A 57,671-nucleotide genomic window follows, 5' to 3' on the forward strand; every position below is an offset into this window, starting at 1 on the left:
CGGCAGGCGGGAGGGCTGCCTCCTTTCCGAGTGGGCCGCGCTGAAGGTGTCGGCCGTCGCCGGAGGGCATGGCCCTCCGGCACGAACCCCGCCGCCACGCGTCCTGGAAAACGGAAGGTGGGGGCCGGGGAGGCACCGTCTCCCCGGCGGAGGGGGAGCCGGGGGGAGGCAAGGCCTTCCTCCGGGAGTTGCCGCGAAAGCGCATGCCTAGCCCCGCCGGTCGATCACGCGGCGGATCTTGCCGATGGAGCGTTCCAGCGTGCCGGGCTGTTCCACCACGACACGGGTGGTGATGCCGATCGTGTTCTTGATCAGGTGAACGACTTCCTCGGCCTCTCGCGCCATGCCGTCGCCGTCCCAGAAGCCGCCCTGGCATTCCACATGCACCACCATCTGGTCGAGGCGCCCCTCGCGCGTCAGGTGGATCTGGAAATGCCCGCTGCACCAGTTCCGGGTGAGCAGGATCTCCTCGATCTGCGAGGGGAAGACGTTGACGCCGCGCAGGATGATCATGTCGTCGCTGCGGCCGGTGATCTTCTCCATCCGCCGCATGCCGGGCCGCGCCGTGCCGGGAAGGAGGCGCGTCAGGTCCCGGGTGCGGTAGCGGATGACGGGCATGCCCTCCTTGGTCAGGGTGGTGAAGACCAGTTCGCCCTTCTCGCCGTCCGGCAGCACCTCGCCGGTGCGCGGGTCGATCACCTCGGGGAGGAAATGGTCCTCCCAGATATGCAGCCCGTCCTTGGTCTCGGCGCATTCCTGCGCCACGCCGGGGCCCATGACCTCGGACAGGCCGTAGATGTCCACCGCCTGCATGTCGAAGGCCTGCTCGATCTGCTGGCGCATCGCATTGGTCCAGGGCTCGGCGCCGAAGATGCCGATCTTCAGCGAGCTCTGCCGCGGGTCGAGGCCCCGGCGCTGGAACTCGTCCAGCAGCGCCAGCATGTAGCTGGGCGTCACCATGATGATCTCGGGCCGGAAGTCGTTGATGAGCTGCACCTGCCGTTCGGTCATGCCGCCGGAAATGGGCACGACAGTGCAGCCGAGCCGTTCGCCCCCGGCATGGGCACCGAGCCCGCCGGTGAAGAGCCCATAGCCATAGGCGTTGTGCAGCATCATCCCCGGCCGCCCGCCGGCGGCGTGGATGGAACGCGCCATGAGGTCCGCCCAGCGGTCCAGGTCGCCCTGGGTGTAGCCGACCACGATGGGCTTGCCCGTGGTGCCGGAGGAGCCGTGCAGGCGCGCGATCCGGTCCCGTGGCACGGCCAGCATGCCGAAGGGATAGGTGTCGCGCAGGTCGGTCTTCACCGTGAAGGGGAATTTCGCGAGGTCCGGCAGGTCGCGGAAGTCGCGCGGATGCACCCCGGCGGCGTCGAACTTCGCGCGGTAGAAGGGGACGTTCTCATAGACATGGTGCAGTGTCCGCGCGAGGCGTTCGCGCTGAAGGGCCTGGATCTCGGCGCGGCTGGCGCCCTCCACCTCGTGCAGGAAGGGGCCGGTGGCGGTGCCGGATGGTGCGGCGAGGGTGGCGCTCATGGTTTCCGTTCCTCCAGGGGGCCTCTGGGCCTGCGATCCACGATCCCGGCGCTTCCGCCTTCCGTGGCCGCGGGCCGGATGGGCCCATTCTCGCGAAAGCCTTAGTCGGCGCGGCCGGTGAAGCGCGGCGGGCGCTTCTCCAGGAAGGCACGCACGCCCTCGGCATAATCCGGCGTGCGCCCGGCCTGGCGTTGCAGATCCCGCTCCAGGTCGAGCTGGTCGTCGAGCGTGTTGGTGGCGGAGGCATTCAGTGCCCGCTTCACCAGGGCCAGGCCCTGGGTCGGCTGGGTGGCCAGCCGGGCCGCCAGGGCCTCAGCCTCCGGCATCAGCGCCTCGTCCGGAAGGGCACGCCAGATCATGCCCCAGGCCTCGGCCTGCCGCGCCTCCACGGGTTCGGCCAGCAGCATCAGCGCGCGGGCGCGTGCCTCCCCCACCAGGCGCGGCAGGGTATGGGTGCCGCCGGAATCCGGGATCAGCCCGATGCGGGCGAAGGCCTGGATGAATTTCGCCGAATGCGCCGCCAGCACGATGTCGCAGGCCAGAGCGAGATTGGCCCCGGCGCCCGCCGCCACGCCGTTGACGGCGCAGACCACCGGCTTCGGCATGTCACGCAGCCGGCGCACCAGCGGGTTGTAGAGGCGTTCCAGCGTGTCGCCGAGATCGGGCGGCCCGTCCCCGCCCCGCCGGTCCCCGAGATCCTGCCCGGCGCAGAAACCGCGCCCGGCGCCGGTGAGCAGCACGGCGCGGCAGTCCGGATCGGCGGCGGCCTCCTCCAGCGACGCGGCCAGGGCGGCGTGCAGTTCCTCGTTGAAGGCGTTGAGCTTGTCCGGGCGGTGGAGGATGATCTTCCGCCAGCCGTCCGGCCGCTCGACCCGCACTGTGTCGCTCATCTCCGCCTCCCTCTCCTGGCCCGGGCTTATGCCGCCCGTGGCCGATGCGCGACGGCATGATTGACCGTCTGGACGGTCGATTAACGTCCCAGCGATCCGCCCCTGTCAATGACAGATCGCTGCCTTATGGCGCAGGCGATGTGCGGCGCAGCACGGGGGGGCCGAACCTGCCGGCAGGAAGAGCTTGCATTGACCGTCCAGACGGTCAAATAATTCCGCCGCCTCCATGCAAGGAGGGAAGGGCTCCCCGCTCCGGAGCAACGGGGCGCGCCCAGGGGAAGGAAACACCGCCGATGCCGTCCATCCTCCGCAGCTATGCCCAGGACCGCTGGATCGCCCCTTCCGGCCCGGGCAGCGAGATCCGAAGCGCCGTCGATGGCCGGGTGATCGCCACCGCCTCCAGCGCGGGGCTGGATTTCGCCGCCATGGCCCGCCATGCGCGGGAGGCCGGCGGCCCCGCCCTGCGCCGCTTCAACTTCCATGAACGGGCGGAGATGCTGAAGCGCCTCGCCACCTTCCTGGGTGACCGCAAGGAGGCGCTTTACGATCTCTCCTTCGACACGGGCGCGACACGGCGCGACAGCCTGATCGACATCGATGGCGGCATCGGCACGCTCTTCGCCTATGCCTCGCGCGGCCGCCGCGAACTGCCGGCGGGCCGTTTCGTGGTGGAAGGAGAGGTCGAAAGGCTCTCGCGCAACGGCAGCTTCGCCGGGCTGCACATCCTCTCGCCGCTGCAGGGCGTGGCGGTGCATGTGAACGCCTTCAACTTTCCCTGCTGGGGCATGCTGGAAAAGCTGGCGCCCGCGATCCTGGCCGGCATGCCGGTGATCACCAAGCCGGCCACCGCCACGGCCTATGTCGCCCATGCGGTGGCGGAGGCGATCGTGGAATCCGGTATCCTGCCGCCCGGCGCCTTCCAGTTCATCGCCGGCGGCACGGGCGACCTGCTGGACCATCTGACAGGGCAGGACCTGCTGTCCTTCACCGGCTCCGCCGCCACCTCGGTGAAGCTGCGCGACAATCCGGCCGTGTCGCGCAACGCGGTGCGCTTCGTGGCGGAGCGGGATTCGCTGAACGCCGCCATCCTCGGCCCGGATGCGGTGCCGGAGACGCCGGAGTTCGACCTCTTCGTGAAGGAGGTGGTGCGCGAGATGACGGCCAAGGCCGGGCAGAAATGCACCGCCATCCGCCGCATCCTGGTGCCGCGCGCACAGGTCGCGGCGGTGGCGGAGGCGCTGTCCGCGCGGCTCGGCAAGGTCACGGTCGGCGATCCGCGGCGCGACGACGTGCGCATGGGGCCGCTCGCCAGCCTGGACCAGCGCCGCGACGTGCGCGCGGCGGTGGCGCGCCTCCGCCGCGAGGCCACGATCCTCTTCGGCGATCCGGAGCATTGCGACGTGCTGGGCGGTGACGCGGAGAAGGGCGCCTTCATGGCCCCGGTGCTGCTCCATTGCGAGAACCCGGTGCGGGCCGAACTGGTCCATGCGCTGGAAGCCTTCGGCCCGGTGGCGACGCTGATGCCCTATGACGGGGTGGAGGAGGCGGTTGCCCTGGCGCGGCGCGGCGAGGGCAGCCTGGTGGCCTCGGCCTTCTCCTACGACCCTGTGGCGACGGCGGAGCTGGTGGCGGGCCTCGCCCCCTATCACGGCCGCCTCTTCCTGCTCGACCGTGACAGTGCGGCGGAATCCACCGGCCATGGCTCGCCCCTGCCGGCCCTGGTGCATGGCGGGCCGGGCCGGGCCGGCGGTGGCGAGGAGATGGGTGGGTTGCGCGGTGTCTTCCACCACATGCAGCGCACCGCGCTCCAGGCCTCGCCCGCCAAGCTCGCCGCGCTGGGCGAGAGCTGGATCAAGGGGGCGCCCACGCGCCGCCCGGACAATCATCCCTTCCGCCTGGATTACGACGCCCTCTCGGTCGGTGACACGGTGGAAACCGGCGCGCGCATCATCACGCTGGAGGATATCGAGCACTTCGCCCGCTTCACCGGCGACCACTTCTACGCGCATATGGACGAGGCGGCGGCGAAGGCGAATCCTTTCTTCCCCGGCCGCGTCGCGCATGGCTACCTGATCCTGAGCTTCGCCGCCGGGCTCTTCGTCGATCCCGCGCCTGGGCCGCTCCTCGCCAATTACGGGCTGGACCGGCTGCGCTTCCTCAAGCCCGTCTCACCAGGGGATTCGATCCGCGTGCGCCTGACCGTGCAGCGGAAAAATCCCGCACGGAAGCCGGAATATGGCGAGGTGCGCTGGGATGTGGAGGTCTTCAACCAGGATGACGAGACGGTGGCGCGCTACGAACTGCTGACCATGAGTGCACGCAAGCCGTGATGCGAACGGTGGCTTGCTGCTGCCGTGGCTTGATCCGGAAACGTCCGGTGTCGCTCTCCGTGGCCCGGAGGGAAGGCTCCGCCTTCGCCCCCGTACCCCCCATCCGCCAGGACCCTGCGGGCCCTGGTCCCGGTTCGTTGGAGCGGGCTGATACCGGATCGCGCCGGAGAACATAGATATCCGGCGACTGCGGGCGCCACCAGCGCGGAGGAGGTGTTTTCTTTGTTCGGAAGCTCCACCGATCCACCTGCGCCCGGGGATCGGCTCGCAGGCTGACGGTCACCACCGGCACCAACGAAAGCCCGGGGTCCGGGGACCGGCTTCGGTCCCCGGCGGAGCGGGTGTGGGAGAGGCAGCGCCTCTCCCACCGGGCCAACCACCAGCGCGGCGCTACTGCCGCGTCCAGCGGATATCCGACGACAGGCGGCCGCCGTCGATGTGGCGGGAAAGGGTATGCAACCGGATATAGGGGGAGCTGCGGAACTCCGGATCGTTGAACCCGATCCGGCGCAGGCCCTCGATCAGTCCGGAGATCGCCTCATCCAGCGTCACCTGCGGCTGGTGCTGCGGCGCCAGCTCCCGGAACAGGCTGAAATCCACGCGGTAGGAACGGCGGTCGGGTGGGGCGTCGGTGTTGATGCTTACCTGGGTGCCGGGAAGCTGAGCCGCCACTTCCTGCGCCAGGTCGCGCACCTGGTAGTTCCACTGCTCGCTGCCGGCATTCACCACCAGGAACTGGCCGCCATCTTCCGGCTTGCGGGTGGCGGCCCATTCGATGGCACGCGCCATGTCCTGCACATGGATCAGCGGGCGCCAGGGCGAGCCGTCGCTCAGCACGGTGATCCGGCCGGAGGTCAGGGCACAGGCCACGAAGTCGTTCAGCACGAGGTCGAGGCGCAGCCGGTCCGACATGCCGCAGGCGGTGGCGAAGCGCAGGCAGGTGATGGTCATGTCGCCCGCGTCGAACTGGCGCAGCCCATCCTCCGTGCCCACCTTGGAACGCGCATAGGCGGTCAGCGGGTCGGTGTTGTCGCCCTCCCGCTTCGCCCCGTCGGAGGCCGCGCCATAGACGCTGCAGGAGGAAGCGAAGACGAAGTGCTTCACCCCGGCATCGCGGGCGAGCTCCGCCATCTTCAGGCTGGCGCGGTAGTTGATGGCCTCGGTGGGCGCCTCGAAATTCTTGCCCATCGGGTCGTTGGACAGGGCGGAAAGATGCACCACCGCATCCACGCCCTTCAGCAGGATGGCGGGGAAGGCCCGCACATCGCCGAAATGCTGCGTGTCCAGCAGCACCTCCGGCACGGCGTCGGGCGTGGTCAGGCAATGCGCGAAGAGGCCGCTGTCGAAGCCGATGAGCTCGGCCTGCGGGAAGCGCTGTCGCAAATGCCGGACCAAGACGGGGCCGACATAGCCCATGTTGCCGGTGATCAGAACGCGCATCCTGGTCCTTGTCCCTGTTGGAAGCTGCCATGCCCCGCGCGGCGGGGCGTCATGGAAACCGGGCCGGGCAGCACGGGCCGGGTCTCCTCCGTTGAAAGCCTTGTCCGTCTCATGCCCGCCGCGCGGCACCGAAACGGCGCAGGTGCCGCACGCCCGGCAGGGCGGTCAGCACGAGGTGATAGAGGGTCTTCGGCAGGTCCTGCCGCCAGGCATAGTGCCCGGACAGGAGAACACGCACCGCGTCGCGCCGGCGGTGGCCCAGGGCGTGCTCCAGCACCGCCTGGGGCGCGACGTCCCGCCAGAGCCGGTCACGGGCCTGGGCTTCGGCGGGCGACAGGTCGCGCAGGCCGGAGAGATAGTCGTAGAGCCGGGCCACGACATCGCCGCTCATACCATCCTCCCGCCGCGCCGGGAGGCGGTGGAGGCTGGTCGGCCGGCCGATGAAGGCGAAGGCATGGCCGCGATAGGCCACGGCCAGCCGGATGCCGAAATCCGTGTCGCCCGCCAGCCCGACCTCGGACACGTCGCGGTAGGCGATCTGGCGTGCGACATCACTGCGGATCAGGACGCCGTCGCGGGGGATCTGCCGCCACAGGGCGCAGACCAGCAGGTCATAGCGGATCCCGGTCTCGGCGGCGATCCGCCGGTGGCGCCCGTTGTGGCGCGCCGTATCCTCGGCAGAGAATTCCCCGGAGGCCAGGATGCAGTGCTGGATGCCATAGGCGGCGATCACATCGGGGTTGGAGCGGTAGGCGGCGTCCAGCGCCGTGATGGCGCCGGGGAGGAGCGCGTGGTCGTCCTGCAGGATGACCAGCCTTTCGCCCCGTGCGCGGTCGATCAGCCGGTTCAGGCTGCCGCTGGCGTCGGAGGCGGGTGGGTTGTGCCAGTGGCGGAGGGTGATACCCGCCGGCAGCGGTAGGGCGCGCAGCAGCCTGCCCACCTCGTCACCCGGCGAACTGTCGCAGACATCGATCTCCAGGGGCCGGTGATCCTGCTCCAGGCAGGAATTCAGCGCCTGCAGCAGCGAAGTCCGGCCGCAGGCCGGGATGCCGATGGTGATGAGACCGCTCATGTCCTGCGTCCGCGCCTCACGTCCCGCCCTTCCGATCCGTCCCGCGCGCGATCCCGGCCTGTTCCCGGACATGCCATGGGCGGGTTCGCCACCCGCCCATGGCATCCGGCCTCAGAGAACCTTCAGCTCCGGGATCGGCACCACGAACTTCCCGCCCCATTCGCGGATCGCCGCCATCTGCTCGACGATCTCGTCCTTGAAGTTCCAGGGCAGGATCAGGACGTAGTCGGGCCTGGCGTCGAGGATCGCCTGCGGCGCCTTGATGGGGATCCGCACGCCCGGCAGGAGATGGCCCTGCTTGTGGTGGCTGCGGTCCACGGTGAAGGGGATCAGTTCCGGACCCACGCCGCAGTAGTTCAGCAGCGTGTTGCCCTTGGCCGGGGCGCCGTAGCCGGCGACAACCTTGCCCTCGGCCCGGGCCTGGATCAGGAAGCGCAGCAGGTCGCACTTGATCTTGACCGTGCTGGCCGCGAAGGCGCGGTAGGCGTCGAGGCCATAGAGCCCGTAATCCTTCTCGGCATCGCGGATCTTCTGCACCGAGGGCAGTTCCGGCAGCGCCGCGTTCCCGGCATGCCGGGCATAGACGCGCAGCGAGCCGCCATGGGTCGGCACTTCCTCGATGTCGAAGACGGCCAGGCCATGATCCGCCAGCGCCCGCTCCACCGCCAGCAGCGAGAGGTAGGAGAAGTGCTCGTGATAGATCGTGTCGAACTGGTTCTCCTGCATCAGCTTCAGCAGATGCGGGAATTCGAAGGTGACCACGCCGTCCGGCGCCAGGAGGATGCGGAAGCCCTCCAGGAAGTCGTGCATGTCGGGGACATGCGCCAGCACGTTGTTGGCGGACATCTGCTTCGGCGAATGGCCGGCGGCGCGCAGGCGGGTGGCCGTCTCGGTGCCGAAGAAGGCGACCTCGGTCGGGATGCCCTTGGCGATCGCCTCCTGCGCCACGTTGGCGGCCGGATCGACGCCGAGAACCTTGATTCCCATCGCCTTGAAGAACTGCAGCAGGTAGCCGTCGTTGCTCGCGATCTCGACCACCAGCGAATCCGGCGTCAGGCCGAAGCGCTCGGTCACGCGCTTGGCATAGGTCTCCGCATGGCGCAGCCAGGCGTCGGAAAAGGAGGAGAAATAGAGGTAGTCCCCGAAGATGGCCTGCGGCGTCTCGAACTCCGAGAGCTGCACCAGCTTGCAGTCGTCGCAGACGAAGGCATGCAGCGGGTAGAAGGGCTCCATCGCATAGGCGCGGTCGGCCGGCACGAAGGAGTTCGCCAGCGGCGACATGTTGAGGTCGGAGAAGGTGGTGCGCAGCGGGGCGTTGCAGAGGCGGCAGCAGCCGGCCTTGGCGGTCGCGGCGACAAGCTGTTCGGTCATCACATTGTCCATCGTTGCGCTTCTCACCAGACCTTCCAGGGGGCTTGGCCGCTGGCCCAGAGTTCCTCCAGGTGCTTCTTGTCCTTCAGCGTGTCCATCGAATACCAGAAGCCCATGTGCTTGTAGGCCATGAGCTCGCCATCGCGGGCCAGGCCCTCCATGGGCGCTCGCTCGAAGATGGAGGCATCGCCGTCCAGATAGCGGAACACCTCCGGACCGAGCACGAAGAAGCCGCCATTGATGAGGTTGTTGTCGCCCAGGGGCTTCTCGCGGAACTGCGTCACGCGGTCGCCGTCGATCTCCAGCGAGCCGAAGCGGGCGGGCGGCGGCACGGCGGTGACCGTGGCATAGCGGCCATGGGCTTCGTGGAAGGCGATCGCCTGCCGGATATCGAGATCGGTGACGCCGTCGCCATAGGTCATGCAGAAGCTCTCACCCTCCAGGTGCTCACGCACCCGGCGGAGGCGGCCGCCGGTCATGGTGTCGATGCCGGTATCGACCAGGGTGATCTTCCAGGGTTCCGCCGTGTGCCGCAGCATGGTGGTCGTGCCCGAGGTCAGGTCCACCGTCAGGTCCGAGGCGTGCAGGTAGTAGTCGGCGAAATACTGCTTGATCATGTGGCCCTTGTAGCCGAGCGGGATCACGAACTCGGTGATTCCCGCCGCGGCATAGATCTTCATGATGTGCCACAGGATCGGGCGGCCCCCGACCTCCACCATCGGCTTGGGGCGCGTATCGGTTTCTTCCATCAGGCGCGTGCCGTAGCCGCCTGACAGGATGACCGCCTTTCTAACCATGAGCCGACTTCTCCTCGGTATTCACAACGCACGCGCCTGAGGCATCCACGCGGCGAGGCGTATCATCCCCGTTGCGTAGACGATTTAAAGAGACGATACCGGCCGAACCTGCGGATTTCTAGCCTGAATTGCGCCGCGGAAATCTTTATGCGCAGGAATCTCATAAATAAAACGTTTTTCACTATCGCGTGATCTGGGCTACCGCCGGCCTGAGCCCCCTGGAACACCGGGGAAAGGCGCCGGAACAGGGGGCTTGGTGCCGATTCGTTCCTTCCCCTCTGATGTCGGAGGCTGAAGTCCTGAAAACCGGACCGTGTGGACCGGGCGGTTTTCCTCCCGCACAGGGGGCGGGAAGCCGCCAGTCTCTCCCTCTCAGGGCAAGAACAGAGCCCCCGGTGGCATTTCCGGCTGGACTCCGGTGCGGCCCCTGACGACCCTACCAGGGTTGCCGGGGAACCCGCCATGAAAGTCGCCGTGTTCAGTGCCAAGCGCTATGACCGGATGCTGCTGACCGAGGCCAACCAGCGCCACGGCCACGCGCTGACCTTCCAGGAAACGATGCTGGAGCCGGAGACGGTCATCCTGGCCGCCGGCTATCCGGCCGTCAGCGTCTTCGTGAACGACAGGGTGGATGCCGGGGTGCTCGCCGCCCTGGCCGGGGGCGGCACCCGGCTGGTCGCTACCCGTTCGACCGGCTTCAACCAGATCGACCTGGAGGCCGCCCGGGAGCATGGCATCCGGGTGGTCCGGGTGACAGACTATTCACCCTATTCCGTGGCCGAGTTCGCGGTCGGCCTGCTGCTGACCCTGAACCGCCGAATCCACCGGGCCTATGAGCGCACCCGCAGCGGCAATTTCGAGCTGGACGGGCTGATGGGCTTCGATCTGCATGGCCGTACCGTCGGGGTGATCGGCACAGGCAAGATCGGCAAGGTCTTCGCCGGCATCATGCGCGGCTTCGGCTGCACCGTCCTGGGCCATGATGTCCATCCGGACCCGGCGTTCGAGGCGATGGGCGGCCGCTATGTCCCGGTGGAGCGGCTGATGCGGGAGAGCGACATCGTATCCCTGCACTGCCCGCTGACGCCGGAAACCCGCCACATCGTCAACGCGGGCAGCCTGTCCCTGGTGAAGCCCGGGCTGATCCTGGTGAACACCAGCCGCGGCGGGCTGGTGGACACCAGCGCAGCCATCGATGCGCTGAAAAGCGGCCTGCTGGGCGGCCTGGCCATCGATGTGTACGAGCAGGAGGCCGACCTGTTCTTCCGCGACCTGTCGAGCGACATCATCGCCGATGACGTGATCCAGCGCCTCGTCTCCTTCCCCAATGTGCTGCTGACCGGCCACCAGGCCTTCTTCACCCGGGAGGCGATCGGCACGATCTGCGAGACCACGCTGGAAAGCATCAGTGCCTTCGAGCGTGGCGAACCCCTGGTCAACGAGATCCACGCCCCGGACTGAGGACGGCTTTTTCCGGCCCCCGGCGGTGCCGGGGGCGCCTGGGTCCGTTTCTTGCTGTGAGACAGAAGTCTGCTACAGCCTCTTTTCGAGGCCGCACCGAGAGACCGCCCATGACGCTGCACGTCGCGCTGAACCACCGCACGTCCTACCGCTATGACAGGCCAGTCAACCTCGGCCCCCAGACCATCCGCCTGCGGCCGGCGCCGCATGCGCGGACCCCGGTCGTCTCCTACAACCTGACGGTCGAGCCCAAGCCGCATTTCATCAACTGGATGCAGGACCCCTCGGGCAATTTCCAGGCCCGGGTGGTCTTTCCGGAGCGGGTCACACATTTCGACGTGACCGTGGACCTCGTCGCCGACATGGCGACCATCAACCCCTTCGACTTCTTTCTGGAGCCCCAGGCGGAGACCTGGCCCTTCTCCTACGATCCGGTGCTGGCGGAGGAGCTGGCGCCCTATCGCCGGATGGATGCGCCCGGGCCGCTGCTCCAGGCGCTGATCGACGGGGTGCCGAAGACCGAGCAGCGCACCGTGGACATGCTCGTGGGGCTGAACCAGAAGGTCCAGGGGCAGATCGCCTATATCGTGCGCATGGAGCCCGGTGTCTGGACACCGGAGGAGACGCTGGGCAACGCCCGGGGCTCTTGCCGCGACAGCGCCTGGGTGCTGGTGCAGCTCCTGCGCAACCTGGGCTTCGCCGCCCGCTTCGTCTCCGGCTACCTGATCCAGCTGACCGCCGATGTGAAGTCCATCACCGGCCCCACCGGCCCGGAGGCCGACTTCACCGACCTGCATGCCTGGTGCGAGGTCTATCTGCCCGGTGCGGGCTGGGTCGGGCTGGACGCCACCTCCGGGCTGATGGCGGGGGAGGGGCATATCCCCCTCGCCGCCACGCCGGAGCCCTCCTCGGCCGCGCCGATCAGCGGGCTGATCGGGAAGTGCGAGACGGTCTTCGACTTCGCCATGTCGGTGACCCGCGTGGCCGAGACGCCGCGCACCACCAGGCCCTACACCGAGGCGGCGTGGCAGGGCATCCTCCAGGCCGGGCGGGAGGTGGACCGGCAATTGGAGGCCGGCGGCGTGCGCCTGACCATGGGCGGCGAGCCGACCTTCATCGCCGCCGACGACATGGACGGCGCCGAGTGGAACACCGATGCCCTGGGCCCGACCAAGCGCGCCTATGCCGGGCGGCTGATGCGGCGGCTGGCGAAGCTCTGGTCGCCGGGCATGGTCCTGCAGCACACGGTGGGCAAGCATTATCCGGGCGAGCAGCTCCCGCGCTGGGCGCTGCACTGCCACTGGCGCAAGGATGGCGAACCGGTCTGGACCGACCCCGCCCTGCTGGCCTCGGACGACGACCGCGACAATGCCACCGCCGGGGATGCCCGGCGCTTCGGCCGGGCGCTGGCGGAGCGGCTGCAGGTGGACCCCGCGCTGGTGCAGGGCGCCTATGAGGACATCCACTATTATCTGTGGCGCGAGCACCGGCTGCCGGCCAATGTCATCGCCGAGGATGCGAAGCTCAAGGACCCGCTGGAGCGGGACCGCCTCGCCCGCGTCTATGGCCAGGGGCTGAATGCCGAGGTCGGCAGCGTGCTGCCGCTGCGCCGCATCGCCCTGGACGGGGTGAAGCGCTGGCAGTCCGGCCGCTGGTTCGTGCGGGGTGAGCATATCTTCCTGGTGCCGGGCGACAGTTCCATCGGCTTCCGCCTGCCCTTGCAGAGCCTGCCCTGGGTCAGCGACGGCAAGCGCCCCCTGGAGGTGGAGCGCGATCCCTTCGCCCCGCTCGGCACCCTGCCACCGCATCCGCGCCATGCCGGCCAGCCGGTGCAGCATGTCGGCCGCGGCAGCAATGGCGGCCCCGGCGCGGCGCCCTTCGGCCCGCTGGGCCAGCGCGTCGCCGGACCCGATGGTGATGGGCTGGAAGGCCCCTATGCCAGCGATCCGGGCCCTCTGCCGCGCACGCGCGGCCTCAGCCCCGGCGGCAACGGCACCGGCAACGGCTACACGCCCCCGGCGGCGGACTGGCGGCCGGAGGTCGGGCGCGAGGAGCCGGATGTGGTCCGCACCGCCCTGACCGTCGAGGCGCGGGGCGGCATCCTGCATGTCTTCTTCCCGCCCCTCACCGAGGCGGAGGACTGGCTCGATCTTTGCGCCGCGGTCGAGGACACGGCGGCGGAGTTCGGCCGCAAGGTCTTCCTGGAAGGCTACCCGCCGCCGCGCGACCCGCGCCTGCTGTCCTTCTCCGTCACCCCGGACCCGGGCGTGATCGAGGTGAACGTGCATCCCTCGGCGAGCTGGGACGAGCATATCGGGCGTTCGGAACAGCTCTACGAGGAAGCACGCCAGACCGGGTTGATCGCCGAGAAGTTCCTGCTCGACGGCCGCCATGTCGGCACCGGCGGCGGCAACCATGTGGTGATGGGGGCGGAACGCGCGGCCGACAGCCCCTTCCTGCGCCGGCCCGACCTGCTGAAGTCGATGCTGGGCTTCTGGCACAACCATCCCAGCCTCTCCTACCTGTTCAGCGGCCTCTTCATCGGCCCCTTCTCGCAGCACCCGCGCGTGGACGAGGCGCGGGAGGACAGCGTGAACGAGCTGGAGATCGCCTTCGGCGAGGTGTCGCGCGACCGCCCGACGCCGCCCTGGCTCACCGACCGGCTGTTCCGCAACATCCTCGCGGACATGACGGGCAACACGCACCGCACCGAGTTCTGCATCGACAAGCTCTATGCGCCGGAAAGCGCCTCCGGCCGCCTCGGGCTCGTGGAATACCGGGCGCTGGAGATGCCGCCGCACCACCAGATGTCGGCGGCGCAGATCCTGCTGATGCGCGCCTGCATCGCGGCCTTCTGGCAGCGGCCCTATGAGCGCCGCCTGGTGCGCTGGGGCACACGGCTGCATGACGACTTCATGCTGCCGCATTTCGTGGAGCAGGATTTCCGCGACGCGCTGGAGGAACTGCGCGCGATGGGCGCGCCGCTCGACCTGGAGTGGTTCCGGCCACATTTCGAGTTCCGCTTCCCGCAGATTGGCGAGGTCTCGCTGCGCGGCATGACCCTCGGCCTGCGCCATGCGCTGGAGCCCTGGCACTCGCTGGGGGAGGAACCCGGCATCGGCGGCACAGTGCGCTATGTGGACAGTTCGCCGGAGCGCGTGCAGGCCCAGTTGTCGGGCTGGGTGGAGGAACGCTTCATCCTCGCCTGCAACGGCCGCGCCGTGCCGCTCACCGCGACGGAGCGGCAGGGCGAGTATGTCGGCGGCGTGCGCTTCAAGGCCTGGAACCCGCCATCCTCGCTGCACCCCACGGTGCGGGCGCAGTCGCCCCTGGTCTTCGATATCTATGACCGCTGGACGGGGCGTTCCCTGGGCGGGCTGACGCATCACGTCGCGCATCCGGGCGGCCGCAACTACGACACGAGGCCGGTGAACGCGAACGAGGCCGAGGCGCGCCGACGCACCCGCTTCTTCTCCGTCGGCCACACGCCGGGCCCGATGGCGGAGCCGGTGCCCTCGGTCGGGCTGGAGCATCCGCGCACGCTGGACCTGCGCCGGCCGGTCTGACCGTCCCGCCGCCCGGGGCGCCTCTTCCGGGTACCCCTTGGGCGGCGGCGGCCCCGGCGGGCCGCCCCGGCCGGACCGGCTGGATGAAATTCCCAGGACCTTCCAGATCCCCTCCGCCGCATCCGTGCGGTGGGGGGAAGGGGCTCCCCGACGGCCCCTTGTTAATGCGAGTTGTTCTCATTAAAACGCGGCCCCGATGTGGATGAGCCCTTTCCCGGGGCATGACCGGCCGCGAGCGAACGTGGGTCCGGGTTCATCCGCGCGTACAAGGATCGGCCCTCCCGGCCATCCACAGGTCCAGCGGACGGAACAACGCATGATGACGCACCCGACGAAGCTTCCGCCCCATCCCGGGCTTTCGCGGCGTTCCCTGCTGGGCCTGATGGCCTCGGCCGCTGTGATGAGCCGTATCGCCCCGGCCCTCGCCGCGCCGGCGATCGGCGGCAACCGCCGCATCGCGCCGGGCCTCTATGAGATCGTGGTGAACCCGACCGCCAACCGGGTCTATGTCGCCGCGGCCGGCCAGCGCGGCGCCAATGATGCCAGCATCCTGGTGCTGGACCCCGTGACGCTGGAGGCGAGCTCCGCCATCGAGCTGCGTGACGAGCCGGCCTTCGGCCTCGCGCTGAACAACAGGACGCAGACGCTCTACACCACCAACACCCGCAGCGGCTCGGTCTCCGCCATCGACCTGCGCGACAACAGCGCGGTGAAGATCAGCGAGGGCGAGGGCGCGCATCTGCGCCAGGTGCTGGTGGATGAGGACAGCAACACCGTCTATGCCTCGGCCTTCGGCAACAAGGAGAATCCGAGCGCCATCTGGATCATCGACGGCGCATCGAAGAAGATCGCCGGCACGGTCGGCGGACTGAAGGGCGGCATTTCCGGCATCGCGCTGGACAAGGCGGGCAAGCGCCTCTTCGCCACCGCCATGGCGGATCACGAGATCGTCGAGATCGACCTCGCCAGCCGGGCCGAGAAGCGCCGCTTCCCCTCCGGCGGGGAGCGGCCGATCAACCTCGTCTTCGACGCCGCCAATGGCCGCCTGCTGGTCACCAACCAGGGCAGTGGCGACATGACCGTGCTGAACGCGGCGGATGGCAAGCTGCTGAACACGGTCAAGACCGGCGAGGGCGCGCTGGGCATCACCCTCTCGCCCGGCAACGGCCTCGTCTATGTCGCCAATCGCGGCGCCGGCACGGTCAGCGTGATCGACGGCAAGAGCCTGTCGGTGCTCGCCAGCCTCGCCACCGGCACGCATCCCAACACGGTCGCCGTCGATCCGCGCACCAACTTCGCTTATGTCACCAACAAGGCGAAGATGTCGCCGCGCGGCCAGCCGCCGATCGAGGACCCGAACGGCGACACCGTGACCATCATCAAGCCCTGAGCGGCGGGGGCGGCTGATGGGCGACGGATCGATTCCGGCGGAGGGCGGGTCTTCCCCGTCCGATGCCTCCGTGCGGCAGGCCACGGGCTTCGCCTTCCTGTCCGGGCGGCGCCTGCGGGGGAGGGCATGGCTGGCCTGTTGACGCGCGGCCCGGCTGCAACGCTGGGCGAGCGGGTGCGCGGCTTCTTCCGTGCCCATCCGCAGGCCGGGCTGCTGGCCGGCGCGCTGCCTTTCGACCGCGACGCGGCAGACTACCTGACCGCGCCGATGCGGCTGGTGGAGCCCGCCGCTTCCGGTGCTCCCGGTTCCAAAACCCCGGCCGTACCGCCCGCCCCGCGCTGGTCGCTGCGGCCGGAGCCGACAGCCGCCGCCTATGCCACGGCCGTGTCCCGGGCCCTGGAGGCCATGGCGGTGGAACCCGGCCTGGCCAAGCTGGTCCTGTCGCGCTGCCTCGTCGCCACGGCGGAGCAGGAGATCGATCCGGAGGCGCTGCTGCGCCGGCTGGACACGGACCCCGCCATCACCGCCTTCCTGGTGCCGCTGCCGCCTGCCAGGGATGGCTCGCCGTGCCTCCTCGCCGGGGCGACGCCGGAACTGCTGGTCTCCCGCCAGGGCCGTGCCGTGCTGTCGCATCCCCTGGCCGGCTCCGCGCGGCGGGAGGCCGATCCGGCGGCCGACCGGGCCGCCGCCGAGGCGCTCGGTCGCTCGGGCAAGGACCGGCGGGAGCATGCGCTGGTGGCGGAGTTCATCCTCGACATGCTGGCCCCCCATTGCCGGAACCTCGGGGCGCCGGAGGGTACCACCATCACCTCCACCCGCAGCATGTGGCATCTCGGCACCCGTATCGAGGGCGAGCTGAAGGACCCGGAAACCTCCGCCGCCGACCTCGCCGCCCTGCTGCATCCCACCCCGGCCGTCTGCGGAGTGCCGCGTGACCGCGCCGCGGAGCATATCCATGCGCTGGAAGGCTACGACCGCGACTTCTACGCCGGGGCGGTGGGCTGGTGCGATCGCGCCGGCGACGGTGCCTGGCACGTCTCCATCCGCTGCGCCGAGATTACCGGCAACCGGGCGCGGCTCTATGCCGGGGCCGGGATCGTGCCCGGCTCCGACCCGCAGGCCGAGGCGCGCGAGACCGCGGCCAAGTTCCGCGCCATGTTGAATGCCCTGGGCGTGCCGCCGGGGCAGGAGTTCGATGCATGACCCCCTCCGTGCTTCCCTTGCGCCAGGAATGGCCGGAGGAATTCGCCCGGCGCTACCGCGAGGCCGGCTACTGGCGCGGCGAGACCTTCCCCGGCTTCCTGCGCCAGCGCGCGGCGGATCGTCCGGAGGCGGTGGCCATCGTGGATGGCGCGCGGCACTGGACCTATCGCCATCTCTGGGAACGGGCGGAGCGCCATGCGGCGGGCTTCCTGAAGCTGGGCCTGCGGCCGGGCGACCGGGTCGTGGTGCAGATGGGCAATGTCGCCGAGTTCTTCTCGGCGGTCTTCGGCCTGTTCCGGGCGGGGATGATCCCGGTCTATGCCCTGCCGGCGCACCGCATCACCGAGATCGCGCATTTCGCCCGCCGCGCCGAGGCGCGCGGCTATGTCACCATGGAGAGGGCGGACGGCTTCGACTACCGCAGCCTGGCACGCGCGCTGCGCGCGGAGGTGCCGGCGGTCGAGTATGTGGTCATCGCGGGCGCGGCGGAGGAATTCACCGCGTTGGAGGACTGCGTGGCCGAACCGATGGGGCTTCCGGCTGATCCGGACCCCTCCTCGGTCGCCTTCCTGCAGATCTCCGGCGGCAGCACCGGCCTGTCGAAGCTGATCCCGCGCACGCATGACGACTACATCTACAGCTTCCGGGCCAGCAACGAGATCTGCGGCGTCACGCCGGATAGCGTCCTCCTCGTCGCGTTGCCGGCGGCGCATAACTTCCCGATGAGCTCGCCCGGCCATATGGGCGCGCTGTATGCCGGGGCGCGGGTGGTGCTGAGCCCCAATCCCAGCCCCGAGACCGCTTTCCCGATCATCGCGCGGGAGCGTGTGACCATCACCGGCCTCGTGCCGCCGCTCGCCCTGCTCTGGATGCAGGCGGCGGCGAACGCGAAGCACGACCTGAGCAGCCTGAAGGTGCTGCTGGTCGGCGGCGCGAAGTTCACGCGCGAGGGCGCGCGGCGCGTCCGCCCCACGCTCGGCTGCACCTTGCAGCAGGTCTTCGGCATGGCGGAGGGGCTGGTGAACTACACCCGCCTGGACGACCCCGAGGAGATCATCACCGGCACGCAGGGCCGTCCGATCAGCCCGGATGACGAGGTGCTGATCGTGGACGACCACGGCGAGCCGGTGCCGGAGGGCGAGTCGGGCCATCTGCTGACACGCGGCCCCTACACGATCCGCGCCTATCACAACGACGATGCCGCGAATGCGCGCTCCTTCACGGCGGATGGCTATTACCGCACCGGCGACATCGTGCGCCGCCTGCCGGGGGGCTATCTGGAGGTGCAGGGCAGGGCAGGTGACCACATCAACCGCGCCGGCGAGAAGATCTCGGCCGAGGAGGTGGAGGACCATCTCCTGGCGCATCCGAATGTCTTCGATGTCGCGATCGTGTCCGTGCCCGATCCCTATCTGGGGGAGCGCATCTGCGCCTTCGTGATCCCGCAAGGCGAGAAGCCCAGGGCGGCGGCGCTGAAGGCCTGGATGCGCCAGCGTGGCATCGCCGATTTCAAGGTGCCGGACCAGATCGTCTTCGTGGAACGCTTCGCCACCACCGCGGCGCTGAAGATCAGCCGCAAGGAGCTGCGCGCCCGGTTGCGCGCGCAGTTTCTGGAACAGCAGGAATCGTGATGTCCAGTACCAAGGGCCTGCCGCGCATCCCTTCCTATCCGCTGCCGCGCGCGGAGGAGCTGCCCGCGCCCCGCGCGCCCTGGCGGCTGGAGCGCGGCCGCGCCGCGCTGCTGGTGCATGACATGCAGCGCTATTTCGTGGGCGCCTTCACGCCGGACGAGCCGCCGATCGAGCCGGTGCTGGCCAATATCCACGCCCTGGCCGCCAAGGCTCGCGCCGCCGGCATCCCCGTCTTCTACACGGCGCAGGAAGGCGACCAGGACCGGCGCGACCGCGGGTTGCAGGCGGATCTCTGGGGCCGCGGCATGAGCTGGTCGCAGGACCACCAGCCGATCCTGGAGGAGCTGGCGCCGCAACAGGGCGATTTCGTTCTGGTGAAGCACCGCTACAGCGCCTTCCAGCGCAGCAACCTGGAAAGCCTGATGCGCGCGCGCGGCCGCGACCAGATCATCGTCTGCGGCATCTATGCGCATATCGGCTGCCTGCTGACGGCGGCGGAGGCCTTCATGCGCGACATCGAGCCCTTCTATGTGGCCGATGCGGTGGCCGATTTCTCGCGCGAGAAGCATGACATGGCGCTGCGCTATGTCGCCGATGTCTGCGGCGTGCCGATGACCACCAAGCAGATCCTGGAGGTCCTGTGAATCACGCCCCGCTGACCAAGGAAGGCATGCGCGCCGATATCGCCCGCCTGCTGCACGAGGACCCGTCGGAGATCGGCGACGCGGACAGCCTGATCGACCTGGGCCTCGATTCCATGCGGGCGATGAACCTGCTCCTGCTCTGGAGCGAGCGTGGCCTCGTGCTGGACTTCGGCGAGTTCGCCGAGGAGCTGACGCTGGATGCCTGGTGGGCGATCGTGGAGCGCCGCCAGAAGGCGCAGGCCGCGGGCTGAGATGAGCATGGGCCTTCAGTGGCTGGGGCTGACCGAGGCCCAGGCCGGCCTCTGGTACGCGCAGCGGCTGGACCCGGAGAACCCGGTCTTCAACACGGGGCAGTTCATCGCCCTGCGCGGGAAGCTCGATCTTGATGCCTTCCGCGCCGCGCTCTCCCAGGCTGTGGCGGAGGCCGGGGCGCTGTGCCTGCGCTTCGAGGAACGCGACGGGCAGCCGGCGCAGGCGGTGGACCCCGCCCTGCGGCCGGAGGTCGAGGTGATCGACCTGTCCGGCGACCCGGAGGGCGAGGCGAAGGCCCGTGCCGCCATGCGCCGCGACATGGACACGCCGCGCGGGCTGAAGGGTGAGCCACTGGCGGCGGAGCGGATCTACCGCCTCGGGCCGGAACGGCATCTCTGGTACCAGCGCGTGCACCATCTCGCGGTGGATGCCTTCGGCACGGAGTTGATCACCCGGCGCACCGCCGCCCTCTATGCCGAGCGCCTCGGCGGCCCGGAGGCCGGGCCGCCGCCGCCGGGGCTGGAGGCCGCGCTGGGCGAGGATGCCGTCTATCGCGCCTCCCCGAAGCGGGAGGCCGATGCCGCCTATTGGCGCGAGGCGATGGCGGGGCTGGGCGAGGTGGCCAGCCTCGCCCCCGGTGCCGCCGCCTCCGGCCATCGCGCCATCCGCCTTGCCCGAGTGGTGGAAGGCCGGGTGGCGGAGCGGCTGCGCGCACGGGCGGAAGCCACGTCGCTGCCTTGGCCGGACATCCTGTCCGCCCTGATCGGCGCCTATGTCCGCCGCCATGCGGGGGGCCCCATGGGGAGCGAGGAGGCGGCGATCGGCCTGGGCTTCATGAGCCGCCTCGGCAGCCCGGCGGCGCGGCTGCCCTGCATGCTGATGAATGTCCTCCCCCTGCGCCTGCCGGTGCCGGAGGAAGCGCCACTCGACGAATTCCTGCTCGCCGCCGCCAAACGCTTCGCCAGGGCGCGCCGCCACGGCCGCTATCGTGGCGAGCAGATCCGCCGCGACCTGCACCGCGTGGGCGGGCGCGGCGGCGCCGGGCGCCGGCTCTACGGCGCGCTGGTGAACATCCTGCCCTTCGAGGAAACGCCGGATTTTCCGGGCCTCGCCACGGAGATCGAGATCCTCGGCACCGGGCCGGTGGACGACATCACCATCACCCTGCGCGGCGATGCACGCGCCAGCCGGCTGCGGCTGGAGCTGGAGGCCAACCCCGCCCTTTATGACGCGGCGGCGCTGGCGGCGCATGCGGAGCGGCTGGTGCATTTCCTCGGCGCGGCCCTGGACGCGGAAAGGCTGGCCGACGTGCCGACCGCCACGCCGGCGGAGGCCGCATGGGCGCTCCGCACGCTCAACGCCACCGCCCATCCGGTGCCCGACACGACGCTGGCCGCGCTGATCGAGCGGCAGATGGCCGGGACGCCCGATGCCGTGGCGCTGGAGGCGGATGGTGAGCGCCTCACCTATGCCGAACTGGAGCGCCGCAGCCGTGCCCTGGCCCTGGAACTGCGGGCACGGGGCGCCGGGCCGGGGCGCATCGTCGCCGTGGCGCTGGAGCGGTCCCTGGCGCTGGAGGTGGCGCTGGTGGCGATCCTCCGCGCCGGAGCGGCCTATCTGCCGCTGGATCTCTCGCATCCCCCGGCCCGCATCGCCCGCATCCTGGCCTCCGCGCAGCCGGCGCTGGTTCTGGCGCACGCCGGGACGCTGGAGGGACTGGCCTGCCTGCCGCCGGAATCCTGGCGCCTGGACAGCGAGGCAACCCTGCCGTCCGGCCCGGAGCCCGGCGACCTCGCCTATCTGCTCTACACCTCCGGCTCCACGGGCGAGCCCAAGGGCGTGATGGTCGAGCACCGGGCCATCGTGAACCGGCTGGAATGGATGCGGCGGCATTACGGCTTCGGCCCGGGCGACCGCATCCTGCAGAAGACGCCGATGACGTTCGACGTCTCGGTCTGGGAGTTCTTCCTGCCGCTGCTTTCTGGCGGCACGCTGGTGATGGCCCCGCCCGGCGCGCACAAGGACCCGGCGGCGCTGGCGGCGCTGATCCGCGACGGCGGGATCACCACGGCGCATTTCGTGCCCTCGATGCTCGCCGCCTTCCTGGCGGAACCGGCCGCGCGGGGCCTGTCGCCCGCCCGCGTCTTCTGTTCCGGCGAGGCGCTGCCGCCCGAATTGCGCGACCGGTTCCACGCCACGCTGCGGTCGGAACTGCACAATCTCTACGGCCCGACCGAGGCGGCGGTGGATGTCTCCTACTGGCCCGCCGGGCCGGAGGACCGCTCCCGCCCCGTGCCGATCGGTTTCCCTGTCTGGAACACGCGGCTCTATGTGCTGGACGAGGCGTTGCGTCCGCTGCCGCCCGGTGTGGCGGGGCAGCTCTTCATCGCCGGGCGGCAGCTCGCGCGCGGCTATCTGGGCCGGGACGACCTGACGGAACGCGCCTTCATCCCCGATCCCTTCCATCCGGGCGAACGGATGTACCGCACCGGCGACCTCGCCAGCCTGCGGCCGGACGGCGCGATCCTCTTCCATGGCCGCGCCGACGACCAGGTGAAGCTGCGGGGGCTCCGCATCGAACTGGGCGAGATCGAGGCGGCCCTGGCCACCGCGCCGGGCGTGGCGCAGGGCCGCGTCGTGGCGCGGGAGGACCGGCCCGGCGACCAGCGCCTCGTGGCCTATCTGGTCCCTGGCGAGGGCTATGCGGCGGAGGCGGTGCGCGCCCATGTGGCGGCGCGCGTGCCGGACTACATGCTGCCCTCCGCCTTCGTGGCACTGGAATCCCTGCCGGTGAACAGCAGCGGCAAGCTGGACCGCCGCGCCCTGCCGGCCCCGGATTACGGCAGGGAGGCCGCCTCGGGAACGGGGCGCGAACCCGCCACGGAGACCGAGCGCCGCCTCGCCGCCCTCTTCGCCGAGGCGCTGGGCCTGCCGCGGGTCGGGGCGGAGGACGACTTCTTCGCCCTGGGCGGCCATTCCCTGCTGGCGGTGGAGCTGACGCTCCGCATCCGCGAGGAATGGGGCTGGGACCCCGGGCTGGGCGCGGTCTTCGAGCATCCGGACGTGGCCGGCCTGGCCCGGCTGATCGACGCGGGCGCCCGGGTCGCCGATACCGGTGCCAATACCGGCTTGGGGCCGCTGATCCGCCTTTCGGATGGCGATCCGGCCCTGCCGCCGCTCTTCGTGGTGCATCCGGCGGGCGGCCTCTCCTGGTGCTACGGCACGCTGGCCCGCGCCCTCTCGCCGCGCCGCGTGGTCTATGGAATCCAGGCCCCGGCGCTGGATCTGTCGCGGCCCCTGCCGGAAAGCCTGGAGGCGCTGGCCGCCGACTATGTGGCGCGAATCCTGGCGGTGCATCCCGAGGGCGTGGTGCACCTCCTCGGCTGGTCGGTGGGCGGCATCATCGCCCAGGCCATGGCGGTGCGCCTGCGGGCGCTGGGCCATCCGGTGGGGCTGGTGGCGCTGCTCGACGCCTATCCGGCGGATGTCTGGCGCGACCAGCCCGACCCCGGGCCGGAAGGCGGGCTCCGCGCCCTGCTGGCCATCGCCGGGCATGATCCGGAGCGCCTGCCGCCCGGCCTGGACCTGACGCGGGAGGCGGTGACGGCGTTCCTGCGCCAGGGCGACAGCCCGCTGGGACGCCTGCCGGAAGCGGCGCTGGACGGCGTGGTGCGCGTGGTGCAGTCGAACAACCGGCTGGTGCGCGGCCATGTCCACGGCCGTTTCGATGGGCGGCTGACCCATATCCGGGCGGCGCGGGACCATCAGGCGCGGCCGGAGATCCGGCCCGATCTGTGGCGCCCCTATGCGGCGTGGCTGGAGGTGCTGGACATGCCGGCGCTGCACCAGGAACTCGTGGGCGAGCGCATCGTGGCGCAGATCGCCCCGCTCCTGGCCGGGCGCATGGCCCGTTTCGAGGCAGGAGGAGAGTCCGGATGCGCGGCAGCGGAATAGTGGGGCGCATCGCCCTGGTGACGGGTGCGGGCGGCGGCATCGGCGCCGCCGTGGTGCGGGCGCTGCGGGAGGAAGGCGCGCGCGTCGTCGCCACCGACCTGGACCCCGCCGCCATCGCGCCCGGCGAGGGCATCCGGGCCGAGCGCCTGGACGTGACCGACAGCGCCGCGGTGGAGGCGCTGGTGGAGCGGGTGGAAGGCGACTGGGGGCCGATCGAGCTCGGCGCCAGCGTCGCGGGCGTGCTCTCCACCACGCTGGTCACCGAGACCACGGATGCGGAATGGCGCCGCGTCTTCGCGGTGAATGCCGAGGGTGTCTTCCATGTCTCCCGCGCCCTGGCGCGGCGGATGCAGCCGCGAGGGCGCGGCAGCCTCGTCACCGTCAGCTCCAACGCCGCCGGCATCCCGCGCCATGCCATGGCGGCCTATGCGGCCTCCAAGGCGGCGGCGACCATGTTCACCCGCTGCCTGGGGCTGGAACTGGCGCCGCACGGTATCCGCTGCAACATCGTGGCGCCCGGCTCGACGCTCACGCCGATGCAGACGGGGATGTGGTCGGATGCGGATGGCGCGGCGCGGGTGATCGCGGGCGTGCCGGAAGCCTTCAAGACCGGCATCCCGCTCGGCAAGCTGGCCACGCCGGAGGATGTCGCGGAGGCGGTGGTCTTCCTGCTGTCCGACCGCGCCGGGCATATCACCATGACCGACCTCTACGTGGATGGCGGCGCGACGATGCGGGCGTAAACCCCCTTCGCCGCAGCGGGATGCGGGGAATGAGGAGTTCTCGACGAGCATGGCCGAGGTCAGCCTGCCCGGGACCACAGCGCTGGCGCTGGATGGTCCCTCGGGTGCCTATCGCATCTTCCTCTCCGTCCCGGCGGTGCCCCCGCCGCCGGAGGGCTTCCCGCTCCTGGTCCTGCTCGATGCCAATCTCTGCTTCGGCACCGTCTCGGACCTGTTGCGGCAGGGCAGCTTCCGCCCCGGCGTGTCGCGCCTGTGCCCGGCCATCGTCGCGGGCGTCGCCTATCCCACCGACCAGCCGCTGGACCGGGTGCGCCGCAGCCTGGACTACACGCCCGGCCCCTCGATGGAAGGTCCCGGACGCGGCGCCCCCACTGGCGGACGGGATGCCTTCCTGGCTTTCCTGCTGGAACAGGTGAAGCCGCTGGTCGCCGCGCGCCACCCGCTGGACCCGGCGCGGCAGGCGATCATCGGCCATTCCCTGGCGGGCTTCTTCGCGCTGGATGTGCTGGCGCGGGACCCGGAGAGCTTCTCCGGCTATCTCGCGATCAGCCCCTCGGTCTGGTGGGACAGGCCACGCCTCATGGCCGGGCTGGAATCCCGGAAGGGCGATGGCCTGGCGCCCCGGGCCTGGATCGGGGTCGGGGAGTGGGAGGAGGCGCTGGCCCCCTGGGAAAGCGCCCTGCCTGACCAGGAGGCCACCGCCCGCCGCCGTGCCGCCCGCGCCATGGTGGGGAATGCGCGGGGTATGGCGGAGGCCATCGCCCGACGCTTCGGCCCGGCCGCGCGGGTGGAGTTCGAGTGCCTGCCGCGGGAGACACACATCTCTGCCGTCCCGGTCGCGCTGAGCCATGGGTTGCGCTTCCTGCTGGGGCCGGAGGGTTTCGGCGGACCGGGTGGGCGGTAGCCGGTCCTCTTGCTGGCCTCCCGCCGGGGGCAAGGCGCTGCCTCGCCCCCGGCCCCCACTTCGCCGGGGACCGAAGCCGGCCCCCGGACTCCGGGCTTTCGCTGGCGCTGGTGGTGGCCGTCGGCCTGCGACTTATTCCCTGGGAACAGGTGGATCGGCGGGGCTTCCGGAAGGGGAGGAACGGCGTGTCCGTGCGAGCGGGAGGGGAGCTTCAGGCCGACGGTTGCTGTGAGCGCCAACGAACCGGGACCAGGGCGCCCAATGGGACTCCTGGGCGTCCTGGCGGTGTGGGGGCTGGGGGAGAGGCAGGGCCTCTCCCCCAGGGCTGGCCGTGAAGGGCAGCGCCGGAGGTGGCGCGCGAAGCGGCGCGGGGTGGCTTTGCGGATCAGGCTGTCGCGGCGGCGGCCTTGCCTCTCCGGCGGCGCAGGTTCCGCAGGTCGCGCAGGTCGAGTGCTCCGAGGAGATGGGCGGTGCCGAAATAGGTGGCCGTGCCGGCGGCGACCAGGGCCAGGAGGCGGACCACCCGCAGGTTTTCGGCCGGGAAGAGCAGGGTGGAGAGGCCCCAGAGAACCAGCATCATCACGCCAGCCGCCAGCAGCATGCGCGGCACGCGGCCGCGCAGCCGCCGGTCCGGGTGCCAGGCGCCGCTGCGGTACAGCAGGAAGGCCAGCGCCCCGGCATTGACCCAGGCGGCGATGCAGGTGGCGAGCGCCACGCCGACATGGGCCAGGAACTGGATCAGGATCAGGTTCAGCACGAGGTTCAGCACCACCACGGCGATGCCGATCCGCACCGGGGTGCTGGTGTCGCCGCGCGCGAAGAAGCCGGGGGCGAAAGCCTTCACCAGCACGAAGGCGGGCAGGCCAACCGAATAGGCGGCCAGGGCATGGGCGGTGGCCAGGGCGGCCTCGGCCCCGAAGGCGCCGCGCTGGAAGAGGGCCTGCACGATCGGGCCGGCGGTGATCCACTGCGCGGCCGCCGCCGGGATGGCCAGGGCCAGGGAGAATTCCACCGCCCTGTTGAGCGTGCGGTGCGCCGAGAGTGGCTGCCTGGTGCGGAACTGCCGTGCCAGCATGGGCAGCAGGGCGGTGCCGACCGCCGCGCCGATCACGCCCAGCGGCAACTGCGCCACCCGGTCGGCATAGTAGAGGTAGGACACCGCGCCGGCCGGCAGGAGGGTGGCGATCAGCGTGTCGATGGCGAGGTTGAGCTGGGTGACACCGGCGCCGAGGACACCCGGCAGCATGCGCCAGAGCACGGTCTTCACATCGGGGGTCAGCCGCGGCATGCGGGGCAGGAGGAGCATGCCCTTCCGCGCCGCGACGGCCCAGACCATGGCGAGCTGCGCCACGCCGGAGGCCATGACGCCCCAGGACTGGGCATGGCCGGGCGTGGCGACATGGGGCGTGAGGCCCAGCAGGGCCACCATGGCGAAGAGGTTGAACAGGATCGGCGCCGCCGCCGCCGCGGAGAAGCTGCCCAGCCCGTTCAGCACGCCCGAGACCAGTGCGGTCAGGCAGATGAAGAACAGGTAGGGGAAGGTGATCCGCGTCATCTCCAGGGTCAGTTCCCAGCGCAGCGGATCATCGTTGAAGCCGGCGGCCAGGACGGTCAGCACCTGCGGCATGAAGATCCAACCCAGGACGGTCAGCAGGGCCAGCCAGAGGGCGAGGAGGGTGCCCATGCGCTCGGCCAGGAGACGGGCAGCCCCGGGGCCCTCCGCCGACAGCGTGGCGGCGAAGGCGGGGACGAAGGCGGCGTTGAAGGCGCCCTCCCCGAACAGGCGGCGGAACAGGTTGGGCAGCTTCAGCGCCACGAAGAAGGCGTCGGCCACCGGGCCGGCGCCCATGATGGCGGCCACCAGCATGTCGCGGGCGAAGCCCAGGATGCGGCTGAGCAGCGTCCAGGCGCCAACGGTGAGGATGCCTTTGAGCATGGGTGGGGCGCGTTCCCTCTCTGCCGAAACGCGCCTGATACAGGCGCAATAGGGCGAGAAACAGCCCATGGGTCAGGCTGTGGGCTCGAAGGCCCTTTCGCGGCCGCGGCCTTCCCACGGGGGAGGCGGGTTTGCCGGGGGGCGGGGCTGGTTTGTTAAATCTTCGTATCCTGCGCCAGGCCGGGCGGAAGGGCGCTCCGGGGCTCACCCCAAGGGAGTGACCCAGGGTGCCATGGGCGGCGCGGTTCCGGGGCGGCCAGGGCCATCGCCCGGCGGCCGGGGAGGGGGCATCGCGGCCCCCTCCCGGTGCCTCAGCGGGGCGGCAGGAAGCCGACCAGTTCCTCCGCCCGGCGCACGATCGGGTCGGCGATGCCGGCGGCCTTTCCGGCGCCCCGGCGCAGCGCGGCATCCACGGTGGCCGGGTCGTCCAGCAGCCGCTTCATCTCCGCCTGGATGGGCGAGAGCTTCGCCACCAGCGCCTCGGCCAGCACCTCCTTGAAGGCGCCGAAGCCCTTGCCGCCATGCTCGGCCAGCACCGCATCCGCCGTGCTGTCGGTGATGGCGGCCAGGATGCCGACGAGGTTGCGCGCCTCGGGCCGCGATTCCAGGCCCCGGGTCTCGGAGGGCAGGGGCTCGGGGTCGGTCTTGGCGCGGCGGATCTTCAGTGCCACCGTGTCGGCATCGTCCGTCAGGTTGATGCGGGACTGGTCGGAAGGGTCCGACTTCGACATCTTCTTGCTGCCGTCGCGCAGGCTCATCACCCGCGCGGCGACGCCCTGGATGCGCGCCTCGATATGGGGGAAGAACTCCTCCCCGTAATCGTGGTTGAACTTCTGGGCGATGTCATTGGCCAGCTCGATATGCTGCTTCTGGTCCTCGCCCACAGGCACCTCGGTGGCGTGGTAGGCCAGGATGTCGGCCGCCATGAGGTTCGGATAGACGTAGAGACCGACCGAGGCGCCCTCGCGGTCCTTGCCGGCCTTGTCCTTGAACTGCGTCATGCGGTTCAGCCAACCGATGCGGGCCACGCAGTTGAAGATCCAGGCCAGCTTCGCATGCGCCGGCACATGGCTCTGCACGAAGAGGATGCAGCGTTCCGGGTCCAGGCCGCAGGCGATCAGCGCCGCCGCCATCTCACGCGTCTGCCGCGCCAGCTCCTTCGGGTCCTGCCACTGGGTGATGGCATGCTGGTCCACCACGCAGAAGAGCGAGGCGTCGCCATGCTGCATCGGCACCCAATTGCGGATGGCGCCGAGGTAGTTGCCGAGTGTGGGAATGCCGGAGGGCTGGATGCCCGAGAAAACACGCTGCATCGGGGGTGGAGACCGGAGCTCTTGTGGATGGAGCGGCGGTCTTCCGCCCCCGGGGCGCCGGCGTCAAGGGTGGTGCCTTCCTGACGCGACCGGAGGGGGAGGGTGCGGGGCGATGCCTTCCTGCCCCATGACAGGCCGCCGGCGTGGTCATGACGGGATGGCAACATGGCATGTGGCCTGCTTGCCGGGCATGGGGCGACCGGATCGTTCCGGCAGGGGAGCATGGGTTCACGGACCAGGCATCTCCTGCCAGCCTGCGCTCCGGCCCCCGCAAGAGGCGCCGCAGGAGAGAACGGCATGAAGAATTCCGAGCAGATCTGGCAGCTCGTCGAGGAACACCGGCAGGATTTCGAGGGGCTCAGCGACCGGGTCTGGGAGATGCCGGAGCTGAACTTCCAGGAGAAGCGCTCGGCGGCGGAGCATGTCGCCATGCTCCGGGAGAAGGGGTTCCGCGTCACCGAGGGGCTCGCCGGCATCCCGACGGCGGTGATGGGCGAGGCGGGCGAGGACGGCCCGGTGATCGCCATCCTCGGCGAGTACGACGCCCTGCCCGGGCTGAGCCAGGAGGCCGGGGTGGCCGAGCACCGTCCGCGCCCGGGCGAGCATGCGGGCCATGGCTGCGGCCATAACCTGCTGGGTGCCGGCGCCATGCTGGCCGCCGCGGCGGTGAAGGACTGGCTGGCGGCGAACGGGGTGAAGGGGCGCGTGCGCTACTACGGCTGCCCGGCCGAGGAAGGCGGCGCGGCCAAGACCTTCATGGTGCGGGATGGCGTCTTCGACGATGTGGACATCGCCATCTCCTGGCACCCGGCGCCCTTCTCGGGCGTGAACCCGGCGCATTCGCTGGCGATCCTGCAGGTGGACTACAGCTTCACCGGCCGTTCCTCCCACGCCGCCGCCGCGCCGGAGCTGGGGCGTTCGGCGCTGGATGCGGCGGAGCTGATGAATGTCGGCGTGAACTACATGCGCGAGCACATGCCGAGCAGCGCGCGTATCCATTATGCCTATCTCAATGCCGGTGGCATCGCGCCGAATGTGGTGCAGGGCACGGCGAAGATCCGCTACCTGATCCGCGCCGCCGAGCTGCCGGAGCTGCGCAAGCTGGCGGAGCGCGTGGAGCGGATCGCCCAGGGCGCCGCGCTGATGACCGAGACCACGGTGGAATCCCGCGTGGTGAGCGGCATGAGCAACCTGCTGTCCAACACGCCGCTGGAAAAGGCGATGTACGACAATTTCCAGCGCCTGGGCGCGCCGGAATTCGACGAGGCCGACCGCGATTTCGCCCGTGCCATCCAGAAGACCGTGCGGCAGGAGGATATCGTGGCCGCGCATCGCCGCTTCGGCCTGCCGGTGACGGAGGCGCCGCTCTGCGACCGCATCGCACCGCTCGACGCGCCGCCGCCGCCCAGCGTCGGCTCCACCGATGTGGGTGACGTTTCCTGGGCCGTGCCGACGGTGCAGGCGCGGGGCGCCACCTATGCCGTGGGGACGCCGGGGCATTCCTGGCAGCTCACGGCGCAGGGCAAGACGCCCTATGCGCACAAGGGCATGGTGCATGTGGCCAAGGTAATGGCGGGCACGGCGGTCGATGTGCTGCGGAATCCGGAGTTGCTGTCCCAGGCCAGGGCCGACCACCAGGCGCGGCTGGCGCGCACGCCCTATGATTGTCCGCTGCCCGCCGGGATGAAGCCTGTCTTCGACATGGCCGAAGGCGCCTGAAAGGGCGTGGCCGGGATGAGGTCCGGGAGAAAGACCGGACCTCGTTTCGGGAATGCCTGGGCAGGCCGGGGGCGGGCCGGAGCTGCACCGGCGCCATGGACGGGGCGTGGCACCGGGTGGCAGGCCCGCCAATGGCCCGCATCCAGCGCCCCCAACCGCAGGAAGCGCTGTCAGGCTTCGTCTCTGTTAAGCCGATGCCCCCATGCGGCCGATCTCACCCGCATCCTGCAGGCTCCACGCCTTCCAACAGAGGTCCAGAAGCTGTCTGCTGCGATCCGCGGGGAGAATGCCTTCGGTCTGGCCCATGAACTTCTCGACGAGTTGTTGATCGGACATGGGGTGCAGCTGGCTTCCTACGGCGTGCTCGACGAAGACATGCATCGTGCGGCCGTCGTTGAGCGTCACGACCATGTCGGCCTGATCCGGCTTGATGGCAGGGTCCACCGTGGCCTCGACCTTCCTGCGCAAGCTTACCACGGTGGGGTCCTTCACGGCGGCATCGGTGAAAGCCTGTTCACCCGCACGGCCCGTGACCAGTGCGATAGCCACGGCATGGAAGATGCTGAACTTGCCCTCCAGCCCGGTGCGCGGCTCGGTCTTGCCCATGAGATTGAGCACGAGCGGGTGGACCTTCAGCGCTATGGAGCGGATGTCATCGGGCTTGGGGCTGTTGGCGTTGCGCAGCTGGATGGCGGCGTCTATCGAAGGATGGGCGACGATACCACAGGCGAAGGGCTTGTAGGTGTTCAGCGCCAATTCGTATCGCTTGCCCAGATCCCCTGTCACTTCATCCCAGTTGCGTCGCGTGCTCAGTGCTTGCCCCCAGCCGTCGAAGCCTTCGATCGCCACATCCGAGGCGGTATAGCCTTGCTGCGCCAGCAGGGCTGCGATCATCCCGTTCTGCGCGGCCCTGCCGGGATGGAAGCTTTTTGTGTCGGTGCCGAACTGCACCTTCAGCCCCACCGGCTGTGTCGCGGCCAAGCCCATTGCCCAGGTCATGCGCTGTTCATCCAGCCCCAGAACGCGCCCTATGGCAGCCGCGGCGCCGAAGACGCCCGTGGTGCCGGTGATGTGCCAGCCCATGGCATAGTGTTCGGGGAACACCGAGTTCCCGATCCGGCACTCGATTTCACATCCCAGGGTCAGCGCATTCATGAAATCCTGGCCCGATATCGGCCGGAACTGCGCGAAGGCCGTCAAAGCCGAGGCTACAGGACCCGCCGGATGGATGATGGTCTTGAGATGCGTGTCATCAAAGTCCAGGACATGGGAACTGATCCCGTTGACCAATGCCGCATTCGGCGCATCCAGCCGCTCGGCGCGGCCAAACAGACAAGCCTGCTCCGGGCCGGAAAACGGCTTCAGGGCTGCCACAGCGCGGCCTGGAGCATCCTGGCGTGATCCGCCTACCGCGCAGCCCACCCAGTTGAGGAGGGTCCGTGTGGCTTCCTTGCGGACCGCTTCCGGCACCTGATCGGCCGGTGCCGATGCGGCGTAACGGGCGATGATCCTGGTGACGGGCGGGGGTGCGGAACCCTTCGGCGCTGTCCCGGGGGCCGTGGCGGATGCGGCTTGGCTGTCGCCCCCGCCCTGCTGCGGCTGCGCCAGCGCCGGGCGTGCAAGGGTGGCCGCGGCGATGGTGCCCATGATGATGTTGCGACGGTCTGTGGCTGTCATGGCGTGTCCCTGGACGGTTTTCTCGTTGGAAGAGCGGCATGCCCGGCGTCTGGTGGCCGCCACGGATCGTGCGCGACAGGCCAGGAGCGCGCCGCCGATCGCTTCCAAGGCGACAGGTGATGCATGTCCTTTGCGCAGGATTATTAGATTGTCGACAATAAGACAACTGACAATTTGCTGGAAATGACCAGCCTGCAATCCTATAGGGCGGTATGCCCGACCCGACCCGTTCGCTGGACCTTCTCCGCTCTCAAACTCTTGCGGGTGCGGTGGAGGAAGACATTATCCGCCAGATCAAGGCGGGCATCATCGTGGCGGGTGCCAAGCTCAACGAGGCTGATCTGGCTGAAGCCATGCAGATAAGCCGGGCGCCAGTGCGCGAGGCGTTTCGCTCGCTCGAAACGGCTGGGCTGCTCCGTTTCGAGAAAAACCGTGGCGTATACATCCGTGAAATCACGGATGAGGAAGCGGCAGAGCTGTATGCTGTGCGCCGCAACCTGGACGAGATGGCTGGGCGGCTCCTGGCTCCCAGGTTCACCGATCAACAGGCCAGCGAACTGGCAGCCATGCTGGAGGCACTGGAGGTGGCATCCATGTCAGGCGATGTGGATCGTTACTTTCCGCTCAACATCGCTTTCCACGACCGCCTGGTTGAAATGGCGGGCAACAAGACCCTGCTCGGCTTCTATCGGCAGGTCATCGACCGCATGCATCTGCTGCGGCGCCGGGGCTTTGAAACCGACAGCAGCAGCGCCGCATCCCACAGGGAACACTTGGCGATCCTGCGGGCCTTGCAGCTTCGGGATGCAGATGCGGCGTCCCGCGCCATGGGCCAGCATGTCAGCAACGGCTTCGAGCGGACCATTGGCGCCAAGCTGGCCATAGGGGGAGCCTGCCACGGCGCCCGGCGCTGGAAGCGTTCTGCGCAAGACAAAGCGCGAACACCAGGCGACAGCGGCTAAAGAATGACGGTCGCCATGGAGTGGCCGATCCTTCCGTGACGGAATCTGCGTTTCGATCCGGAACTGGCCACCAGGGAGGCTGGCCACTAGCCTGGGCCGGGCCAACACAGGAGAGAGCCGGTGCTGCCGACCATCGACAAGGACACGGTGCTTTGCATGTCGCTCTCCGGGCGGCCGGGCAACACCGGCACCCGCTTCCACAACCACCTGTATCGGGAACTGGGGCTGAACTTCCTCTACAAGGCCTTCACCACGAAGGACCTGCCGGGCGCCATCACCGGCATCCGGGCGCTGGGCATCCGTGGCTGTGCCGTGTCGATGCCCTTCAAGGAAGCCTGCATCCCTTTCCTGGACAGGCTCACCGCCTCCGCGGCGGCGATCCGCTCGGTGAACACCATCGTCAACGATGACGGGCACCTGACCGCCTACAACACGGACTACATCGCGGTGGAGACGCTGGTCGCCCGTCATGCCGTGCCGTCCGGGACACCCTTCGCCCTGCGCGGCAGCGGCGGCATGGCCAAGGCGGTGGCCTCGGCGCTGCGCGACGCGGGATTCCGCCAGGGCACCATCGTCGCGCGCAACGAGGGCACCGGCCGCGCCCTGGCGGAGAGCTGCGGTTATGGATGGCAGGCGGAGCTCGGCACGCTGCGCCCCGCCATGCTGGTGAATGTCACGCCGGTCGGCATGGCCGGCGGGGCGGAGGCGGAGGACCTGTCCTTTCCGGAGGACGCGGTGGTGGCGGCGGAGACCGTCTTCGACGTGGTGGCCCTGCCGGTGGAGACGCCGCTGGTCCGTCTGGCGCGACGCCTGGGCAAGCGGGTGATCGATGGTGGCGAGGTGATCACCCTCCAGGCGCTGGAGCAGTTCGTGCTCTACACCGGCATCCGCCCGGAGGAGGAACTGGTGCGCCGCGCCGCCGAGTATGCACGTGGCTGAAGGGAAGGATCACGGCATGACATCCCCCGGAACCCCGGATGCGGAGGAGATCCGCGCGCATTACGGCCAGCCCGATCCGCGCGTGGTGGCCAAGCAGCTCACCCGGCTGGATCGCCATGCGCGGGCCTTCATCGCCCTCTCGCCCTTCCTGGTGATCGCCTCGGCGGATGCGGAGGGGCGCTGCGATGCCACGCCGCGCGGCGATGCGCCGGGCTTCGTTGCCGTGCTGGACGACACGACCCTGCTGATCCCCGACCGGATCGGCAACCGGCGCGTGGACACGATGATGAACGTCGCGGGCAATCCGCGCCTGGGGCTGATCTTTCTTGTCCCCGGCATCAACGAGACGTTGCGGGTCAACGGCCGGGCGGCGATGACGCGGGATGCGGCGCTGCTCGCCCCGCTCGCCGCCCAGGGCAAGCCGCCGCTGGCCGGGCTGCTGGTCACGGTGGAGGAGGTCTTCTTCCACTGCGGCAAGGCCATGATGCGCTCCGGCCTCTGGGACCCGGGGAAGCAGGTGCCGCGCGCCTCCTTCCCTTCGCTGGGCCGCATCCTGGCCGACCAGCTGGCCGAGGATGCGGAGCGCAGCGAGGCCTGGCTCGCGGAAAGCTACAGCAAGCGGCTCTACTGAGCGGCCGTCGGCCCCGGGGCGCTGCCTGAGTCCATGCCCAGGCCATTCACCATCCGCCCGTCCAGGACGGGAAGCGGGGTTTCCGTGCCCGTCAAGGCGCATCCGGATGGATGGCCGTGGTGTGGGCGCGGGTTGCCCATGCGGAATCTGTCGGGCTTGTCATTTTCTGTGTCCTGATGGCGACACCTAGGTGTGATCCTGACGCCCGGATGGGTGGAAGAGCCTGGGATGATATTGAGATTGATTATCAACAGGCATAGGCGCGACCACGCATTCCGTTGCTTCATGGACGCCGCATCGACATGGCCCCCCGACCGATCCCGATTCGTCTTTCCTCCCCGGCTTCCTGGCGTGGTCTTCTGCTGACGACCGTCGCCATGACCGCCCTGGGGCTTCCCGTCGCCTTCGCCCAGGATGCCGCGACCGGAACCGCGCCGGCGGGTGCTGGTACTGCGGCCCCAGGAGAGGCGGCGGCCGGAGAGCTCACCCTGCCGACCGTGGATGTGCAGGGCACGGCCTGGCGGAGCTGGCAGCCGGTGGACGGCTATGTCGCCCCCGTGGCCACCACGGGCACCAAGACCGACACGCCGCTGATCGAGTCGCCCCAGTCCACCAGCGTCGTCACGCGGCAGCAGATGGACGACCAGGCTTCGCAGACCGTCTCCCAGGCGCTGCGCTACACGCCGGGCGTGCTGTCCGAGATCCGCCCCACCTCGCGCTACGACAGCAACTTCATCCGTGGCTTCGGCGGCCAGGGCGTGGGCGCGGCCTATGTGAACTTCCTCGACGGTCTGCGGCAGCAGCGCGGCATCTCCTACGCCATCCCCTCGGTCGATCCCTGGCTGCTGGAGCGCATCGAGGTGCTGCGCGGCCCGGCCTCGGTGCTCTACGGCCAGACCGGCTCCGGCGGCATCGTCAACCTCGTCAGCAAGCGCCCGACCGAGACGCCGATCCATGAGGTGCGGCTGGAGGCCGGCAACAATGCCCGGCTGCAGACCGCCTTCGACTTCGGCGGCAAGCTGACCGAGGATGGGAAGTTCCTCTACCGCCTGACCGGTCTCGCCCGCACCACGGACACGCAGTACGAGGGCGTCAAGGACCAGCGCATCGCCATCGCCCCGGCGCTGACCTGGCGGCCGGATGCCGATACCACGCTGACCTTCCTGAGCAGCTACCAGCACGATCCGAATGGCGGCTTCTACAACTTCGCCCCGGCGGTGGGCACGGTGCTGCCCAACCGGAACGGCAAGCTGAAGCCCAGCTTCAACCCGGGCGAGCCCGATTTCGACAAGTATGACCGCACCGTCGCCTCGGTCGGCTATCAGCTCGAACACCGGCTCGACAGCATCTGGACCGTCCGGCAGAACTTCCGCTACTCGCATATCGATTCCGAGTTCTCGGCGGTCTCCTTCCGCTCGCTCGCCGCGGACCAGAAGACCGCCTCCCGCGCCACGACCCTGTCGATCGAGCATGCGGACACGCTGGCCCTCGACAACCAGGCGCAGGCGGATTTCAACACCGGGCCGGTGCGCCACACGGTGCTGACCGGGCTGGACTGGTCGCGCTCCTCCGCCAAGCGGCGGCTGGGCCAGGGGACGGCGGGCACGATCAACATCTTCGCGCCCGTCTATGGCTCCTACATCGCCCGGCCGCAGATTGGCGCCTCCGGTACGACCTATCAGGACACGGACCAGCTTGGCCTCTATGCCCAGGACCAGATGGTCTGGGACCGCTGGCACCTGACCGTGGGCGTGCGCAACGACTGGGCAACCAGCGAGACCTACACCCGCACCTACAGCAGCCGTTCCAGCCAGGACGACAGCAAGTTCACCTGGCGGGCCGGGCTGCTCTATCTCTTCGACAACGGCATCGCGCCCTACTTCAACTACTCCACCTCCTTCCTGCCCAATTCCGGTACCTATTCGCCGACGCGCGGCGGCGGGGCCTTCAGCCCGACCACGGGCGAGCAGTATGAGGCGGGCGTGAAGTACCAGCCGCCGGGGATGAACAGCTTCGTCCAGGTCGCGGCCTATCACATCAAGCAGCGGGACGTGCTGACGCCGGACCCGAACAACACCAACTACAGCATCCAGACGGGCGAGATCCGCTCGCAGGGCATCGAGGTCGAGGGCCGTGCCAGCCTGACCAGCAACATCGACCTGATCGGCACCTACAGCTACATCGATGCCGAGGTGACGCGCTCCACCACCGCGAATGTCCAGGGCAAGCGCCCGCAGCAGGTGCCCGAGCACATCGCCAGCGCCTGGGCGAACTACCGCTTCAACGACGGCTTCCTGCGCGGCCTCTCCCTGGGCGGCGGCGTGCGCTATGTCGGTTCGACCTATGGCGACGAGACGAACAGCTTCAAGGTGCCGGACTTCGCCCTGTTCGATGCCGCGGTGCGCTATGATGTCGGCGCGCGCTTCCCGCAGGCCAAGGGGCTGGAGCTGACGCTGAACGCGAACAACATCGCGGACAAGGCCTATGTCTCCAGCTGCTCCTCCGCCACCGCCTGCTATTTCGGCGACCGGCTGCTGGTGATCGCGGGCGCCCGGGTGCGCTGGTAAGGGTCTCCGCAACCATCCGGCGGGACGGCGCTTCTCCTGGCTTTGAGGAGGATTTCGCCATGTCCCGCTGGATGCTCGGGGTGACGGCCTGCCTGGGCCTGACCGGGCTCGCCGCCTGCGGCACGCCGTCGCAGCCCATCTACACGCCCGGCGTCGCCGCCATTCCCGACCCCTATTGCCGCGAGGCCGCAGCCAATGCGACCGGGGCCGCCTATACCGCCTCCGTGACCGGCCTGCCGGCCGACCAGCGCCGCGCCATGCGGGCGCAGGACTTCGCCTCGCGCGGCTGCTGAGCATGGTACCGGGGCCGGCCGGGGTTTCACCGGGATTTTCCTGGCCCGGCCCCGCGCCGCCCCGTCCGGTCAGGCCGGATCGGAAGGCGGGGGCGCTTCCCCGCTCAGCGGTTGCCCACGGACCAGCCGGTGGACGAAGCCCAGCTTCTCGATGGCGCGGGGGGAGAGGATGAAAGGGTAGAGATCCGCCAGGCCCATGGAGCGGTTCAGGCTGTTCACCGCGAAGCTGAGCGGCAGCCATGCCTCCACGATGCCGGTGATGGTTTCGGCGGTGTAGGGGTCGAAGTCGATATCGGCGCTGAGCGAGCCGTCATCCGGCACCTCGGCGGGATGCACGCTGATGCCGAAGGCCCCGGCCATTTCCAGCGTGTCCACGATATGCAGGTAATGCGCCCAGGTCTCGGCGAAATCCTCCCAGGGATGGGCGCTGGCATAGGCGCTGACGTAGTTCTCCTGCCAGTCCGCCGGGGCGCCATTGGCGTAGTAGGTGTCGAGCGCCTGCTGGTAGCCCTGCGTCTCGTCGCCGAACAGGGCGCGGAAGGCGTCCAGTTCGCCATTCGTGCCGCGTTCCACCAGCAGGTCCCAGTAGTGATGTGCGACCTCGTGCCGGAAATGGCCGAGCAGGGTGCGGTACACCTCGCCCAGATGCTTGCGCATTTCCTCCCGCCGCACGTCGTCGGCCTCCTTCAGCGCGATGGTGATCACGCCGTCGTCATGGCCGGTCATGACCTGGGTGGTGCCCGCCATGTCCTCCTTGAAGTCGAAGACCAGCCCATGCTCCGGGTCCTCCTGCCGCGTGTGCAGCGGCAGGCGCAGGCGCAGCAGGCTGTAGAAGAGCCGGTGCTTGGCCACTTCCAGCGCCCGCCAGTGCTCGATATTCCCCGGTTCGGCGAGGTTCGGGACGATCCGGTTGTGCCGGCAGGCGAGGCAGAAATCCTCTCCGGAATCCGCCGGGACCAGCCAGTTGCAGACATCGTGCTGGGCATTGCGGCAGAAGAGGTGGCGGCGCGTCCCGTCACGCGCGCCCAGGGCCTGCCAGGTGTCGCCATCCGGCTCCAGCGCCGACATCGTCTCCTCCTCCGGGAGGTAGCCGAGGCGGCGCTGGCATTGGGCGCAGACGGTGTTCTCGAAGTAGAGGACCTGGCCGCAGCCCTGGCACGTGAAAAGTTTCATGGCGATCGTCCGGCTTCCGTATCGGAGCAACAACGCCCGCCGCCCCGCGAGTTTCCGCGATCCTGCCATGCCGGCCCGGGGAGGGCCGGAAAAGGCGGCCGCCGGGCAGGCGCCCTGCCGGGGCGGCAGGGCGGTCCGGCCTCACGCCTCCGGCGGCACCGACCGGCCGAGCGACTGCATCAGACGGTTCGCATTGGCGAACATGGCCACGGCATGGATCAGGTCCAGGATCTCCAGATCCGATAGCCCGGCGGCCCGGAGCGGCGCCAGGTCGGCGGGCGTCATGGCCTGGGGCGTGGCGGTCAGCTTCGCGCTGTAGTCCACGATGGCGCGCTGCCGGGCATCCAGCCCTTCCGCCGCGATGCCGCGCTCCAGCAGGGCGCGCATCACCGCCTCCTGCTTGCTCAGCTCCACGAAGCGCCGTGCATGCACCGAGGTGCAGTAGACGCAGCCATTGACGATGGAGACGACCGCCGTGGCCAGCTCCCGCTCCGCGCGCGGCAGGCCCTTGGGCGCGTACATCACCTTGGTGAAGAGCGCCCCGCGCTCGCCCAGCGAGCCCGGATCATGCACCAGCGTGCGGAAATAGACCGAACGACGCTGCGCCGGCGGGCAGGCATCCAGGGCGGCGATCTGTTCCGGGGTGGCGCTGGCTTCCTCGACCGGCGGCAGGCGCGGCTCCCAGCCGACCTCCTCCATGGTGAACCTGCTCATGCGTTCTCTCCCAGAAGCTGGCGCAGCCCGGCGAGCAGGCGCACCTGATAGGGCACGAAGGACACGAGCTGCGTCACCGCCACGACGTCGCGCGCGGTCAGGCCCATGGCCAGCAGCCGGTCGATCTCCGCCTGCCCGCAATCGGCGGGGCGCTGCGCCACCATGTCGGCATAGCGGAACAGCACGGCGAGGCGGTCCTCGCCTCCGGGGGCGGGGAAGGTTTCCGCCGCCGTGATCTCCTCCGCTGTCCCGGCGGCGGCGAGCAGTGCCCGGTAATGCGCCGCCAGCGCCGTATCGCCCTCGATCAGCGCGCCGCGCAGCGCCAGCGCCGCCCGCTCGGCCCGGGAGACCTGGCCCGGCTGCGAAGGTAGCACCAGCTCGCGATAGGCGCCTTCCTCATGCTTCAGGATGTCGGCGCGCTCACGCCGCAGCCGCCCGAGCGGCGAGGCCGCGTCGATGCCGAGCAGGTGCTCAGCCAGATCGGGAATGGTTTCGGGAATGGTTTCGGGGATTTCCATGTTCATGCCGTGCGGCTCACCATCATCGCGGTGGTACGGTCGCTGGTCTGCGGCGTGACCTTCAGGCCCCGCTTCGCCGCCCAGAGATTCTGGTAGTGGAAGAGCGGGATGATGCCGGCATCCTCGGCCACCACCTGCGCCGACTTCTGCAGGATCGCCTCGCGCTTCGCGTCGTCGAACTCGGCCATCGCATCCTCCAGCGCCTGGTCCACCTTCGGATTGCTGTAGCGGCCCCAGTTGGACACGCCGCGCCCCTGCCTGGGATCGACGCTGCCCAGCACGTTGATCAGCGCGTAGCTGCCCTCGCCCGTGCCGTTGCCCCAGGCCAGCGTGGTCATGGCGTAGTCGCCCGTCTTCACGCCGGAGGAATAGACCGACCAGGGCACCGCCTCGACCTGCGTCTTCACGCCGATGCGCGTCCACATCTGCGCCACCGCCTGCACCACCTGCGGGCCGAGCACGTAGCGGTCGTTCGGCAGGTGGACGGTGAGCTGGAAGCCGTCGGGATAGCCCGCCTCGGTCAGCAGCGCCCGGGCCTTGTCGGGCTCGAAGGCGGGTGGTTTGATCGAGGGGTCGTAGCCGAAGCTGCCTTCCGGCATCCATTGCCCGGTCGGCGTGGCGGTGCCGTTCATCAGCCGCTCGCAGAGCGCGTCGCGGTTCACCGCCATGGTGAGCGCGCGCCGCACCCGCAGGTCCAGCATCGGGTTCCGCGGCAGGGGCGAGCCGTCCTGGGCGAGGGCGAAGGGGCTCGGCTTCTCCGAGAAGCTCGGTTGCAGCAGCAGCATCCGCAGGCCGGGATAGGCGTAGAGCACCACATCCTTGCGGGAGCGGATCTGCGCCAGGTCGGAGACCGAGACCTTGTCGATCACATCGACATCGCCCGCCAGCAGCGCCGCGGTGCGGGCCGGGGCGCTGGCGATGTAGCGGTAGTCCACCTCGTCCCATTCCGGCCTGCCGCCCCAGTGGTCGGGCCGCGCCTTCATCCGCACGCGCTCGCCCGGGGTGAAGGAGACGAAGGTATAGGGCCCGGTCCCCACCATCGCCTTGCCGCTGTTGAAGTCGTTGCTCGACGCGCCCTCGGTCGCGTGCCGGCTGACGATATGCACGGAGGCGAGGTTCAGCGGCAGCAGCGGGTTCGGCTCCTTGGTCGTGACGCGCAGCGTCAGCGGGCCCGTGGCCTCCACTGTCTCCACCGTGCGGAGATAGCCGGCGAAGCTCGCCGTGCTGCCGGGCACATCCGGTGCGCGGGCATAGGAGAAGACCACGTCATCGGCGGTGAAGGGCTTGCCGTCCGACCAGGTGACGCCGGGGCGCAGGGTGAATTCCCAGACCTTCTCGCCCACCGGCTTCCAGGACAGGGCCAGCCCCGGCTGCAACCCGCCCTCGGTGCGGTTCTCGATCAGCAGGTCGAAGAAGTGCAGGTCCACCGACCGGTCGCCGGCGAAGTTGTTCAGCTGCGGATCGAGCGAGGAGACCGGATCGCCGAAGGCGATGGCCAGCTTCCGGCTGCCCTGCGCCTGTGCCCTTCCTGCCAGCGGCAGGAGGGACGCGGCGCCGAGGCCGGCGAGGAGATGTCGTCTCTGCATCCCGGGAAATCCCTTCATCGCTTTCGAGCCCGCCTTCCGCAGGTGCTGGCGGCATCATCCGGTGCCGGAGGAAGCGCCTCAAGCCGCCACCCCGGCCGGAGCCCATTCATCCCCCAGGAGTTCCGGCGTCGCGAAGGCGCGCAGCCGGTCGTAGTGGACCTCCCGGTCCTCGACGAAGAAATGCCGGGCGATGGCCTGGGCGAGGCGCTGCGCCCCGGCGCTGACGGCGGGGATGTCGCCGGTCAGCTTCCCGTGGCTGAGCGAGGAGGGGTAGTTGAAGCAGTGGATGCGCGACAGGGCAGGGCAGGCACCTGGATGCCGCTCCAGGAAGCTGAAATCCGGCGCGAGGTCCGGCGAGTAGGCCAGCTCGACGTTCTCCTCGCCCGGTTCCGGGGTGAAGCGGTCGCGCCAGAAGCGGATCTCCTCCGCGACGAGGGCGAGTTCCGGCCGCTGCGCCAGATCGACGCCGAAGCCGGTGGCGAAGATCACGAAATCCACCGCGTGGCGGCCCCGCGGCGTTTCCAGCACCACCGCGCCACCCTCCTCGCGCAGCGACAGGACCGGGCTGCCGAGATGCAGCCGCGCCTGCGGATGGCGCGAGACCCGCAGCGTGCTGTCGCGGGGCGGTGGCGTCTGCTCGCTCAGGACATGGTGCATGAAGCGCCACTTCCATTCGTCCGGCAGGCCGGCGAAGCCGTGCACCACGCCCTGGCTGCCGATGCCGGTGAACTTGTTGACGCGGGGCAGGGCCTTGCGCCGGACGAACATGTCCAGGCTGGCCGCGCCAGCCTCCAGCGCCGTCGCGGCATTGTCCATGGCCGAGGCGCCGGCGCCGATCACCGCCACGCGCCGGCCCCGCAGGGCGGCGAAGTCGATGGCATCGCGCGAATGCGCCCAGAAGCGCCTGTCGAGCCCCCGGGCCAGCTCCGGCACGAAGGCGCCGCCGAGGCCGTCGCGCCCGGTGGCCAGCACCACGCGCCGGGCCAGGATGGCGGGGCCGGCGCTGTTCTCCACCGCGATCAGCCCGTCGCCGCGCGGGCGGAGGAGGGAGACGGCGACGCCGTTCCGCACCGGCACCTGCATCGCGTGGCGGTACCAGCGCAGATAGTCCATCCACATCGGGCGCGGGATCTTGCCCAGCGCGTCCCAGGCGGCGCGGCCGTGCTGGGCCTCGTACCAGGCGCGGAAGGTCAGCGCCGGCAGGCCCAGCGCCGGCCCGGCCAGCGTCTTGGGCGAGCGCAGCGTCTCCATCCGCGCCCAGGTGACCCAGGGGCCTTCCTCACCCTCCGGGGCGCGGTCCAGCACCTGCTGGTTGTCGATGCCGAGCAGGCGCAGCGCCGCCGAGGCCGCCAGTCCGCACATGCCGCCGCCGATGATGGCCACGTCGGTGACCGGCCTTCCCTCCGCCTCCCGGGGCGGGACCCAGGGCTTGCCGGGCAGTTCCAGCCATTCGAGGTCGGCGCGCAGCCGCGCCTCCAGGGCCGGAAGGCCATGCGGCGCTTCCGCCACGGCCTGGGCGCGGGAATGCATGGGCTCGGTCATCGTGCCGGCTCCTCGTCGTCTTGGGGAGAGGCCGCCTGGCGGGCGGCCAGCAGGTCCATGGAGCGGGGCGGGTGGAGGCGGAAACCCGGCAGCTCCTCCGCCGCCTCGCGTGCCGCCTCGATCGCCCGGCGGGTGAGGGGGAGGGCGGACGCGCCGCCGGGGTCAGCACGCTCCAGAAGAAAGGGATCGCCGTGTCGAGCGGCCGGACCGCGAGCCCCGCGGCTGGCAGGCCCTGCGCCGTCACCGGGTCGATCAGCGCCACGCCCAGCCCGGCCTGGGCCGCCGAGGCCGCCAGAATGGAGGCATTCACCGCCAGCAGGCCGCGCGGGCGCGCCCCGGCCCGGGCGAGCGCCGCCTCGATCCGGTGGCGCAGGCGGTGCGGGTCGGCCACGGTGATCAGCCGCTCCCCGTCCAGGGCGCGCAGCGGCAGGCAGGGCTCCCCGGCCAGGGGATGGGTGGCGGGCAGCACCGCGACGCAGCGGCTCTCGCCCAGCCAGTGGATGTCCAGCCCCTGGTGATCCACCGGCAGGCTGGCGAAGCCCAGCCCGGCGCGGCGGTCGAGCAGTTGCCGCACCACCTCGCCCGCCGGAACGGCGCCGAGGCCCAGGTTGCGGGGCAGCGCCTCCGCCGGCAGCCGCGCCAGGGCCCGGGGGATCAGGCCGGTGGCCAGGGCCGGGATGGCGGCGATGTCGAGCGAGGCCAGCTCGCCCCGGGCGATGGCCTCGGCCCGTTCCTCCAGGCGGCGCAGGCCGGCCAGGGAGGGCTCCACCTCGTCATGGAAGAGCAGGGCCTGCTCGGTCGGGGTGATGCGGGGGCCGTTGCGCTCGAAGAGGGGAAAGCCCAGGGCCGTTTCCAGATCCTGTACCTGGCGCGAGATCGCCGGCTGCGAGCGGCCTGTCAGGCGCGCCGCCGCGGTCAGGCTGCCGCCTGCGATGATGGCGCAGAAGGTTTCGAGATGCCGGAGGTCCACGGCCGGATCAGATCATGCGGAAATATTCGAATGCAAGCTCTATCATGTCTGAAAATCATGATTGGGGTGCCGGAGACAAGACCATTTTCCGGGGGGCGGAGCCATGGGGGAAGGAACTGCTCCAGACGGGCTCCGAAGAGATCCGGAGTCCCCCGGAGGCTGCCTCGGCGGTGGAAACGATCTCCATCCGATCCGTGCCAGGGCCGTGGCGCATGGGCGGCCCGATCCTGGCATGGGGCAGCCGGATACTGGCCTGTTCCCACGGCGCGGGGAGTGTGTAGAGTCCCGGGCATGCTGTCCCCCGACATGGAGCCCCAGCGTGCCGAAGCCGACCAGAGGCTGCGGCAGCAGGAGCTGATCGCCGAATTCGGCCTCTTCGCCCTCCGGGGCGACAGCCTGCAGCCCTCGCTGGACGAGGTGTGCCGGGTGGCGGCCGATGGGCTGGACGTGCCCTTCGCCAAGGTCCTGCGCTTCCTGCCGGGGGAGAACGCCTTCCTGGTGCAGGCGGGGGTCGGCTGGCGGCCCGGAGTCATCGGCCATGCCCGGCTGGGGGCGGATCTGGAAAGCCCCGCGGGCTATGCCTTCCGCACCGGCCGGCCCGTGATCTCCAACCACCTGACGGAGGAGGCCCGCTTCCGCACACCCGCCCTGCTGGTGGAGCACGGGATCAGGCGCGCGCTGAACGTGCTGATCGGCAGCGGCCAGGCCGTGCCCTATGGTGTGCTGGAGGTGGACAGCGGCGACCGCACGGATTTCGAGCCGCGCGACATCGCCTTCCTCCAGGCCCTGGCCAATGTGATCGCGGCGGTGGTGGACCGGCAGGCGCGCCAGATGGCGCTCACGCGCAGCGAGGCGCTGCTCCAGAGCGTCTTCGAGGGCAGCCCCGACTGCATCAAGGTGCTGCGGGGCGACGGCACGCTGATGCGCATGAACCGGAACGGCATGTGCCTCATGGAGATCGACGATTTCGCCAAGGTCGCGGAACGCCCCTGGGAGACGCTGTGGCCCAGCGCGCAGGCGGAGCGTGTCCGCGCCGCGATCCAGGAGGCTCGCCGCGACGGGATCGGGCATTTCGAGGCGTTCTGCCCCACGGCCAAGGGCACGCCGAAATGGTGGGACGTGCTGGTGGCGCCCTTGGGCGGGCATGGCGAGGACGATCAGTTCGTCGCCATCTCGCGCGATGTCACGGACCGGGTGAAGGCCATCGAAGCCAAGGACGCGCTGCTGCGGCAGCAGGACCTGCTGATGCGCGAGGTGCATCACCGCATCCGCAACAGCCTGCAGCTCGTGCACACCCTGCTCCAGCTCCAGGCGGGGCATGTGAACGACGGCAGCGCGCGGGAGCATCTGGGCGAGGCCGCCCGCCGGGTGCTGACCATCGCGGCGGTGCACAAGCGGCTCTATGAGGGCAATGATGTCACCGAGGCGGATCTCGCCACCTATCTCGGCGGGCTGCTGGAGGACCTCCGGGGCAGCCTGTCGGACGAGAGCGCCGGCCGCCATATCCGCCTTTCGACGGAATCCCTGATGCTGTCGCCGGACAAGCTGACATCCCTGGGGCTGATCGTCACCGAGCTGGTGACCAATGCGCTGAAATACGGGCGCGGCACGGTTTCCGTCTCGGTCCGGCCGCTCGATGGGATGGCGCGGATCGTGGTCGAGGATGAAGGCCGGGGCTTCCCGGCGGATTTCGACCCGATCCGCAGCCGGGGCCTCGGCATGCGCCTGTTGCTGACCCTGGCCCGCAAGCCAGACGGCATCCGCGTGGATCGCGGCGTGTCCTGGGGCCGGATCGTGGTGGAGATGCCGCTGGGCTGACGCCGCCCCGGCCCGGGAGGGGAGCTACACCCCCAGCACGGGCCCGGGATCGATCGAGACGCCCCGGACGAAGAAGCCCAGATGCAGATGCGGGCCAGTCACGCGGCCGGTGGCGCCGGACAGCGCCATGGTTTCGCCCCGCGCCACCTCCTGCCCCTCCCGGACATCGATGTGCGACAGATGGGCGTAGAGGCTGGCCACGCCCTGGCCGTGCTCGACGATCAGCGTGTTGCCGGTGAAGTAGAGATTGGCCGCCAGGGTCACGCGGCCCGGCGCCATCGGGGCAACCGGGGTGCCGGTGGGCACGGCGATGTCCAGCCCCAGATGCGGCGCGCGCGGCTCCCCGTTCAGGATGCGCTGGCTGCCATAGACGCCGCTGATGCGGCCCCGGGCGGGCCAGTCGAAGCCGGATGCGTAGAGCGCCACCGGGGTTTCCACCGCGCGGGCGGCGTTGATCCGCACCTGCTCGGCCCGGATGCGGGCGAGGTCCTGCGCGTTCGGCGTGACCTGCCGGGGCGGGAGGCCGTTCAGCCGCTGGATGTCCCAGTGCCGGGGCGCGATGGCGAGGTGGCGGATTTCGGTGCGGCCACCGGGGGGCGTGATGGCCAGTGCCGCCTGCGGCCCGGCATCGCGATAGAAGCCCAGCGCGAAATGACCATCCGCCGAGACCGGCACCGGCTTGCCCTCCAGTGTGAGGCGCGTGCCCGGCGCGGTGCGGCCGGCGACGAAGCCGCCCTGGGTCAGCCCGGCCGGGTCCAGTTCCAGGACCGGCGCGGATGCGGCGGCGGGCCGGGGCTCGGCGGAGCCGGCGCAGCGGGTGAGCAACAGGGCCGGCAGGGGCAGGAGGAGGCGGCGCGCGATCACAGCAGGGAGCCCTGGTCCTTGGGGGTGGCGGCACGGGGACGGCGCGGGGCGGCGCCCCTGGTGTCGGTGGCCTCGATGACGCCATCGGCGAATTCGATCTGCAGCCGGGCGCCGGGATCGACCTGGGCCGCGCGGGTGACGGGATGGCCATCGGCATCGCGCACCAGGGCGAAGCCGCGTTCCAGCAGCCCCTGGTAGGAGGCGCCTTCCAGCCGGGCGGACAGCCCTTCCAGCCCCAGCCTCGCCTCCCGCAGGCGGAAGCGCAGGCGCGGGGTCGGGTCGGGCAGGCGGGCGAACTGCCGCGCCGCACGGTCCAGCACCCGGGCCACGGCGGCGCCGGAGCGGGCTTCGAGGAGTTGCAGCCGGGAGCGGCGGGCGGCCAGCATCTCCCGCGGGTGCAGCAGGCGGGCGGCGGCATCGTTCAGCCGCGCCCGGCGGTCGCGCAGCAGCACGCGCGGCGCCAGGGAAAGACGCTCCCCCCGGTCGTCGAGGCGCTGCCGGGCGTTGAGCAGCATCCCCGGCAGGTCCGGCAGCGCGGCGGCGGCGCGGGCGAGGCGGTAGCGCACCTGGTCCAGATGCGATTGCCCGGCGCGGGTCAGGCGCAGGGCGCGCTGCTGCACCTGGGCCAGAAGCTCGGTGCGGGAGGGCACGGCGAGTTCGGCGGCGGCGGTGGGGGTGGGTGCGCGCCGGTCGGAGGCGAAGTCGATCAGCGTCGTGTCCGTCTCGTGCCCCACGGCCGAGATCAGCGGGATATGGCTGGCGGCGGCGGCGCGGACCACGGCCTCCTCGTTGAAGGCCATCAGGTCCTCCAGCGAGCCGCCACCGCGCGCCACGATCAGCACGTCGGGGCGCGGGAAACCGTCCGGCAGGGCGTTGAAGCCGGCGATGGCCGAGGCGACCTGCTCCGCCGCGCCGACGCCCTGCACCGCCACCGGCCAGAGGAGGATGCGCGAGGGGAAGCGCCGCAGCAGGGTGGTGCGGATATCCTGGATCACCGCGCCCTGGGCGCTGGTCACCACGCCGATCACGCGCGGGAAGCTGGGGAGGGGGCGCTTGCGCTCCTCGCCGAAAAGGCCCTCGGCCTCCAGCGCCTTGCGCAGCCGTTCCACCCGGGCGAGCAGCGCGCCCTCCCCGGCATAGTCCAGCCGGTCCACCACGATCTGGTAGGTCGAGCGGTCGCCATAGGCGGTGATCTTGCCGGTCGCGATCACCTCGGTGCCGTTCTCGGGCCTGAGACCGGTGCGGCCGGCGCTCCAGGCCCAGATCACCGCGCGGATCTGCCCGCCCTCGTCCTTCAGCGAGAAGTAGAAGCGGTTGGCGCCATAGGGGCGGCATTCCGTGACCTCGCCCCGGATGCGGACGCGGCCGAAGGTGCCCTCCAGCGTGCGCTTCACCGCGCCCGAAATCTCGGCCACGGTGTATTCGGGGATGTTGGAGGTCCGGGAGGGGGCGGCGGTTTCGCTCATCGCCGCCCATTATGCTACGCGCCGGGGCGACGGACAAAGCCGGGCCCTTTGCGGGGTGCCGGGCGGGCTGGTGGAGATCGCGCGATGAAGGTGCTGCTGGTGGGCGGCGGGGGGCGGGAACATGCCCTGGCCCGGAAGCTGCTGGATTCCTCCCTGCTGACGAAGCTCTGGGTCGCCCCCGGCAATGCCGGGATCGCGCGGATCGCCGAATGCGTCCCCGTGGCCGCGGAGGATGTCGCCGGGCAGGTCGCGCTGGCGAAGGAGAAGGGCGTGGACCTCGTGGTGGCCGGCCCCGAGGCGCCGCTGACCCTGGGCTTGGCCGATGCCTGCGCCGAGGCCGGCATCCGCTGCTTCGGCCCCTCTGCCGCCGCGGCGCGGCTGGAAGGCTCCAAGAGCTTCACCCGCGAGGTGACCGGGGCCGCCGGGGTGCCGGGGGCCGAATGGGCCCGTTTCACCGACAGCGCCGAGGCCCTGGCCTATGTGCGGGCGAAGGGTGCGCCGATCGTGATCAAGGCCGATGGCCTCGCCGCCGGCAAGGGCGTGGTGGTGGCCGCCACGCTGGCGGAGGCGGAGGCCGCCATCACCGACATGCTGGATGGCGGCATCCATGGCGCGGCGGGGGCCTCCATCCTGGTCGAGGAATGCCTGATCGGCGAGGAGGTCTCCTTCTTCGCCCTCTGCGACGGCACCCATGCCCTGCCGCTGGTGGGGGCGCAGGACCACAAGCGCGTGGGTGACGGCGACACCGGGCCGAACACCGGCGGCATGGGCGCCTACTCTCCCGCCCCGGCCTTCACCGAGGCGCTCCAGGCCGAGGCCATGGAGCGGATCGTCCGGCCGACCCTGGCGGAGATGGCGCGGCGCGGCACGCCCTTCCGCGGCGTGCTCTTCGCCGGGCTGATGCTGACGGCGCAGGGGCCGAAGCTGATCGAGTTCAATGTCCGCTTCGGCGACCCGGAATGCCAGGTGCTGATGACGCGGCTGCGTTCCGACCTGCTGGCCGCGCTGCTCGCCGCCTGCGATGGGGAACTGAAGGATTTCGGCCTGCGCTGGTCGCCCGACCCGGCCATGGTCGTGGTCATGGCGGCGCGCGGCTATCCGGGTTCCTATGTGAAGAACACGGCGATCCGTGGGCTGGACGAGGCCGGGGCCGTGCCGGGCGTGGTGGTCTATCACGCCGGCACCTCCGCCGGGCCGGGCGGCGAGGTCCTTGCCACCGGTGGGCGCGTGCTGGGCATCACCGCCACCGCGCCGACGCTGCGCGAGGCCCGCGACGCCGCCTACGCCGCCGTGGATGCGCTGGACTGGCCGGAGGGCTTCTGCCGCCGCGATATCGGCTGGCGGGCCCTCGGGGCGGGGTGATCGCCGGCGCCCGCGGCTCCGGCCCCGGGGGAGGGCCCCGGGCGCGGCGCCGGGCGGGGTGCCGGAGCCTCCGTCCTCAGCCGCGTTCCCGCCGCCAGTAGGCGGCGCAGTAGCAACGATCCTTGTCCAGCCCCCGTTCGTCGCGCAGGTGGCAGCGCATGGACTGGGCGACCTGGAACTCGGCGGCGGCCCAGGCGGCGATGCTGCCGCTTTCGGGCCAGCGCAAGGCGCGCAGGGCGGCGGGCAGGAGGTTGGGCGTGCCCGCGGGCAGGCCGTTGCGGTGCAGCCAGCGCAGCTCGACGCCGGGCGGGTGGATCAGATCCTGTTCCTCCCGTGCCTCCGCGACCTCGACCAGGGCGGTGCCGCGCGCCTCGGGGGGCAGTTCCTCCAGGATGCGGCCAATGGCGGGCAGGGCGGTCTCGTCACCGGCCAGGACCACCCAGTCCGCCACCGGCCCCTCGCCACCGCCGGGGCCGAGGATGCCGACCGGGTCGCCCGACTTTGCCCCCAGCGCCCAGCGTGAGCCGGGGCCCGAGCCGGCATCGTCCTCCTCCTCGCCATGCACGACCATGTCCACATCCATCCAGCCGGCGGCGGGGTCGATGCGGCGGATGGTGTAGACGCGCGGGATGGCGGCGCGTGGCCCTTGCGGCCAGACAGGCGCGCCGTTCGGGCCGGCGACGGGCCATTCGGGGTCCGGCACGCCCGGCGGTGGGATCAGCAGGCGCAGGTGCAGGCCGCCCACCGCGAAGCGCGCCAGGTCCGGCCCCGTCAGGCGGATGCGGCGCATATGCGGCGTGACGGCGTGGTTGGAGACCACGCGCATGGCGCGGAAATAGGGGAGCTGCGCCGTGTCGCAGCCGTCGCCGCTCCAGGCGAAGTCCGGCTTCAGCCCCTCTTCGAGATGTTCCACATACCAGGCCAGGAGGCCGCGCAGCATGGAAAGGGAGGCGGCATCCCCGGAGGAGACGTCGAAGCTCAGCGCCCGGCCCTCGACCGCCATCACGGTGCGGCCCAGGCGGTGCGAGATCCGGGCGAGGCCCTCCTCCCGCCGCACGGTGGCGCCGTAGTCGCCCAGATGCTCGCAGAGCCGTTCGAACTGCCGCGGCGGGTCCGGAAGTTCGATCCGGGTGCGGGCACGCAGGGTCGTGATCGCGTTCATTTTCGGGGCCCTGGGATAGGACTTGTCCGCACGGGACTTGTCGTGACGTGCCGGCATGGGGTGCCGGCCTTCAAATGATAATTATTATCAATAGAACCTGAGGCGGCCCTCCGCAACCACCTTCCGGAGCGTTGGGTGTGGCGGGAGCGCGGGCTTCGCCTTCCCTGGGAAAGCGGGTTGCTCGCCGGCTCCCCGGGGATCAGGACGATCCTGCCTCTCACTACAGCACCGCGCGGTACATCGCGACGACATCCTCGCGCGTCATGTCGCGCGGGTTGTTCGCGAGGAGGCGCTGAAGTCCGCCGACCACCTCCTCCGCCATACCGGGAAGATCCGCCTCGGTGACGCCAAGCTGGCTCATCCGCGTTTCGAGGCCGACACTGCCGACGAGTTCCTCCAGCGCGGTGACGAAGGCCTCGGCGGCCTCCCCCGCGCTGGCGAAGCGGCGGCCGGGCAGCAGGCAGGGGGCGAGCTCGGCATAGGCTTCCGCCGCCACGGGCAGGTTGAAGCGGAAGACCGGCCCCATCACCAGCGCGTTGCTGTGCCCGTGTGGCACATGGAAGCGCGCGCCGAGCGGATAGGACAGCGCGTGCACCGCCGCGACGGAGGCGTTGACGAAGGCCATGCCGGCCAGCATCGCGCCTTCCAGCATCGCCTCGCGCGCCGGCAGGTCCGTGCCATCCGCCACCACGCGGCGGAGGTTGCCGCCGAGCAGGGAGAGTGCCTTCACCGCCAGCGCATCGGAGACCGGGTTCTTGCGGGTGCGGCTGGTATGGGCCTCGATGGCATGGACCATCGCATCCAGGCCGGTGGCGGCGGTGACACGTGGCGGCATGCCGAGCGTCAGCCCCGCATCCAGCAGGGCGATGTCGGGCAGGAGCTGCGGCGCGTAGATCGCCTGCTTCTCGTTGCGCTCGCTGGTGACGACCGAGGCCCAGGTGACCTCGGAGCCGGTGCCGGCGGTGGTGGGGACCTGGATCAGCGGCACGCGTTGCCCGCGCGCCCTGTCATGGCCGTAGAGATCCTCGATCGCCTGGTCGGAGCGCAGCAGCAGCGCCACCAGCTTCGCCGTGTCGAGCGAGCTGCCGCCGCCGAGGCCGACCACGCCATCCGCCGCGAAGTCCCGCGCGGCGGCCAGGGTGGCGCGCACCACGGCCACCGGTGGATCGGCCTGCACGCCGTCGAGCACGCGGGCGGTGAGGCCGGCGGCGGTGAGGGCGGAACGGGCACGCGCCGCCAGCCCGCCCTCCACGATGCCGCGGTCGCAGACGATGGCGACGCGGCGCGCGCCCAGCCCGGCCATCATCGTGCCCAGCCGATCCAGGCCACCCGTCTCCGCGACGATGCGGGGGACGGAGAGGAAGGTGAAGCCGGGCATCAGTCGTAGTATTCCGGGGCCTTGCGGAAGCCGGGCCAGGCATCGGGGTCGTGCCCCGTCACCACCTTCGCCCCGGTGCGGCTGGCCAGGTGGCGCAGCTTCTGCACGGAGCGCACCGTGTCCACCGTGGAGGCCAGGAAGCCGGGCAGCGCCTTCTCCTCCCAGTGGTCGGTGGTGTAGGCGGCATCCACCGTCAGCAGCATCGGCCCGCTCCTCGGCAGGCGGACCAGGAAGCTCTGATGCCCCGGCGCGTGGCCCGGAGTGAAGACCGTGGTGAGCGTGCCGTCGCCATAGAGGTCGAAATGATCGTCGGCCGTGCCGTTCAGGAATTCCCAGCGCAGGCCGGGGCGGTCGAAATCCTTGCGGATATAGCCGCCGGCGGCGAACCAGTCGGGGGTGAAGGCGTATTCGTACTCCGCCCGCTGCACCACATGCGTGGCCTCCGGGAAGCGGCCGATCGCGCCGGTGTGGTCGAGATGCAGGTGGGATTGCAGCACGAAGCGCACGTCCCGCGGCTTGATGCCCAGGCGTTCCAGTTGCGCGACGCAGCCTTCCTCCGGCTTCATCTCCGGCCAGTACACGTCGCAGATCCCGCCCCAGTGGCCGCGCGCATCGGTGGCGACCTCCACGGCATTGCCGCCGTCGATGATGGTGTGGCCCTGCGGATGGGTGATCAGGAAGAAGGGGACGGGGATCTCGTAGGGTGCGCCGTCGCCCTGGTTCATCTTGATGTTGTGGACCTTGCACTTCAGCGTGCCCGACTGGAGCATGTAGAGGCGGATGTCGCTCATGGCGTTTCCCTGTCCTGTGTCTTCGGCGCTTCAGAAGGCTTCGCGGTAGAGGGCCAGCGCGTCGGCCTCCGTCACGTCCACCGGGTTGTTCACCAGCAGCCGCGTCTGCTTCATCGCATCGGCAGCCAGCATGGCGAGGCTGTTGTCGGTGACGCCGACATCGCGCAGCCGGCGCGGCGCGCCGCTGCCATCCATCAGGCGCTGCATGCTCTCCACGAAGTGCATCGCGCGTTCTTCCGTTCCGCCGGTGCCCGTGACGCTGCCGGGGCCGTTCAGCACCGTGTCCAGTTCGGCATAGAGCGGTGCGGCGGCGCGGGCGTTGAAGCGCAGCACCGGCCCCAGCATCAGCGCGTTGGAGAGGCCGTGCGGCACGTGGTAGTGCCCGCCCAGCGGGTAGGCCAGCGCGTGCACCGCCGCGACCGGCGCATTGGTGAAGGCCTGCCCCGCCAGCATGGCGCCGAGCAGCATGGCCTCGCGCGCCGCGCGGTCCTGGCCGTCGCGGCAGGCGGCGAGGAGGTTGCCGCCGAGCAGGCGCAGCGCCTCCCGCGCCAGGGCGTCGGAGAGCGGGTTCTTCTTGTGCCGGCTGGTATAGGCCTCGATCGCATGCACCATGGCGTCGATGCCGGTGGCGGCGGTGTGCAGGGCGGGCAGGCCGAGGGTCAGCTCCGCATCCAGCAGCACCGCATCGGCATAGAGCTGCGGCGCCACCACCCCCATCTTGGTGGTCTCGCCGGTGGTGAGGATGGAGATGTTGGTGACCTCCGACCCCGTACCGGCGGTGGTGGGCACCAGCACCAGCGGCAGGCGGGAGCCCGCCACCTTGCCGATGCCGTAGATCTGCGACAGCTCCTGCTCCGAGACCAGCAGCACGGCGGCCAGCTTGGCGACGTCGAGCGAGGAGCCGCCGCCCAGGCCGAGCACGATCTCCGCCCCGGCCTCACGCCCCTGCCGCACGCAGTCGAGGAGGACGGATTCCGGCGGGTCCGCCACCACCTTGTCGAAGACGGTGACGCGGAAGCCCTGCGCCTCCAGCCCGGCCTGGACGGGGCCGAGGAGCCCGGCCTTCACCAGCCCGGCATCCGTCACCGTCAGGATGTGGCGTCCGGGGAGGGAGCCGGGGAAGCGGGCGGCCAGCATCTCGCCCAGGCGTTTCGCGCCGCCCCATTCCACCTGGATCGACGGGACCGTGCGGAATTCGAAGGGGGGCAGGGGACCGGTGGGCATGCATGGCTCCGTTCGGGCTGTCGCGACATTCCGGTCCCGGCGCCTCCGTCCGGCGATGGCATGGGACCACGCGGCCATGGCCGGGAGCAGCGCCGGACATGTCCCCGGCGATGCGAAACGGCTGGCTGTGCGGGGCGGCTCAGGGACCGGGCACGGATGTCAGGGACACGACAATTTCCTCGGGCGAACCGTTTCGGTTCTGTTTTGTGTGGGCCGCCCCTGGTGGTCCCGGGCCGGCCCGCCTTCCGGACGATCATGTCGCCCAGCCGGGGTTGTCAAGGGGGCGGCCGGAGAGGCCATGGTTGCGGATGGCGGGCCGGCCAGCCAAAAGACACCCGGTGCCGGCGATCCCCATGATCGCGGACCGGTCACGAACGGACCGGACCTGACATCCTCCATTCACCACCTCCGGCATCGCGGTGAAGTGATTCCTATCAGGACCCGCTCAGGGCTCCATGCCATTCCAGGCGGCCGAACGGGGAAGACAGACCAGACCATGCAGAGACTGACCACCTATATCCTCGTCGCCATGCTCCTCGGGATCGGCGTCGGCTATGCCTGCCATCAGGTCTGGCCCGATCCGGGCACCTCCCGCGCCATCGCCGGCTACATCTCGCTGATCAGCGACATCTTCCTGCGCCTGATCAAGATGATCATCGCGCCGCTGGTCTTCTCCACCCTGGTCGTGGGCGTGGCGCATATGGGCGATGTCGGGGCGGTGGGGCGGATCGGCGGCAAGGCGATGCTCTGGTTCGTCACGGCCTCGCTGGTCTCGCTGCTGCTGGGCCTGCTCCTCGTCAACCTCCTCCAGCCGGGGGCCAGCCTGGACCTGCCGCTGCCCCAGGCCGGGGCGACGAGCGGCGTCCAGGCCTCCTCGCTCACGCTGCGGGACTTCGTGACGCACCTCGTGCCCGTCTCGATCTTCGATGCCATGGCGCGCAACGAGATCCTGCAGATCGTCGTCTTCTCGCTGCTCTTCGGCGTGGCCGCCGCCGCGCTGGGGGAGAAGGCGCGCCCCGTCGTGCAGTGGATCGAGGCGCTCTCGCACATCATCCTGCGTGTCACCGGCTATGTCATGATGATGGCGCCGCTGGCGGTCTTCGCCTCCATGGCGGCGATCGTGACCACGCAGGGGCTGGGCATCCTCTACACCTACGGCAAGTTCGTGGCGGAGTTCTATCTCGGCCTGGCGATCCTCTGGAGCCTGCTGACGGCGGTGGGCTTCCTGTTCTTCGGGCGGCGGGTGATCGAGCTGGTCTCGCTGGTGCGGCAGCCCTTCCTGCTGGCCTTCAGCACTGCGAGCAGCGAGGCCGCCTATCCGCGCCTGATGGAGCAGCTCGCGCGCTTCGGCGTGAGCCCGAAGGTGATCAGCTTCGTGCTGCCGCTGGGCTATTCCTTCAACCTCGACGGCTCGATGATGTACTGCACCTTCGCCGTCGTTTTCATCGCCCAGGCTTATAATATCGACCTCACCTGGGGGCAGCAGGCGGTCATGCTGCTGGTGCTCATGCTGACCAGCAAGGGCATGGCGGGCGTGCCGCGCGCCTCGCTGGTGGTGATCGCGGCCACGCTCTCCACCTTCAACATCCCCGAGGCCGGGCTGCTGCTGATCATCGGCATCGACCAGTTCCTGGACATGGGCCGTTCCGCCACCAACGTCATCGGCAATTCCCTGGCGGCGGCGGTGGTCGGCAAGTGGGAGGGGGACCGGACGCCGGAGCCCGGCTCCGAGCCATTGCCGGAACCGCCGCCCGGTACCTTCGACGAGGCTGAAACGCGGGAATCCGCCACGGCTCCGGTGGCCTGACGGAAGCCGCCCCTCCGGCGGGCGGCCGTCGCAGGAAGCGCTTCAGACGCGCCGGCGGCGGCCGCGCGTCATCAGGCCCAGCACATCGTCGTGCCAAAGGTAGCGGTGCACCAGGGCCATCGCGACATGGCCGAGGATGAGCGCCAGCCAGCAGCACCCAGCCCAGGAAGCTGTGCAGCAGGTCGCCGGGCGCGATCATCCAGGGGATCTTGCCCTCGAAGCCGCGCATCAGCGGGATGCCATAAGGGGTGAAGGGCTCCCCCGACCCGTATTGCCGCAGCAGCGCCAAGCTGGGGATGAGGAGCATCAGCAGGTAGAGCAGCAGGTGCCCCATCGTCGCGAGGCGGCCCAGCCGGCCCGGATGCGGCGGCCGTCGCCGGATGTTCAGCAGCCCCCAGGCGCCGCGCAGCAGGACGAGCACGAGAAGCGTGAAGCCCATGGTGAAATGCGTGCTGCCGACGAATTTCGTCACTCCGGCTTCGGGCACGGTGACGTAGAGCAGGGCACCGGCGAAGTGCCAGGCGAAGCAGGCGGCCATCAGCCAGTGCAGCGTGCGGCTGACGATGCCGTAGCCCGCGGGACTGTCCATGCCGGAACCCTCCTTGGCGGTTCTGGCCGGGGCGGTCCCCCATGCCTTCCCGCCCGGGATCTGGTCCTGCATTCCCCGGCTGCCTAGCCACCACCGGACAGGTTGTGATCCGGCGGCGGGGTGGGGCGCCGGGGGCCTATTGCTTCTCGATGCCTGCCTTCTCGATCACGGCGCGCCAGCGTTCCATCTCCTTGGCCGTCAGTGCGTCCAGCTCCTCCGGGGTGGAGCCGCGCGGCTCCACCCCGGCATCGAGCAGGATCTTCTCCACATCGGGCATGCGGAGGATGGCATTGACCTCCCGGCTCAGCCGCTGCCGGATCTCGGCTGGCGTGCCGGCCGGGGCGACGAGGGAGTTCCAGGACGCGACGTCGAAGCCGGGCAGCCCGGCCTCGATAAGGGTCGGTACGTCCGGCAGGTTGACCACGCGCTTGGCCTGCGTCACCGCCAGCACGCGCAGGTCCCCGTTCTGCATCTGCGACCAGAGCGGCCCCAGCGTCTCGAAGCCCACCTGCACGTCGCCGCGCAGCAGCGCGTTGATCAACTGGGGCGTCGAGTTGAAGGGCACCGTGGTGGCGGGCAAACCGGCCATGGACTTGAACATCTCCGCGGCCAGGAACTGCGTGCTGCCGACGGCGATGGTCCCGATGTTCATGTTGGCGCCGTCCTGCCGCGCCTGCCGCAGGAAGTCCCCGGCGGTGCGGAGGGGGAGCTGGATGCCACCACGACGGCGATCGGGAAGAAGGCCAGCGTGCTGACGCTGAGGAAGTCCTTCTGGATGTCGAAGGGGTAGGACTTGAACAGGGAGGGCCGGATCGCCGTGGCATTGCCGGAGGTCATCAGCGTGTATCCGTCCGGCGCCGCGGAGACGAGCTGGTTCCCGGCGAGAATGCCGCCCGCGCCCGGGCGGTTGTCCACCACCACCGGCTGGCCGACCGCCTTGGAGAGCTTCTGCGCCGTCAGCCGCACCACCAGGTCCCCCACGCCGCCGGGTGCGTTGTTCACGATGATGCGGATCGGCTTGTTCGGGAAACCGCCCTGCGCCCGCGCGGCGCCGCCCAGGCCGAGCGCATAGAGGGCGGAGGCACCCAGGGGGGCACCCAGGACCGACCGCCTCGGCACCATGCGCCGGGAAGCGGGCATGTTCCGGCCGGGTGGATCGTTCTGGATCTTCATCGCCGTTCCTCCGCAGATCTTGCAGGGCCACCGGCATGCGGACCGTTGCCCTGGGGGCGCCTACATAGCAGGCCGGTCCGGCCGCGCGCCGGCGGAGGCCGGCGAATCAATCGCGGCCGAAGCAGAAATAATGGCCGCCACCGGATGGGCCGGCAGGAGGGACTGGCACAGATTCAATCACGTGGCCGGCCATACCAATCGGCGCCGCGCCCGGGGATATTCTAGGCTCCCCACCAACGCATGAGGACACACCGATGACCGACAGCCAGCGTCTCAATGGCGTCATCAGGGCCTGGGAGCAAGGCAAGCCCGCCTT

The 57,671-nt window shown here is 70.2% G+C and carries 41 protein-coding genes and 3 pseudogenes (1 of these 44 running past the window's edge); 21 read left to right on the top strand and 23 right to left on the bottom strand.

The window, feature by feature from the left end:
• Window positions 1–207: 207 nt before the first annotated feature.
• Together paaK and paaG are read right to left on the bottom strand one after the other, a co-directional pair.
• Entirely contained in the window at window positions 208–1,533 is a 1,326-nt protein-coding gene (gene paaK / locus MVG78_RS05675; protein ID WP_247558954.1) for a phenylacetate--CoA ligase PaaK, read from the bottom strand.
• A gap of 101 nt (window positions 1,534–1,634) precedes the next feature.
• Window positions 1,635–2,423 (bottom strand): 2-(1,2-epoxy-1,2-dihydrophenyl)acetyl-CoA isomerase PaaG, encoded by a 789-nt coding sequence (paaG, locus tag MVG78_RS05680; protein WP_247558956.1) that lies wholly within the window; start codon window positions 2,421–2,423, stop codon window positions 1,635–1,637.
• Between the two features lie 293 nt (window positions 2,424–2,716).
• On the opposite strand from paaG, the gene paaZ reads away from it, so the two are divergent.
• On the top strand, window positions 2,717–4,753 hold the full coding sequence (paaZ, locus tag MVG78_RS05685) for a phenylacetic acid degradation bifunctional protein PaaZ (protein ID WP_247558957.1): 2,037 nt from the start codon (window positions 2,717–2,719) through the stop codon (window positions 4,751–4,753).
• Between the two features lie 390 nt (window positions 4,754–5,143).
• Here the strand turns inward: paaZ and MVG78_RS05690 are convergent, their stop codons facing one another.
• From MVG78_RS05690 to rfbF, 4 genes are all read right to left on the bottom strand, one after another.
• Window positions 5,144–6,193, bottom strand: a complete 1,050-nt coding sequence (locus MVG78_RS05690) for an NAD-dependent epimerase/dehydratase family protein (protein ID WP_247558959.1) — start codon at window positions 6,191–6,193, stop codon at window positions 5,144–5,146.
• 109 nt (window positions 6,194–6,302) lie between these two features.
• Window positions 6,303–7,265 carry a glycosyltransferase family A protein gene (locus MVG78_RS05695; protein ID WP_247558961.1) on the bottom strand — a complete coding sequence of 321 codons (963 nt, stop codon included), beginning with the start codon at window positions 7,263–7,265 and terminating at the stop codon, window positions 6,303–6,305.
• A 111-nt stretch (window positions 7,266–7,376) separates the two neighbouring features.
• Complete coding sequence (locus tag MVG78_RS05700; protein ID WP_247558963.1) at window positions 7,377–8,636, bottom strand: class I SAM-dependent methyltransferase; 1,260 nt, start codon at window positions 8,634–8,636, stop codon at window positions 7,377–7,379.
• A gap of 23 nt (window positions 8,637–8,659) precedes the next feature.
• Window positions 8,660–9,433 (bottom strand): glucose-1-phosphate cytidylyltransferase, encoded by a 774-nt coding sequence (gene rfbF / locus MVG78_RS05705; protein WP_247558965.1) that lies wholly within the window; start codon window positions 9,431–9,433, stop codon window positions 8,660–8,662.
• A gap of 462 nt (window positions 9,434–9,895) precedes the next feature.
• On the opposite strand from rfbF, the gene MVG78_RS05710 reads away from it, so the two are divergent.
• From MVG78_RS05710 to MVG78_RS05755, 10 genes are all read left to right on the top strand, one after another.
• Window positions 9,896–10,894, top strand: coding sequence for a 2-hydroxyacid dehydrogenase (locus MVG78_RS05710; protein ID WP_247558967.1), 999 nt, complete (start codon window positions 9,896–9,898; stop codon window positions 10,892–10,894).
• A gap of 110 nt (window positions 10,895–11,004) precedes the next feature.
• Complete coding sequence (locus MVG78_RS05715) at window positions 11,005–14,460, top strand: transglutaminase family protein (RefSeq protein WP_247558969.1); 3,456 nt, start codon at window positions 11,005–11,007, stop codon at window positions 14,458–14,460.
• Between the two features lie 316 nt (window positions 14,461–14,776).
• Window positions 14,777–15,850: a YncE family protein gene (locus MVG78_RS05720; protein WP_247558971.1), complete on the top strand. Its 1,074-nt coding sequence runs from the start codon at window positions 14,777–14,779 to the stop codon at window positions 15,848–15,850.
• A 126-nt stretch (window positions 15,851–15,976) separates the two neighbouring features.
• Window positions 15,977–17,053, top strand: a complete 1,077-nt coding sequence (locus MVG78_RS05725; protein ID WP_247558973.1) for an isochorismate synthase — start codon at window positions 15,977–15,979, stop codon at window positions 17,051–17,053.
• Window positions 17,050–18,684: a (2,3-dihydroxybenzoyl)adenylate synthase gene (locus MVG78_RS05730; protein WP_247558975.1), complete on the top strand. Its 1,635-nt coding sequence runs from the start codon at window positions 17,050–17,052 to the stop codon at window positions 18,682–18,684. Before MVG78_RS05725 ends, MVG78_RS05730 begins: the two co-directional genes overlap by 4 nt.
• Window positions 18,684–19,328 (top strand): isochorismatase family protein, encoded by a 645-nt coding sequence (locus MVG78_RS05735; protein WP_247558977.1) that lies wholly within the window; start codon window positions 18,684–18,686, stop codon window positions 19,326–19,328. The genes MVG78_RS05730 and MVG78_RS05735 overlap by 1 nt, the downstream gene beginning before the upstream one ends.
• The gene (locus tag MVG78_RS05740) at window positions 19,325–19,579 is read left to right on the top strand and encodes a phosphopantetheine-binding protein (protein WP_247558979.1); all 255 of its coding nucleotides are present in this window, start codon (window positions 19,325–19,327) and stop codon (window positions 19,577–19,579) included. The genes MVG78_RS05735 and MVG78_RS05740 overlap by 4 nt, the downstream gene beginning before the upstream one ends.
• A 1-nt stretch (window position 19,580) precedes the next feature.
• Window positions 19,581–23,534: an amino acid adenylation domain-containing protein gene (locus tag MVG78_RS05745; protein WP_247558981.1), complete on the top strand. Its 3,954-nt coding sequence runs from the start codon at window positions 19,581–19,583 to the stop codon at window positions 23,532–23,534.
• Window positions 23,516–24,277, top strand: a complete 762-nt coding sequence (locus MVG78_RS05750) for a 2,3-dihydro-2,3-dihydroxybenzoate dehydrogenase (RefSeq protein ID WP_247558983.1) — start codon at window positions 23,516–23,518, stop codon at window positions 24,275–24,277. The genes MVG78_RS05745 and MVG78_RS05750 overlap by 19 nt, the downstream gene beginning before the upstream one ends.
• Before the next feature lie 49 nt (window positions 24,278–24,326).
• Window positions 24,327–25,181, top strand: coding sequence for an alpha/beta hydrolase (locus MVG78_RS05755; RefSeq protein WP_247558985.1), 855 nt, complete (start codon window positions 24,327–24,329; stop codon window positions 25,179–25,181).
• Between the two features lie 385 nt (window positions 25,182–25,566).
• On the opposite strand, the gene murJ is transcribed toward MVG78_RS05755, so the two are convergent.
• Window positions 25,567–27,117 (bottom strand): murein biosynthesis integral membrane protein MurJ, encoded by a 1,551-nt coding sequence (gene murJ / locus MVG78_RS05760; protein ID WP_247558986.1) that lies wholly within the window; start codon window positions 27,115–27,117, stop codon window positions 25,567–25,569.
• A 311-nt stretch (window positions 27,118–27,428) separates the two neighbouring features.
• A complete protein-coding gene (gene trpS / locus MVG78_RS05765; RefSeq protein ID WP_247558988.1) occupies window positions 27,429–28,430 on the bottom strand; it encodes a tryptophan--tRNA ligase in 1,002 nt (333 codons plus the stop codon).
• 297 nt (window positions 28,431–28,727) lie between these two features.
• Between trpS and MVG78_RS05770 the strand changes: the two genes are divergently transcribed.
• The gene (locus tag MVG78_RS05770; RefSeq protein WP_247558990.1) at window positions 28,728–30,149 is read left to right on the top strand and encodes a M20 family metallopeptidase; all 1,422 of its coding nucleotides are present in this window, start codon (window positions 28,728–28,730) and stop codon (window positions 30,147–30,149) included.
• A 186-nt stretch (window positions 30,150–30,335) separates the two neighbouring features.
• On the opposite strand, the gene MVG78_RS05775 is transcribed toward MVG78_RS05770, so the two are convergent.
• Entirely contained in the window at window positions 30,336–31,826 is a 1,491-nt protein-coding gene (locus MVG78_RS05775; RefSeq protein WP_247558992.1) for an MmgE/PrpD family protein, read from the bottom strand.
• A gap of 212 nt (window positions 31,827–32,038) precedes the next feature.
• Here MVG78_RS05775 and MVG78_RS05780 point away from each other — a divergent pair, with 212 nt between their 5' ends.
• The 5 genes from MVG78_RS05780 (at window position 32,039) to MVG78_RS05800 (ending at window position 37,218) form a co-directional block, all read left to right on the top strand.
• Entirely contained in the window at window positions 32,039–32,788 is a 750-nt protein-coding gene (locus MVG78_RS05780; protein ID WP_247558993.1) for an FCD domain-containing protein, read from the top strand.
• A gap of 120 nt (window positions 32,789–32,908) precedes the next feature.
• On the top strand, window positions 32,909–33,727 hold the full coding sequence (locus MVG78_RS05785; RefSeq protein WP_247558995.1) for a shikimate 5-dehydrogenase: 819 nt from the start codon (window positions 32,909–32,911) through the stop codon (window positions 33,725–33,727).
• 16 nt (window positions 33,728–33,743) lie between these two features.
• Window positions 33,744–34,358 (top strand): pyridoxamine 5'-phosphate oxidase family protein, encoded by a 615-nt coding sequence (locus tag MVG78_RS05790; protein WP_247558997.1) that lies wholly within the window; start codon window positions 33,744–33,746, stop codon window positions 34,356–34,358.
• Between the two features lie 377 nt (window positions 34,359–34,735).
• Window positions 34,736–36,925 (top strand): TonB-dependent siderophore receptor, encoded by a 2,190-nt coding sequence (locus tag MVG78_RS05795; RefSeq protein ID WP_247558998.1) that lies wholly within the window; start codon window positions 34,736–34,738, stop codon window positions 36,923–36,925.
• 59 nt (window positions 36,926–36,984) lie between these two features.
• Window positions 36,985–37,218 (top strand): hypothetical protein, encoded by a 234-nt coding sequence (locus MVG78_RS05800; RefSeq protein WP_247559000.1) that lies wholly within the window; start codon window positions 36,985–36,987, stop codon window positions 37,216–37,218.
• Window positions 37,219–37,287: 69 nt separating this feature from the next.
• Here MVG78_RS05800 and MVG78_RS05805 read toward each other — a convergent pair whose 3' ends face one another.
• The 6 genes and pseudogenes from MVG78_RS05805 to MVG78_RS05830 all read right to left on the bottom strand — a co-directional run.
• The gene (locus MVG78_RS05805) at window positions 37,288–38,391 is read right to left on the bottom strand and encodes a zinc-binding metallopeptidase family protein (RefSeq protein WP_247559002.1); all 1,104 of its coding nucleotides are present in this window, start codon (window positions 38,389–38,391) and stop codon (window positions 37,288–37,290) included.
• A 141-nt stretch (window positions 38,392–38,532) separates the two neighbouring features.
• A complete protein-coding gene (locus MVG78_RS05810) occupies window positions 38,533–39,105 on the bottom strand; it encodes a peroxidase-related enzyme (RefSeq protein WP_247559004.1) in 573 nt (190 codons plus the stop codon).
• Entirely contained in the window at window positions 39,102–39,629 is a 528-nt protein-coding gene (locus MVG78_RS05815) for a CMD domain-containing protein (RefSeq protein WP_247559006.1), read from the bottom strand. The genes MVG78_RS05810 and MVG78_RS05815 overlap by 4 nt, the downstream gene beginning before the upstream one ends.
• Window positions 39,626–41,209, bottom strand: a complete 1,584-nt coding sequence (locus tag MVG78_RS05820) for an ABC transporter substrate-binding protein (RefSeq protein WP_247559008.1) — start codon at window positions 41,207–41,209, stop codon at window positions 39,626–39,628. Before MVG78_RS05820 ends, MVG78_RS05815 begins: the two co-directional genes overlap by 4 nt.
• Before the next feature lie 78 nt (window positions 41,210–41,287).
• Entirely contained in the window at window positions 41,288–42,751 is a 1,464-nt protein-coding gene (locus tag MVG78_RS05825; RefSeq protein WP_247559010.1) for an NAD(P)-binding domain-containing protein, read from the bottom strand.
• A 196-nt stretch (window positions 42,752–42,947) separates the two neighbouring features.
• Window positions 42,948–43,721, bottom strand: a pseudogene (locus MVG78_RS05830) (LysR substrate-binding domain-containing protein); the annotation flags it as partial.
• 291 nt (window positions 43,722–44,012) lie between these two features.
• On the opposite strand from MVG78_RS05830, the gene MVG78_RS05835 reads away from it, so the two are divergent.
• Complete coding sequence (locus MVG78_RS05835; protein ID WP_247559012.1) at window positions 44,013–45,539, top strand: sensor histidine kinase; 1,527 nt, start codon at window positions 44,013–44,015, stop codon at window positions 45,537–45,539.
• 24 nt (window positions 45,540–45,563) lie between these two features.
• Here MVG78_RS05835 and MVG78_RS05840 read toward each other — a convergent pair whose 3' ends face one another.
• Both MVG78_RS05840 and xseA read right to left on the bottom strand, forming a co-directional pair.
• Window positions 45,564–46,403, bottom strand: a complete 840-nt coding sequence (locus tag MVG78_RS05840) for a M23 family metallopeptidase (protein ID WP_247559014.1) — start codon at window positions 46,401–46,403, stop codon at window positions 45,564–45,566.
• On the bottom strand, window positions 46,400–47,869 hold the full coding sequence (gene xseA, locus MVG78_RS05845) for an exodeoxyribonuclease VII large subunit (protein WP_247559016.1): 1,470 nt from the start codon (window positions 47,867–47,869) through the stop codon (window positions 46,400–46,402). Before xseA ends, MVG78_RS05840 begins: the two co-directional genes overlap by 4 nt.
• Window positions 47,870–47,953: 84 nt before the next feature.
• Between xseA and purD the strand changes: the two genes are divergently transcribed.
• Complete coding sequence (gene purD, locus MVG78_RS05850; protein ID WP_247559018.1) at window positions 47,954–49,231, top strand: phosphoribosylamine--glycine ligase; 1,278 nt, start codon at window positions 47,954–47,956, stop codon at window positions 49,229–49,231.
• 76 nt (window positions 49,232–49,307) lie between these two features.
• Here purD and MVG78_RS05855 read toward each other — a convergent pair whose 3' ends face one another.
• The 4 genes from MVG78_RS05855 to MVG78_RS05870 all read right to left on the bottom strand — a co-directional run bounded on the left by MVG78_RS05855 (window position 49,308) and on the right by MVG78_RS05870 (window position 53,786).
• Window positions 49,308–50,393, bottom strand: coding sequence for a siderophore-interacting protein (locus MVG78_RS05855; protein WP_247559020.1), 1,086 nt, complete (start codon window positions 50,391–50,393; stop codon window positions 49,308–49,310).
• A 220-nt stretch (window positions 50,394–50,613) separates the two neighbouring features.
• Window positions 50,614–51,771: an iron-containing alcohol dehydrogenase gene (locus tag MVG78_RS05860; protein WP_247559022.1), complete on the bottom strand. Its 1,158-nt coding sequence runs from the start codon at window positions 51,769–51,771 to the stop codon at window positions 50,614–50,616.
• Window positions 51,771–52,562: an AttM family quorum-quenching N-acyl homoserine lactonase gene (attM, locus tag MVG78_RS05865; protein WP_247559024.1), complete on the bottom strand. Its 792-nt coding sequence runs from the start codon at window positions 52,560–52,562 to the stop codon at window positions 51,771–51,773. Before attM ends, MVG78_RS05860 begins: the two co-directional genes overlap by 1 nt.
• A 30-nt stretch (window positions 52,563–52,592) precedes the next feature.
• The gene (locus MVG78_RS05870; protein ID WP_247559025.1) at window positions 52,593–53,786 is read right to left on the bottom strand and encodes an iron-containing alcohol dehydrogenase; all 1,194 of its coding nucleotides are present in this window, start codon (window positions 53,784–53,786) and stop codon (window positions 52,593–52,595) included.
• Between the two features lie 496 nt (window positions 53,787–54,282).
• On the opposite strand from MVG78_RS05870, the gene MVG78_RS05875 reads away from it, so the two are divergent.
• Window positions 54,283–55,593, top strand: coding sequence for a dicarboxylate/amino acid:cation symporter (locus tag MVG78_RS05875; RefSeq protein WP_247559027.1), 1,311 nt, complete (start codon window positions 54,283–54,285; stop codon window positions 55,591–55,593).
• A 205-nt stretch (window positions 55,594–55,798) separates the two neighbouring features.
• On the opposite strand, the pseudogene MVG78_RS05880 reads toward MVG78_RS05875, so the two are convergent.
• Together MVG78_RS05880 and MVG78_RS21940 are read right to left on the bottom strand one after the other, a co-directional pair.
• Window positions 55,799–56,254, bottom strand: a pseudogene (locus tag MVG78_RS05880) (cytochrome b); the annotation flags it as partial.
• A 64-nt stretch (window positions 56,255–56,318) separates the two neighbouring features.
• Window positions 56,319–57,355: pseudogene (locus tag MVG78_RS21940) on the bottom strand (Bug family tripartite tricarboxylate transporter substrate binding protein).
• 254 nt (window positions 57,356–57,609) lie between these two features.
• Here MVG78_RS21940 and MVG78_RS05895 point away from each other — a divergent pair.
• Window positions 57,610–57,671, top strand: partial view of an HpcH/HpaI aldolase family protein gene (locus tag MVG78_RS05895; RefSeq protein ID WP_247559032.1) — the start only. The gene runs 799 nt beyond the window's last position; the window shows 62 of its 861 coding nt (coding positions 1–62); it begins with the start codon at window positions 57,610–57,612; its stop codon lies off the right edge, out of view.

The sequence above is a fragment of the Roseomonas gilardii subsp. gilardii genome (assembly GCF_023078375.1).
Classification (GTDB): domain Bacteria; phylum Pseudomonadota; class Alphaproteobacteria; order Acetobacterales; family Acetobacteraceae; genus Roseomonas; species Roseomonas gilardii.

What these genes read in the sequence shown, in the direction of transcription:
- MVG78_RS05720 (WP_247558971.1), top strand. Translation starts at nt 14,777, where the DNA reads ATGATGACGCACCCGACGAAGCTTCCGCCCCATCCCGGGCTTTCGCGG.
- MVG78_RS05730 (WP_247558975.1), top strand. Translation starts at nt 17,050, where the DNA reads ATGACCCCCTCCGTGCTTCCCTTGCGCCAGGAATGGCCGGAGGAATTC.
- MVG78_RS05805 (WP_247559002.1), bottom strand. Translation starts at nt 38,391, where the DNA reads ATGAAACTTTTCACGTGCCAGGGCTGCGGCCAGGTCCTCTACTTCGAG.
- attM (WP_247559024.1), bottom strand. Translation starts at nt 52,562, where the DNA reads ATGAGCGACATCCGCCTCTACATGCTCCAGTCGGGCACGCTGAAGTGC.
- MVG78_RS05695 (WP_247558961.1), bottom strand. Translation starts at nt 7,265, where the DNA reads ATGAGCGGTCTCATCACCATCGGCATCCCGGCCTGCGGCCGGACTTCG.
- MVG78_RS05815 (WP_247559006.1), bottom strand. Translation starts at nt 39,629, where the DNA reads ATGAACATGGAAATCCCCGAAACCATTCCCGAAACCATTCCCGATCTG.
- MVG78_RS05700 (WP_247558963.1), bottom strand. Translation starts at nt 8,636, where the DNA reads ATGACCGAACAGCTTGTCGCCGCGACCGCCAAGGCCGGCTGCTGCCGC.
- MVG78_RS05770 (WP_247558990.1), top strand. Translation starts at nt 28,728, where the DNA reads ATGAAGAATTCCGAGCAGATCTGGCAGCTCGTCGAGGAACACCGGCAG.
- MVG78_RS05855 (WP_247559020.1), bottom strand. Translation starts at nt 50,393, where the DNA reads ATGAACGCGATCACGACCCTGCGTGCCCGCACCCGGATCGAACTTCCG.
- paaG (WP_247558956.1), bottom strand. Translation starts at nt 2,423, where the DNA reads ATGAGCGACACAGTGCGGGTCGAGCGGCCGGACGGCTGGCGGAAGATC.
- MVG78_RS05810 (WP_247559004.1), bottom strand. Translation starts at nt 39,105, where the DNA reads ATGAGCAGGTTCACCATGGAGGAGGTCGGCTGGGAGCCGCGCCTGCCG.
- MVG78_RS05875 (WP_247559027.1), top strand. Translation starts at nt 54,283, where the DNA reads ATGCAGAGACTGACCACCTATATCCTCGTCGCCATGCTCCTCGGGATC.
- MVG78_RS05820 (WP_247559008.1), bottom strand. Translation starts at nt 41,209, where the DNA reads ATGCAGAGACGACATCTCCTCGCCGGCCTCGGCGCCGCGTCCCTCCTG.
- MVG78_RS05780 (WP_247558993.1), top strand. Translation starts at nt 32,039, where the DNA reads ATGCCCGACCCGACCCGTTCGCTGGACCTTCTCCGCTCTCAAACTCTT.
- MVG78_RS05715 (WP_247558969.1), top strand. Translation starts at nt 11,005, where the DNA reads ATGACGCTGCACGTCGCGCTGAACCACCGCACGTCCTACCGCTATGAC.
- MVG78_RS05870 (WP_247559025.1), bottom strand. Translation starts at nt 53,786, where the DNA reads ATGCCCACCGGTCCCCTGCCCCCCTTCGAATTCCGCACGGTCCCGTCG.
- xseA (WP_247559016.1), bottom strand. Translation starts at nt 47,869, where the DNA reads ATGAGCGAAACCGCCGCCCCCTCCCGGACCTCCAACATCCCCGAATAC.
- MVG78_RS05725 (WP_247558973.1), top strand. Translation starts at nt 15,977, where the DNA reads ATGGCTGGCCTGTTGACGCGCGGCCCGGCTGCAACGCTGGGCGAGCGG.
- MVG78_RS05825 (WP_247559010.1), bottom strand. Translation starts at nt 42,751, where the DNA reads ATGACCGAGCCCATGCATTCCCGCGCCCAGGCCGTGGCGGAAGCGCCG.
- rfbF (WP_247558965.1), bottom strand. Translation starts at nt 9,433, where the DNA reads ATGGTTAGAAAGGCGGTCATCCTGTCAGGCGGCTACGGCACGCGCCTG.
- MVG78_RS05790 (WP_247558997.1), top strand. Translation starts at nt 33,744, where the DNA reads ATGACATCCCCCGGAACCCCGGATGCGGAGGAGATCCGCGCGCATTAC.
- MVG78_RS05735 (WP_247558977.1), top strand. Translation starts at nt 18,684, where the DNA reads ATGTCCAGTACCAAGGGCCTGCCGCGCATCCCTTCCTATCCGCTGCCG.
- MVG78_RS05755 (WP_247558985.1), top strand. Translation starts at nt 24,327, where the DNA reads ATGGCCGAGGTCAGCCTGCCCGGGACCACAGCGCTGGCGCTGGATGGT.
- trpS (WP_247558988.1), bottom strand. Translation starts at nt 28,430, where the DNA reads ATGCAGCGTGTTTTCTCGGGCATCCAGCCCTCCGGCATTCCCACACTC.
- purD (WP_247559018.1), top strand. Translation starts at nt 47,954, where the DNA reads ATGAAGGTGCTGCTGGTGGGCGGCGGGGGGCGGGAACATGCCCTGGCC.
- MVG78_RS05795 (WP_247558998.1), top strand. Translation starts at nt 34,736, where the DNA reads ATGACCGCCCTGGGGCTTCCCGTCGCCTTCGCCCAGGATGCCGCGACC.
- MVG78_RS05775 (WP_247558992.1), bottom strand. Translation starts at nt 31,826, where the DNA reads ATGACAGCCACAGACCGTCGCAACATCATCATGGGCACCATCGCCGCG.
- MVG78_RS05750 (WP_247558983.1), top strand. Translation starts at nt 23,516, where the DNA reads ATGCGCGGCAGCGGAATAGTGGGGCGCATCGCCCTGGTGACGGGTGCG.
- MVG78_RS05860 (WP_247559022.1), bottom strand. Translation starts at nt 51,771, where the DNA reads ATGCCCGGCTTCACCTTCCTCTCCGTCCCCCGCATCGTCGCGGAGACG.
- murJ (WP_247558986.1), bottom strand. Translation starts at nt 27,117, where the DNA reads ATGCTCAAAGGCATCCTCACCGTTGGCGCCTGGACGCTGCTCAGCCGC.
- paaK (WP_247558954.1), bottom strand. Translation starts at nt 1,533, where the DNA reads ATGAGCGCCACCCTCGCCGCACCATCCGGCACCGCCACCGGCCCCTTC.
- MVG78_RS05835 (WP_247559012.1), top strand. Translation starts at nt 44,013, where the DNA reads ATGCTGTCCCCCGACATGGAGCCCCAGCGTGCCGAAGCCGACCAGAGG.
- MVG78_RS05710 (WP_247558967.1), top strand. Translation starts at nt 9,896, where the DNA reads ATGAAAGTCGCCGTGTTCAGTGCCAAGCGCTATGACCGGATGCTGCTG.
- paaZ (WP_247558957.1), top strand. Translation starts at nt 2,717, where the DNA reads ATGCCGTCCATCCTCCGCAGCTATGCCCAGGACCGCTGGATCGCCCCT.
- MVG78_RS05745 (WP_247558981.1), top strand. Translation starts at nt 19,581, where the DNA reads ATGAGCATGGGCCTTCAGTGGCTGGGGCTGACCGAGGCCCAGGCCGGC.
- MVG78_RS05800 (WP_247559000.1), top strand. Translation starts at nt 36,985, where the DNA reads ATGTCCCGCTGGATGCTCGGGGTGACGGCCTGCCTGGGCCTGACCGGG.
- MVG78_RS05690 (WP_247558959.1), bottom strand. Translation starts at nt 6,193, where the DNA reads ATGCGCGTTCTGATCACCGGCAACATGGGCTATGTCGGCCCCGTCTTG.